General features: G+C 68.3%; 52 protein-coding genes and 1 pseudogene (2 of these 53 only partly in view). 23 read left to right on the forward strand and 30 right to left on the reverse strand.

Going from position 1 to position 56,629, the window contains the following annotated elements:
* From HDA44_RS12835 to HDA44_RS12855, 5 genes are all read left to right on the forward strand, one after another.
* A protein-coding gene (locus HDA44_RS12835) for an ABC transporter ATP-binding protein (RefSeq protein WP_184834097.1) crosses the window boundary here: on the forward strand, nt 1-1,282 show its 3' portion. The gene continues 329 nt to the left of window position 1, outside the view; the window shows 1,282 of its 1,611 coding nt (coding positions 330-1,611); the start codon falls outside the window, past its left edge; the stop codon is at nt 1,280-1,282.
* A complete protein-coding gene (locus HDA44_RS12840; RefSeq protein WP_184834099.1) occupies nt 1,279-2,088 on the forward strand; it encodes an ECF transporter S component in 810 nt (269 codons plus the stop codon). Before HDA44_RS12835 ends, HDA44_RS12840 begins: the two co-directional genes overlap by 4 nt.
* On the forward strand, nt 2,081-2,608 hold the full coding sequence (locus tag HDA44_RS12845; protein ID WP_184834101.1) for a bifunctional adenosylcobinamide kinase/adenosylcobinamide-phosphate guanylyltransferase: 528 nt from the start codon (nt 2,081-2,083) through the stop codon (nt 2,606-2,608). The genes HDA44_RS12840 and HDA44_RS12845 overlap by 8 nt, the downstream gene beginning before the upstream one ends.
* A complete protein-coding gene (gene cobS, locus HDA44_RS12850; protein ID WP_184834103.1) occupies nt 2,605-3,372 on the forward strand; it encodes an adenosylcobinamide-GDP ribazoletransferase in 768 nt (255 codons plus the stop codon). Before HDA44_RS12845 ends, cobS begins: the two co-directional genes overlap by 4 nt.
* A gap of 85 nt (nt 3,373-3,457) precedes the next feature.
* Nucleotides 3,458-4,033 (forward strand): hypothetical protein, encoded by a 576-nt coding sequence (locus HDA44_RS12855; RefSeq protein WP_184834105.1) that lies wholly within the window; start codon nt 3,458-3,460, stop codon nt 4,031-4,033.
* Between the two features lie 93 nt (nt 4,034-4,126).
* On the opposite strand, the gene HDA44_RS12860 is transcribed toward HDA44_RS12855, so the two are convergent.
* The 7 genes from HDA44_RS12860 to gcvT form a co-directional block, all read right to left on the reverse strand.
* Nucleotides 4,127-5,197 carry an ABC transporter ATP-binding protein gene (locus tag HDA44_RS12860; protein WP_184834107.1) on the reverse strand — a complete coding sequence of 357 codons (1,071 nt, stop codon included), beginning with the start codon at nt 5,195-5,197 and terminating at the stop codon, nt 4,127-4,129.
* Between the two features lie 20 nt (nt 5,198-5,217).
* Nucleotides 5,218-6,342 (reverse strand): ABC transporter ATP-binding protein, encoded by a 1,125-nt coding sequence (locus tag HDA44_RS12865; RefSeq protein ID WP_238352435.1) that lies wholly within the window; start codon nt 6,340-6,342, stop codon nt 5,218-5,220.
* 32 nt (nt 6,343-6,374) lie between these two features.
* The gene (locus HDA44_RS12870) at nt 6,375-7,367 is read right to left on the reverse strand and encodes an ABC transporter permease (RefSeq protein ID WP_184834111.1); all 993 of its coding nucleotides are present in this window, start codon (nt 7,365-7,367) and stop codon (nt 6,375-6,377) included.
* A gap of 96 nt (nt 7,368-7,463) precedes the next feature.
* On the reverse strand, nt 7,464-9,224 hold the full coding sequence (locus HDA44_RS12875; RefSeq protein ID WP_184834113.1) for an ABC transporter substrate-binding protein: 1,761 nt from the start codon (nt 9,222-9,224) through the stop codon (nt 7,464-7,466).
* A 41-nt stretch (nt 9,225-9,265) separates the two neighbouring features.
* Nucleotides 9,266-10,273: an ABC transporter permease gene (locus tag HDA44_RS12880; protein WP_184834115.1), complete on the reverse strand. Its 1,008-nt coding sequence runs from the start codon at nt 10,271-10,273 to the stop codon at nt 9,266-9,268.
* Between the two features lie 387 nt (nt 10,274-10,660).
* Nucleotides 10,661-13,537: an AfsR/SARP family transcriptional regulator gene (locus HDA44_RS12885; RefSeq protein ID WP_184834117.1), complete on the reverse strand. Its 2,877-nt coding sequence runs from the start codon at nt 13,535-13,537 to the stop codon at nt 10,661-10,663.
* 130 nt (nt 13,538-13,667) lie between these two features.
* On the reverse strand, nt 13,668-14,774 hold the full coding sequence (gene gcvT / locus HDA44_RS12890) for a glycine cleavage system aminomethyltransferase GcvT (RefSeq protein WP_184834119.1): 1,107 nt from the start codon (nt 14,772-14,774) through the stop codon (nt 13,668-13,670).
* Nucleotides 14,775-14,871: 97 nt separating this feature from the next.
* On the opposite strand from gcvT, the gene HDA44_RS12895 reads away from it, so the two are divergent.
* Nucleotides 14,872-16,374: a leucyl aminopeptidase gene (locus tag HDA44_RS12895; RefSeq protein ID WP_184834121.1), complete on the forward strand. Its 1,503-nt coding sequence runs from the start codon at nt 14,872-14,874 to the stop codon at nt 16,372-16,374.
* Here HDA44_RS12895 and HDA44_RS12900 read toward each other — a convergent pair.
* Nucleotides 16,363-16,695: a cupin domain-containing protein gene (locus tag HDA44_RS12900; protein ID WP_184834123.1), complete on the reverse strand. Its 333-nt coding sequence runs from the start codon at nt 16,693-16,695 to the stop codon at nt 16,363-16,365. The two genes, HDA44_RS12895 and HDA44_RS12900, sit on opposite strands and share 12 nt — an antisense overlap.
* Before the next feature lie 52 nt (nt 16,696-16,747).
* A complete protein-coding gene (locus HDA44_RS12905; RefSeq protein ID WP_184834125.1) occupies nt 16,748-17,419 on the reverse strand; it encodes a DUF2848 domain-containing protein in 672 nt (223 codons plus the stop codon).
* A gap of 80 nt (nt 17,420-17,499) precedes the next feature.
* Between HDA44_RS12905 and HDA44_RS12910 the strand changes: the two genes are divergently transcribed.
* Nucleotides 17,500-18,798: an MFS transporter gene (locus tag HDA44_RS12910; protein WP_184834127.1), complete on the forward strand. Its 1,299-nt coding sequence runs from the start codon at nt 17,500-17,502 to the stop codon at nt 18,796-18,798.
* On the opposite strand, the gene HDA44_RS12915 is transcribed toward HDA44_RS12910, so the two are convergent.
* Entirely contained in the window at nt 18,785-19,423 is a 639-nt protein-coding gene (locus tag HDA44_RS12915; protein ID WP_184834129.1) for a GntR family transcriptional regulator, read from the reverse strand. The genes HDA44_RS12910 and HDA44_RS12915 overlap by 14 nt on opposite strands.
* Nucleotides 19,424-19,452: 29 nt before the next feature.
* Between HDA44_RS12915 and HDA44_RS12920 the strand changes: the two genes are divergently transcribed.
* Entirely contained in the window at nt 19,453-20,223 is a 771-nt protein-coding gene (locus HDA44_RS12920; RefSeq protein ID WP_184834131.1) for a carbon-nitrogen hydrolase family protein, read from the forward strand.
* Here HDA44_RS12920 and HDA44_RS12925 read toward each other — a convergent pair.
* Nucleotides 20,220-20,537, reverse strand: a complete 318-nt coding sequence (locus HDA44_RS12925) for a hypothetical protein (protein ID WP_184834133.1) — start codon at nt 20,535-20,537, stop codon at nt 20,220-20,222. The two genes, HDA44_RS12920 and HDA44_RS12925, sit on opposite strands and share 4 nt — an antisense overlap.
* Before the next feature lie 184 nt (nt 20,538-20,721).
* On the opposite strand from HDA44_RS12925, the gene lpdA reads away from it, so the two are divergent.
* The 3 genes from lpdA (at nt 20,722) to HDA44_RS12940 (ending at nt 25,225) form a co-directional block, all read left to right on the forward strand.
* Nucleotides 20,722-22,113 carry a dihydrolipoyl dehydrogenase gene (gene lpdA, locus HDA44_RS12930; protein WP_184834135.1) on the forward strand — a complete coding sequence of 464 codons (1,392 nt, stop codon included), beginning with the start codon at nt 20,722-20,724 and terminating at the stop codon, nt 22,111-22,113.
* A gap of 142 nt (nt 22,114-22,255) precedes the next feature.
* Nucleotides 22,256-24,223 carry a 2-oxoglutarate dehydrogenase, E2 component, dihydrolipoamide succinyltransferase gene (gene sucB / locus HDA44_RS12935; RefSeq protein ID WP_184834137.1) on the forward strand — a complete coding sequence of 656 codons (1,968 nt, stop codon included), beginning with the start codon at nt 22,256-22,258 and terminating at the stop codon, nt 24,221-24,223.
* A gap of 114 nt (nt 24,224-24,337) precedes the next feature.
* Complete coding sequence (locus HDA44_RS12940; RefSeq protein ID WP_184834139.1) at nt 24,338-25,225, forward strand: TIGR01777 family oxidoreductase; 888 nt, start codon at nt 24,338-24,340, stop codon at nt 25,223-25,225.
* On the opposite strand, the gene HDA44_RS37175 is transcribed toward HDA44_RS12940, so the two are convergent.
* A complete protein-coding gene (locus HDA44_RS37175) occupies nt 25,218-25,631 on the reverse strand; it encodes a hypothetical protein (protein ID WP_238352436.1) in 414 nt (137 codons plus the stop codon). The genes HDA44_RS12940 and HDA44_RS37175 overlap by 8 nt on opposite strands.
* Nucleotides 25,632-26,744: 1,113 nt before the next feature.
* Nucleotides 26,745-27,536 (reverse strand): annotated as a pseudogene (locus tag HDA44_RS38875) (protein kinase domain-containing protein); the annotation flags it as partial.
* Here HDA44_RS38875 and lipB point away from each other — a divergent pair.
* Nucleotides 27,450-28,166 (forward strand): lipoyl(octanoyl) transferase LipB, encoded by a 717-nt coding sequence (gene lipB / locus HDA44_RS12950; RefSeq protein WP_337905920.1) that lies wholly within the window; start codon nt 27,450-27,452, stop codon nt 28,164-28,166. The pseudogene HDA44_RS38875 and the gene lipB overlap by 87 nt on opposite strands.
* Here lipB and HDA44_RS12955 read toward each other — a convergent pair.
* Nucleotides 28,148-29,536, reverse strand: a complete 1,389-nt coding sequence (locus tag HDA44_RS12955) for a sulfatase family protein (protein ID WP_184834145.1) — start codon at nt 29,534-29,536, stop codon at nt 28,148-28,150. The genes lipB and HDA44_RS12955 overlap by 19 nt on opposite strands.
* Nucleotides 29,537-29,633: 97 nt before the next feature.
* Between HDA44_RS12955 and HDA44_RS12960 the strand changes: the two genes are divergently transcribed.
* Complete coding sequence (locus tag HDA44_RS12960; protein ID WP_184834147.1) at nt 29,634-31,067, forward strand: hypothetical protein; 1,434 nt, start codon at nt 29,634-29,636, stop codon at nt 31,065-31,067.
* A 111-nt stretch (nt 31,068-31,178) separates the two neighbouring features.
* On the opposite strand, the gene HDA44_RS12965 is transcribed toward HDA44_RS12960, so the two are convergent.
* From HDA44_RS12965 to HDA44_RS12985, 5 genes are all read right to left on the reverse strand, one after another.
* A complete protein-coding gene (locus HDA44_RS12965) occupies nt 31,179-32,147 on the reverse strand; it encodes a LysR family transcriptional regulator (protein WP_184834149.1) in 969 nt (322 codons plus the stop codon).
* Between the two features lie 109 nt (nt 32,148-32,256).
* Nucleotides 32,257-33,429: an ABC transporter permease gene (locus HDA44_RS12970; protein ID WP_184834151.1), complete on the reverse strand. Its 1,173-nt coding sequence runs from the start codon at nt 33,427-33,429 to the stop codon at nt 32,257-32,259.
* Nucleotides 33,426-34,307, reverse strand: a complete 882-nt coding sequence (locus HDA44_RS12975; RefSeq protein ID WP_184834153.1) for an ABC transporter ATP-binding protein — start codon at nt 34,305-34,307, stop codon at nt 33,426-33,428. Before HDA44_RS12975 ends, HDA44_RS12970 begins: the two co-directional genes overlap by 4 nt.
* A 141-nt stretch (nt 34,308-34,448) precedes the next feature.
* Nucleotides 34,449-35,108, reverse strand: coding sequence for a response regulator (locus HDA44_RS12980; RefSeq protein ID WP_184843497.1), 660 nt, complete (start codon nt 35,106-35,108; stop codon nt 34,449-34,451).
* 11 nt (nt 35,109-35,119) lie between these two features.
* A complete protein-coding gene (locus HDA44_RS12985; RefSeq protein WP_184834155.1) occupies nt 35,120-36,418 on the reverse strand; it encodes a sensor histidine kinase in 1,299 nt (432 codons plus the stop codon).
* Nucleotides 36,419-36,474: 56 nt separating this feature from the next.
* On the opposite strand from HDA44_RS12985, the gene lipA reads away from it, so the two are divergent.
* From lipA to HDA44_RS13000, 3 genes are all read left to right on the forward strand, one after another.
* Nucleotides 36,475-37,413 (forward strand): lipoyl synthase, encoded by a 939-nt coding sequence (gene lipA / locus HDA44_RS12990; RefSeq protein ID WP_184834157.1) that lies wholly within the window; start codon nt 36,475-36,477, stop codon nt 37,411-37,413.
* Nucleotides 37,414-37,429: 16 nt separating this feature from the next.
* Nucleotides 37,430-38,125: a DUF4191 domain-containing protein gene (locus HDA44_RS12995; RefSeq protein ID WP_184834160.1), complete on the forward strand. Its 696-nt coding sequence runs from the start codon at nt 37,430-37,432 to the stop codon at nt 38,123-38,125.
* 112 nt (nt 38,126-38,237) lie between these two features.
* Nucleotides 38,238-39,533 carry an SAM-dependent methyltransferase gene (locus HDA44_RS13000; RefSeq protein ID WP_184834162.1) on the forward strand — a complete coding sequence of 432 codons (1,296 nt, stop codon included), beginning with the start codon at nt 38,238-38,240 and terminating at the stop codon, nt 39,531-39,533.
* Here the strand turns inward: HDA44_RS13000 and HDA44_RS13005 are convergent.
* Complete coding sequence (locus tag HDA44_RS13005; protein ID WP_184834164.1) at nt 39,530-39,991, reverse strand: RDD family protein; 462 nt, start codon at nt 39,989-39,991, stop codon at nt 39,530-39,532. The two genes, HDA44_RS13000 and HDA44_RS13005, sit on opposite strands and share 4 nt — an antisense overlap.
* Before the next feature lie 188 nt (nt 39,992-40,179).
* Here HDA44_RS13005 and glnA point away from each other — a divergent pair, with 188 nt between their 5' ends.
* Nucleotides 40,180-41,604 carry a type I glutamate--ammonia ligase gene (gene glnA, locus HDA44_RS13010; RefSeq protein WP_184834166.1) on the forward strand — a complete coding sequence of 475 codons (1,425 nt, stop codon included), beginning with the start codon at nt 40,180-40,182 and terminating at the stop codon, nt 41,602-41,604.
* Between the two features lie 53 nt (nt 41,605-41,657).
* Here the strand turns inward: glnA and HDA44_RS13015 are convergent, their stop codons facing one another.
* Nucleotides 41,658-42,491: a helix-turn-helix transcriptional regulator gene (locus HDA44_RS13015; protein ID WP_337905925.1), complete on the reverse strand. Its 834-nt coding sequence runs from the start codon at nt 42,489-42,491 to the stop codon at nt 41,658-41,660.
* A gap of 120 nt (nt 42,492-42,611) precedes the next feature.
* Here HDA44_RS13015 and HDA44_RS13020 point away from each other — a divergent pair, with 120 nt between their 5' ends.
* Entirely contained in the window at nt 42,612-43,658 is a 1,047-nt protein-coding gene (locus HDA44_RS13020) for an aldo/keto reductase (protein WP_184834168.1), read from the forward strand.
* Nucleotides 43,659-43,680: 22 nt separating this feature from the next.
* Here HDA44_RS13020 and HDA44_RS13025 read toward each other — a convergent pair whose 3' ends face one another.
* From HDA44_RS13025 to HDA44_RS13035, 3 genes are read right to left on the reverse strand one after another with little or no spacing between them, the layout of a single operon-like run.
* A complete protein-coding gene (locus tag HDA44_RS13025) occupies nt 43,681-44,262 on the reverse strand; it encodes a dihydrofolate reductase family protein (protein WP_184834170.1) in 582 nt (193 codons plus the stop codon).
* A complete protein-coding gene (locus tag HDA44_RS13030) occupies nt 44,250-45,032 on the reverse strand; it encodes a helix-turn-helix domain-containing protein (protein ID WP_337905926.1) in 783 nt (260 codons plus the stop codon). Before HDA44_RS13030 ends, HDA44_RS13025 begins: the two co-directional genes overlap by 13 nt.
* A 32-nt stretch (nt 45,033-45,064) precedes the next feature.
* The gene (locus HDA44_RS13035; protein ID WP_184834172.1) at nt 45,065-46,513 is read right to left on the reverse strand and encodes a DUF2252 domain-containing protein; all 1,449 of its coding nucleotides are present in this window, start codon (nt 46,511-46,513) and stop codon (nt 45,065-45,067) included.
* 787 nt (nt 46,514-47,300) lie between these two features.
* On the opposite strand from HDA44_RS13035, the gene HDA44_RS13040 reads away from it, so the two are divergent.
* The 4 genes from HDA44_RS13040 to HDA44_RS13055 all read left to right on the forward strand — a co-directional run bounded on the left by HDA44_RS13040 (nt 47,301) and on the right by HDA44_RS13055 (nt 50,630).
* Nucleotides 47,301-48,350, forward strand: a complete 1,050-nt coding sequence (locus HDA44_RS13040; protein WP_184834174.1) for an LLM class flavin-dependent oxidoreductase — start codon at nt 47,301-47,303, stop codon at nt 48,348-48,350.
* A 30-nt stretch (nt 48,351-48,380) separates the two neighbouring features.
* Entirely contained in the window at nt 48,381-48,755 is a 375-nt protein-coding gene (locus HDA44_RS13045) for a hypothetical protein (protein ID WP_184834176.1), read from the forward strand.
* 344 nt (nt 48,756-49,099) lie between these two features.
* Nucleotides 49,100-50,128: a peptidoglycan recognition protein family protein gene (locus HDA44_RS13050; protein WP_184834178.1), complete on the forward strand. Its 1,029-nt coding sequence runs from the start codon at nt 49,100-49,102 to the stop codon at nt 50,126-50,128.
* Nucleotides 50,129-50,324: 196 nt separating this feature from the next.
* The gene (locus HDA44_RS13055; protein ID WP_184834180.1) at nt 50,325-50,630 is read left to right on the forward strand and encodes a nucleoside triphosphate pyrophosphohydrolase family protein; all 306 of its coding nucleotides are present in this window, start codon (nt 50,325-50,327) and stop codon (nt 50,628-50,630) included.
* On the opposite strand, the gene HDA44_RS13060 is transcribed toward HDA44_RS13055, so the two are convergent.
* The 5 genes from HDA44_RS13060 to HDA44_RS13080 all read right to left on the reverse strand — a co-directional run bounded on the left by HDA44_RS13060 (nt 50,627) and on the right by HDA44_RS13080 (nt 54,596).
* A complete protein-coding gene (locus tag HDA44_RS13060; protein WP_184834182.1) occupies nt 50,627-51,193 on the reverse strand; it encodes an HAAS signaling domain-containing protein in 567 nt (188 codons plus the stop codon). The genes HDA44_RS13055 and HDA44_RS13060 overlap by 4 nt on opposite strands.
* Nucleotides 51,190-51,531, reverse strand: coding sequence for a PadR family transcriptional regulator (locus HDA44_RS13065; RefSeq protein WP_184834184.1), 342 nt, complete (start codon nt 51,529-51,531; stop codon nt 51,190-51,192). The genes HDA44_RS13060 and HDA44_RS13065 overlap by 4 nt, the downstream gene beginning before the upstream one ends.
* A 77-nt stretch (nt 51,532-51,608) precedes the next feature.
* A complete protein-coding gene (locus tag HDA44_RS13070) occupies nt 51,609-53,213 on the reverse strand; it encodes a DUF6297 family protein (protein WP_184834186.1) in 1,605 nt (534 codons plus the stop codon).
* The gene (locus tag HDA44_RS13075; RefSeq protein ID WP_337905929.1) at nt 53,210-53,854 is read right to left on the reverse strand and encodes an ABC transporter ATP-binding protein; all 645 of its coding nucleotides are present in this window, start codon (nt 53,852-53,854) and stop codon (nt 53,210-53,212) included. Before HDA44_RS13075 ends, HDA44_RS13070 begins: the two co-directional genes overlap by 4 nt.
* 124 nt (nt 53,855-53,978) lie before the next feature.
* Complete coding sequence (locus HDA44_RS13080; protein ID WP_319038245.1) at nt 53,979-54,596, reverse strand: O-methyltransferase; 618 nt, start codon at nt 54,594-54,596, stop codon at nt 53,979-53,981.
* Between the two features lie 123 nt (nt 54,597-54,719).
* Between HDA44_RS13080 and HDA44_RS13085 the strand changes: the two genes are divergently transcribed.
* Entirely contained in the window at nt 54,720-55,724 is a 1,005-nt protein-coding gene (locus HDA44_RS13085; protein ID WP_184834190.1) for a carbohydrate kinase family protein, read from the forward strand.
* A gap of 10 nt (nt 55,725-55,734) precedes the next feature.
* Here the strand turns inward: HDA44_RS13085 and HDA44_RS13090 are convergent, their stop codons facing one another.
* A protein-coding gene (locus HDA44_RS13090; protein ID WP_184834192.1) for an alpha/beta fold hydrolase crosses the window boundary here: on the reverse strand, nt 55,735-56,629 show its 3' portion. It continues 383 nt past the right edge of the window; 895 of the gene's 1,278 nt are visible here — the last part of the coding sequence; its start codon lies off the right edge, out of view — the gene reads right to left on this strand; its stop codon occupies nt 55,735-55,737.

Genomic DNA, 56,629 nt, shown 5'->3' on the forward strand with positions numbered 1-56,629 from the left:
GTTGGGGATCGCACCGGATGTCATGCGGCGCCGCGTCGAGGAAACCCTCGACCTGTTGGGCTTGGCCGACGTACGCGACCGGGCGCTGACCTCGTTGTCCGGTGGACAGCGCCAGCGCACCGCCATCGGCGCCGCCCTCACCTCACATCCCGCTGTGCTCGTACTGGACGAACCCACCTCAGCACTGGACCCACAGGCAGCCGAGGAAGTACTAGCGGCACTGCAGCGGCTCGTACACGACCTGGGCGTCACTGTGGTCATGGCAGAGCACCGGTTGGAGCGCGTGATCCAGTACGCCGACCGCGTGATCGAAGTACCAGGCGGAGCCGCTGCTGTGTCGACCGGCTTGCCAGCTGAGCGCATGGTGACTGCACCTGTCGCTCCCCCAGTGGTAGAGCTCGGCCGACTGGCCGGCTGGTCACCACTCCCCTTGTCTGTAAGGGATGCGCGGCGAGCCGCGGTTGCGCTACGCAACCAGCTGGACTCCACAGCGCCACTGCGAGCCACTACTGCGCTAGGCGCCGAGCTGGCACGCTGCAGTGACCTGGTAGTTGGCTACGGCAACGTCACCGCACTGCGCGGAGTGTCCCTCAGCATCAAGGCCGGGGAGGTTGTCGCACTGATGGGCCGCAACGGCGCCGGCAAGTCGACACTGCTCAACGCACTGGTGGGAATCGTGCCAACCCGCTCCGGGACCGCTGTCGCGGCCGGAGCTGACCCGCGTCATACCAAACCCTCCCAGCTGGTCAAAGCGGTAGGCCTGGTCCCACAAGAACCCGCAGACCTGTTGTACGCGGCCACTGTCGCCGATGAATGCGCTGCAGCCGACTCCGACTTCAAAGTGCCCGCAGGAAGCTGCCGTGCCCTACTCGAACGGCTGGCACCAGATGTCGTACTGGACCGGCATCCGCGGGACCTGTCGGAAGGACAACGGCTCTGCTTGGCGCTGGCAGTCGTACTGTGTGGTGCCCCGCCCTTGCTGTTGCTGGACGAGCCGACACGAGGACTGGACTACGGCGCCAAACGCCGACTGGTAGCGATCCTGCGTGAGCTAGCCGCAACGGGCCACGCTGTCGTGCTGTCGACCCACGACGTCGAGATGGTCGCGGAGGTGGCCAGCCGGGTGATGGTACTGGCAGACGGCGAGCTGGTGAGCGACGGCGCGACCGCTGAGGTGATCGCCGGGTCTCCGGCGTTCGCACCGCAGGTGGCGAAGATCCTTGCCCCGCTGCCCTTCCTGACCGTCGGCGAAGTCGCTGACGCACTGGACCGCGCCTCATGAGACTCATCAGGCTCAAGCCACGAAGCACCGCGGCACTGATAGTCGCATCGCTGGTCGGCGTACTCGCGTTCGCCTGGCCGCTGTTCTTTCAGACTTCGCAGGCGAGTGAGTCCGCGATCGGACACACCACTGACGCGCCGTGGCTGTTCGTCCTGTTGCTGCCGTTGCTGGTCGGCGTAGTACTCGCGGAGCTGTCCGAGTCGGGCATCGACGCGAAGGTCATCTCACTCGTCGGCATGCTCGCAGCAGTCGGTGCGGCGCTGCGTGCACTCGGACCAGGTACGGCCGGACTGGAACCAGGGTTCTTCCTCTTGGTCCTCGCTGGTCGAGCGTTCGGCGCCGGGTTCGGTTTCGTACTAGGTGCGGTCTCACTGCTCGGCGGTGCGTTGATCAGTGGCGGCGTCGGCCCCTGGATGCCGTTCCAGATGTTCGCCTGTGCCTGGGTGGGCTGTCTAGCCGGCCTACTGCCCCGCCTGGGCGGACGGCTCGAACTACTACTGCTGGCCGCGTACTCCATCGTCTCCGGCGTCCTGTACGGCGTGGTGATGAACATGTGGTTCTGGCCGTACGCGACGTTCGGCAGCGACTTCTCGTACATCCCCGGCGACGCGCTGGCCGACAACCTGCACCGGTACTTCCTGTTCGTGGTGGCGACCTCACTGGGTTGGGACATTCCACGCGGCATCCTGTCCGCCGTACTGGTGCTGCTGCTCGGTAGGCCGATCCTGAACGCGTTCCGCCGTACTGCCCGCAAGGCGGCCTTCGAAGCACCGGTGATCTTCGAGCCTGGGAGGGCTGATGGCTGATCGGACATTGCTCCTCGGAGGTGCTCGCTCCGGCAAGTCCATGGCCGCCGAGCGCCTGCTGGCCGACGTACCGGACGTCCTGTACGTCGCGACCGGTGGCGACGACTCCGGTGACGCCGAATGGGCAGAGCGGGTCGCCAAGCACCAGGCCCGCCGCCCGGCCACTTGGGGCCTGGCCGAGACGATCGAGCTGGTTCCGCTGCTCGAGTCAGCTGGTCCCCCACTACTGATCGACTGCCTGACCCTGTGGCTGTCGCGCACTATGGACGCCGTAGGCGTCTGGTCCGACCTGTCCCGCACCGACCTCGTCGAACAACGCATCACTGCACTAGCCGACGCGTGGTCGGCCACTCCGCGCAGAGTGGTCGCCGTGAGCAACGACGTCGGTTCCGGCATTGTGCCTGCAGACCCCGGTACGCGGATGTTCCGCGACCTGATGGGCCGTCTCAACACCACCATCTCCCTCGCGTCCGACCAGGTCCTGTGGACAGTCGCCGGCCGGACACTCCCCCTGACATGAAGCTCGACTCCGTTCGACTCGCCCTGGGCACCCTGACGGTCCTGCCGGCCGGTGTACCGACGCGGGTGGACCGGGAGGTCGGTAAGCGTGCCATGGTGCTCGCACCGGCCGTCGGACTGCTGGTAGGCGGCCTCGCAGCAGCTGTGGTTGCAGTAGTGCACCTGATCCGCCCTGACGCAGATCTGCTGGCCGCAGCGCTCGGCGTACTGGTAGTCGCCGGGCTGTCAGGTGGCCTGCATCTCGATGGCATGGCCGACTTCGCCGACGCGCTCGCCTCCCGGCGGGACCGCGAGACGATGCTGCGGATCATGAAGCAGAGCGACATCGGCCCGTTCGGCGTTGTCGCGATCGTCGGCGTGCTGATACTCGACGTCGCCGCGCTCACCGCTTGCCTGCAATCCGGCCGTGGCTGGCAGGCCATCCTGATCGCGACCACTGTGAGCCGTCTCACGCTGCCCTGGTCCTGCCGTACGTCGGTCCCCGCCGCGCGCCCCGGCGGCCTCGGCTCGTACGTCGCCGCGACCGTCCGCCCGATCACGGCAACGTTCGTCAGCGTCGTAGTACTGGCCGTCGTGCTCGTTCTCAGTTGGCTCTCATCCGCCCACGTCATCGGCGCCGCGGCGGCAGTACTGCTTGCGGTCGCGGTCGCCTTCGTGGTCTCGCGTCGCGCCCGGACCGCACTCGGCGGAACCACCGGCGACGTACTCGGTGCCACCGTCGAACTGGCGCTCCCGGTCGCCCTGCTGGCGCTCGCGCTCGGTTGACGCGACCCCTGTCAGTACTACCGTCCTGAATGGGCTAGTTGCCTTTAGCACCTATTTCAACCAGGATCGAAAGGCTTGACAAACGATGAATTGGAAGATTCCGGGAACTCGCCGGACCCGCGCCATCGGGGCCGGCGCGGTCGTCACCACCGCGGCACTGGTAGCCGGCGGCGTGGCGGTCGCCAACAGCGCCGGCGCGGCGGAAGCCAGTACCACCAAGGCCACGGCCTCGACCCGGGCCCAGCTGATCGAGATGCGCACGGCCGGCGCCAAGGGCTACTTCTACACGAGTAACCAGGCGGAGTTCCTGCGCGCGAAGAAGCTCGCGTTCAAGTTCAGCGGTCAGGTTCCGGGGTACGTCTCGACAGTCGCCGCTCGCGGCACGGTTCCGCTGTTCCGGCTGCGGATGAAGTCCGGGTCGTCGTACCTGCTGACGGTTTCGACCGCGGAGCGGAACAAGCTCGCCGCCTCCGGCTCGTGGGTGTACGAGGGTGTCATCGGGCGGATCCCCCTCGCCAACGCCGCCGGCCGGGTGAAGGTGTACCGGGTCTCGAAGAACGGTGTCGGCTGGCGGGTACTGCGGACCGCGGACGCGTCGGCGGCCGCGCGGGCCGGCTGGCGGGTGGACGGCATCCTCGGCTACCTGTGGACCTCCAAGTGAGCCGAAGCACCGGACCAGAGCTCAGCTGACCCACCGCATCACAGCCGGACACGAGAAAGCCCCCGTCGCCATTGACGGGGGCTTGCTCGGCTTTCAGGCGGTGGCGGCGGTCAGGTCGACCTTCGGCTCCGCGAAGTGGCAGGCGGCGGTGTGGCCGGGCGTGGACTGCGGCTTGATCTCCAGCAGCGGCTCCTGCGTGCTGCAGATGTCCTCCGCCTTCCAGCAGCGGGTCCGGAACCGGCAGCCGCTCGGCGGGTCGATCGGCGAGGGTACGTCGCCGACCAGCCGGATCCGCTCCTTCGGCGGCACCCCACGAATGGTGCCCAGGTCCGGAGCGGCGGACAGCAGCGCCTGCGTGTACGGGTGCTGCGGCTCGTTGTAGATCTGGTCCCGGCTGCCCTGCTCGACGATCTTGCCGAGGTACATCACCGCGACCTCGTCACAGAAGTGCCGGACCACGCCCAGGTCGTGCGCGATGAACACGAACGCGATACCGAGGTCGCGGCGCAGGTCCTCCAGCAGGTTCATCACCTGGGCCTGGATGGACACGTCCAGCGCGGACACCGGCTCGTCGGCGATGATCACCTCGGGCTCGACCGCGAGCGCTCGGGCGATCCCGATCCGCTGCCGCTGACCGCCGGAGAACTCGTTCGGGTACCGGTTGTGGTGCTCCGGGTTCAGACCGACCCGCTCCAGCAGCTCCTGGACCCGCTCGAGCTCCTTGCCCTTCTTGACCAGGTTGTGCACCCGCAGCGGCGTACTGATGATGTTGCTGACCGTCTGCCGCGGGTTCAGCGAGCTGTACGGGTCCTGGAAGACGATCTGCAACTGCCGGCGGAACGGGCGCAGGTCCCGCTCCTTCAGCTGCGCGATGTCGGTGCCCTTGAACATGATCTTGCCGCTGGTCGGCGTCAGCAGCCGGGTGATCATCCGGCCAGTGGTCGACTTGCCGCAGCCGGACTCGCCGACCAGGCCGAGGCTGGCGCCGGCCTTCAGGTCGAAGTCGACGCCGTCGACGGCCTGGACGACCTTCTTGGTCCGGCCCAGGCCGGCCGCCTCCTTGATCGGGAAGTGCATCTTCAGGTCCCGGACCTGAAGCAGCGTCTCGCCTTTGGGGGCCACCACGTCGACCGGTCGGGTCGCGTCGGTTGGGGTCTCGCTCATGTCTCTCCTCAGTCCCCTCGTCAGCCCAGTCTCGGCGCGACCTCGGCCTCGTACACCGAGGCCTTGTCGTGCAGGTGACAGCGGGACGTGTGCGTGCCGGCGCCGTCGACCGGCAGCAGGTCGGGCAGCTCGGTGGTGCAGCGCTCCCCCTTGACCCGGTCCACGTACGGGCAGCGCGGGTTGAACGAGCAGCCGCCGGGCAGGTTCAGCAGGCTCGGCGGCAGGCCCTTGATCGGGCGCAGCCGCTCGTTCGCCGCGGACACGGTCGGGATCGACTCGAGCAGGCCCCAGGTGTAGGGCATCCGCGGGTTCGCCAGTACGTCCTCGGCGGTGCCGTACTCGACGCAGCGGCCGGCGTACATCACCAGTACGTCGTCGGCCATCTCGGCGACCACGCCGAGGTCGTGCGTGATCAGGACGATCGCGGAGCCGAACTCCTTCTGCAGGTTGTTCAGCAGGTCCAGGATCTGGGCCTGGACGGTGACGTCGAGCGCGGTGGTCGGCTCGTCGGCGATCACCAGCTTCGGGTCGTTGATCAGGCTCATCGCGATCATCGCGCGCTGCCGCATACCGCCGGAGAACTCGTGCGGGTACTGGGCGAACCGGCGCGGCGGGTTCGGGATGCCGACCAGGTCGAGCATCTCCAGCGCGCGCTTCTTGGCGACGTCCTTGGAGACCTTGTGATGCACCCGGTACGCCTCGACCAGCTGGTTGCCGATCGTGTACAGCGGGTGCAGCGACGACTGCGGGTCCTGGAAGACCATCGAAACGGCCTCGCCGCGGATCTTCATCAGGTCGCTCTCGGACAGGCCGACGATCTCGTCGCCGCCGAGCCGGATCGAGCCGGTGATCTTGGTCCGCTTGCGGTCGTGCAGGCCCATCACGGCCATGCTCGACACCGACTTGCCGGAGCCGGACTCGCCGACGATCGCCAGCGTCCGCCCGAGCGGCACCGAATAGCTCAGCCCGTTCACCGCGCTGACCTCGCCGTCGGCGGTCGGGAACCGGACGGCCAGATCCTCGACCACCAGGTACGGCGTCTCGCCGCTGGGGTTGAGGGCGCCCTGGCGGCGTTCCCGGGTGGCGACCGACGGACCGTGCTTGCCGGTCGCGGCGGCCGCCGGCGCTCCTGCGCTCTCGGCCATGGAGTCCTTCCGGTCTTCTGGGGCGGGATTGGTCACGACAGCCTCACTCGCGGGTCGATCAGGCTGTAGCCGATGTCCACCAGGAAGTTCATCACCACGATGATCACCGAAGCGACCAGTACGGTGCCCATGATCACGGGCAGGTCGTAGTTGTTCAAGCTGTCCAGCACCAGCTGCCCGAGGCCGGGGAGGTCGAAGATCCGCTCGGTGAAGATCGCGCCGCCGAGACTGCCGGCGACGTCCAGACCGAAGATCGTCACGACCGGGATCAACCCGGACCGGAGCGCGTGCTTGTAGGTGACCACCCGGTCGGACAGGCCCTTGGCCCGCGCGGTCCGGATGAAGTCCTCGCTCAGGGTCTCGACCATCGACCCGCGCGAATACCGTGCGTACGACGTGCAGTTGTAGATGCCCAGCACCAGCCAGGGTGTTATCAGGCCGGCTATCCATTTCCCTGGACTGTCGAGGGGTGACGTCCAGGAACCGCGGGGCAGGATCGGGTACTGGATGGTGAGGTACAGCGCGACCATCAGCGCGACGATGTAGTACGGCACCGAGCTGATCACCAGCGTGCTGGTCATCAGGCCGCGGTCGCCGAGCGTGCCTCTTCGTTTGGCTGCCATCGACCCGACGAACACGCCTATCGTCAGGACCAGCACCGCGTACCCGAGCACCAGTGACACGGTGACCGGGAATCTGGTCGAGATCATGTCGGTGACCGGGCGGTTGTTCTTGAACGAGAAGCCCAGGCAGGGCGCGTCACAGTGCTGCGTCACACCGGACGTGGTGAAGTCCCGGCCGGTGAAGATGCCGCCCGCGTAGTCCGCGAACTGCTGAACCTTCGGCTTGTCGAGGTTCAGGTTCCGCTTGATCTCGTTGTACCGCTGCTGGGTGCAGTTGCGGTCACCGCAGATCGCGCCGGCCGGGTCCGTCGGCGCGATGAAGAACAGCGCGAAGGTCGCGATGAGTGTCGCCAGCACGACGCTGAGCGCGCTGACCAGGCGACGCGCCACGAAGTAGAGCACGGAACTGTCTCCTCACCGATCGGAGTGGTGCCCGGAGATGATCCGGGCACCACTCCACCGATTCACGGGGTGATTACTGCTTCAGGACGAGCCCGGTCAGGGCTGCTTCAGGTAGATCGAGGTGAACTCGGGCATACCCTGTGTCGGGTCGTTGATCGCGTGCCCGATGTTCTTACCGACCGGCGAGTTGGTGCCGGCGTAGTAGAGCGGCAGGACCGGAAGGTAGTTCTCCAGGATGTCCTTGTCGATCTTCGACCATTCCTTCAGCTGCTCTTCCGGCGACTTGGCGACGACCGCGTCGATCTTCGCGTCCAGCGCCTTGTCCTGCAGCTGACCGACGCTGTTGCCGAGCGCGATCGCGTCCGACTTGAACAGCACCGGGAACCAGCTGGTACCGGACGGCCAGTCGGAGCACCAGCCGGCCGGCGTCTTGCCGATGTTGACCGGAGCGTCCTGGTTGCCGACGAAGGTACGCAGCTTGGCCTTCGGGACACCGATCGCCTTGACCGTGAAGCCGGCCTTCTCGTACGCCTGCTGACGCAGCTGGCTGACCTGGGACGCGATCTTGTCGTCGATCGAGAAGTACCAGGAGAGCTGGAAGCCGGACTTGCCCAGCTTGGCGAGCTCGTCCTTGACCTGCTGCGCGACGGCCGGGTCCTCGGCGCCCTTACCGGTACCGTTCAGGCCCGGCAGCTCGTACTTCTCGAAGCCCGGGACGGCCGGCGGCAGGATGGTGGAAGCCGGCGGGCTGTCCTTCGGGTTCAGACCGGCGACCTTGCGCCACGAGTCGTACGGGTACGACTTGGCGATCAGCTTGCGGACCTCGAGGGGGATCTTCCGGCTGTCCATCGTGTACATCTGGTTGCACGGGCCGGGGCCGGTCACGAGCTGCGACTGGTCCTTGACCTCGGGCAGCAGCGAGACGTCCAGGTTGCTGTAGTTCAGCGCGTTGGCGTCCGGGCCGGCGCTGGCCAGCACCTGGCGCTGCACCTTGATGGTGTCCTGGGCGAACTTGAAGTCCCAGCCGTCGACGTACTGGTGCCGCACCGGGTCGGTGTTCGGGTCCCAGTTCGGGTTCTTCGTCAGCTTGAGCTCGTTGCCGGGGTTGTACGACGCGACCTGGTACGGGCCGGTCGCCATCGGCTTCTGCTCGTAGTTCTTCTGGGTGTCCTTCGCCTGCGGGATCGGCGTGAACATCGGGAACGCACCGTAGAACGGCAGGTCGTCGAACTTCTTCGCCAGCTTGATGACCAGGGTGTGGTCGTCCGGCGTCTCGACACCGCGGTAGTTGGCGCCACCCGGGCCGTACGGGCCCTTGTACTTGTCGCCGTCCAGGAAGAACTGCTGCTGGTACGTCGGTCCGGCGTCGTACAGGTCGTGCGCGAAGGAGCGCTTGATCGAGTACGCGAAGTCGGCCGCCTTCACCGGCGTGCCGTCCATGTACTTGATGCCCTGCTTGAGCTTGAACGTCCAGGTCAGACCGTCGGCGGACTTCGTACCCAGGTCCTCGGCGAGGTCCGGAACCAGCACCGGCTTGTGGTCCGGGCCGTCCAGGCGGTACTGCGTCAGCGCCCGGTAGAACAGCTTGCCGATCTGGTTACCGTCGACGTAGTAGATGTTCGTCGGGTCGAACGTGTCCGGCGTGACGTCGGACAGCACCGTGACGGTGCCACCCTTCTTCGCACCGTCCACCTCGGCGGCAGGGCCCTTGGCAGTGGGGTCAGTGGCCTTTACCTGAGCGCTGCCCAGTTCGCCGTTGCCACCACTGTTGTTGCCGTTCTTCGAGGACGGGCTGCCACAGGCCGCGGCGGCAACCATCACCGTCGCCGCGACCGCGGTTATCCGTTTCCACTGCATGGTCGGGTTTCTCCTTTTCTGCCGCTGGGGCAATCGCCGAACTACCGGCGAGTCTTGGGGTCGAAGGCGTCCCGGATCGCGTCTCCGAGCAGGGCCAGCGCGAGCACCAGTGCGGTGATCCCGATGACCGGCAGCCAGAGGTAGATCGGGTCGGCCTTGAAATAGTTGGTGGCGACCGAGATCGTCTGACCCCACGAGGGGATCGGCTCGACCAGTCCGACACCGAGGAAGGACAGCCCGGCCTCGGCGGTGACGTAGGCCGGCAGCGCCAGGGACGCGGAGATCACGATCGGGGCCACCAGGTTGGGCAGCAGTTCCTTGAACAGGACCTGTCCGGTCGGCACGCCGATCGCCTTGGCGGCGAGCACGAACTCGCGCTCCCGCAGCGACAGCACCTCACCGCGGATGATCCGGGCCAGGCCGGCCCAGCCGAAGAACGAGAGCACGAAGATCAGCACCTGGAACCGGATCGACGCCTGCGCGTCCGGGGTCAGGTTGAACGAACCGCCGCGCATCGACTCGACGATCGGCACCAGCGCGATCGCGAACAGCAGGTACGGCAGGCTCAGCACGAAGTCGATCAGCCAGGAGATCACCCGGTCGACCCAGCCGCCGAGGAAGCCGGCCAGCAGGCCCATCACGACGCCGATCGCGGTTCCGACGACGGTGGCCAGGAAGGCGATGATCAGCGACGGGCGGGCGCCGTAGACCCAGCGCGCGAAGTTGTCCCGGCCGGTCTTCGGCTCGACGCCGAACCAGTGCTGGGCGTTGATGCTGATGGTCGGGAACCCGTACTCGTCGACCAGGTCGGTGTTGAAGCTGCTGTAGTCCTGGCCCTCGAGCTTGGCCAGCACCGGCGCCAGGATCGCGATCAGGATGAAGAACAGCACGATCGACGCGCAGACCACCGCGACCTTGTCCTTGCGCAGGCGGTCGAAGGCGATCCGGCTCGGGGACTTGCCGTGCGGCGTCGCCGACGTCCGTACCGGCTCCGCCGACGCCGGGTGTTCTTCGACCCCTACGGTCGAGTCGGGCGACCCAATACTCATTCGCACTCCGTCAGCTCAGTCGGCCGGTTTTCGGTCCGTGGATCCGGCACCCCGTCGGTGGACAGCGTGCCGAGCCTTTGCTCTCTGGTGGGCTGGCGCCAAATCCCCTTGACAGGGCGCTTCCCCCACAACCGCGCGCTAGCCTGCCTGAGACTGTGACACCAAACCAGCGGTGTTCGGCAGCAGTGCACAAATCGTTACCGGAACGGGTACTGGAACGGAACATTTCCCCCATTTCGTCACTCTTGGCAGTCAATTCTTCGCAATGCGCGTCGGCACAGCACCGACAGTGGCCATTTTGTGCCAAGTTCTCACGCAATGTAACGAAAAGACACATTCCGCCGTCGGCGGTGCCAGTGCCGTGAACTGCCTCACTTCACCCGTTCTTCACCCGTTCGAGGGGTCTTTCGTCCGATGCGTGGACGCGGAGTCGAGGCCGAGGGCCTGACTGTGCATAGCCAGCTCGTACTTGGCGACACCGGTCGGCGGAAGCTTGCCGAGGGCCTCGGCCAGGACCCGCCGGGCGTCCGCCGGCCGGCCCGTGGCGACGTACAGCCGGGCCCAGCCGGCCGCGTTGGCGCTCTCGCCGTTGGTGTCCGGCCGGCGGGTCAGGATGCCGGCCGCGCGACGGAGCCTGGTCTCGGCTCCGGCCAGGTCCCCGGTCAGCACCAGGAGTTGCGCCTCGGTGTTGTCGACGTGCGCGCTCCCGAGCTCGTCGCCGATCCGCTCGACGATCTCGCGGGCCTCGGCAAGCACCGCGGTCAGTTCCGGGATGTGCGCGGCGCCCAGGCCGTCGCCGGCCAGCAGCGACTCCGCCAGCAGGACGAGGCGAATCGCGTGCAGGCGCGTCCCGGCCGGGCTCAGCGCAGCCGCCTCGCGGCGCGCCTGCCGGCCTTCGTCGATCCGCCCGGAGAGAAAGTACCCGCCGCCGACCTGATCCAGCGCCCGGGCTCGTTCCGGCTCGGCCTCGGGGTTCGCGTCGACCGCGGCGAGCATCGCCTCGCCCACTCGACTCATGCCGGCGAAGTCGCCGACCTGGGCGGTCAGCCAGCCCTGCTGGCTGAGGGTGGCCATCCGCAGCCGCACGTTTCCGGTCTGTTCGGCCAACGCGTCCGCTCGGTCGGTGAGCGGCCGCATCACCTCCACCGCTGCTCCGGCCTGCGCGAGAGCACCGAACAGGCACCGGCTGAGGTCGGCCTCGAGCTCGATCTCCCCGGCCGTCGCGGCGGCAGCGCGGGCCGCGTCGAGGACGGAGTGCCGTACTTCGCGGTCGTCGCGTACCGCGAGGTAGCCGGCGAACCTGAGCGCCAGCATGCCGCCGAGCCGCGGCCATTTCGGCAGCGCGCGTTCGACCGCGGCCCGGACCACCGGGCCTTCCACGTCCAGCCAGCCGGCCCCGGCGGCGGCCAGCGCTTCGGTCGCCGGTAGCGCGAAGCTGCCGCCGCGATCGAGCTCGATGATCACCGCCGCGTGATCGACGTGTTCGTCGGCGATCGTCACCAGCCGGAGGACGGTGTCCAGGTAGCGCAGCTCGTCGTCGTCCGCGGCCGCGTACTGCTCGACCGCCAGCGCGCGGACCATGCCGTGCAAACCGTACCGAGGCGGACTGATCCGGCGTTGCTGTACGAGTCCGAGCGCGACGAGGTTCTCGAAGACAACCGCTGCCGCGTCCTCGTCCAGGTCGAGCAGCGGCGCGGCCACCCACGCGGCGAACTCGTCCGCGCCGACCAGAGCCAGCCGAGCGAACAGGTCCCGAGTGAGTGAGTCGGCCACCCGGAGGGTCAGATCAAGGCTGGCTCGAACCGCCCGGTCACCTGCGACCAGGTAGTCGAGGCGCAACGACTCGTCCGCGAGTGTCTTCACCACGTGACCGACGTCTTCGCGTACGACGGCCAGCCGCGCCCCGACGATGCGCAGGGCCAGCGGTAGACCAGCGCAGTGTGGAACCAGGTCATTGACCCGCTCGGCGCCGAGACCGGACAGCAGGCCGAGCAGCTCGGCACTTGTGCCATCCGGCAGTGGCTCGAGCTCACGGTGTAGCGCGTCCTCCAGACCGAGCAGCGGGCGACGCGACGTGGTGATCACCGCGCAGCTGCCATTCGCCGGAAGCAACGGCCGGAGCTGTCCGGCATCGATGGCGTCGTCGAACACCATCAGTACGGCCCTGTCGGCCAGGCGGCTTCGTAGCAGGGCGGACCGGGCATCCACCTCATCCGGGATCTCGCCGCTGTCCAGACCGAGCGAGCGAAGCAGTCGGCCCAGTACTACCCCTGGCGGTACGGCATCACCGGCGACGTCTTGGAGGCGTACGAACAGTTGTCCATCTGGGTACTCGCTGGCGAGCTGATGACCTAGTCGAACCGCAGCGGCTGACTTACCCGTTCCAGCTGCGCCGTACAAGCAGACCGCAGCTGGTACGCCTGTCTGTCGCCCGGAATCGAGCAATACCTGAGCAGCTTCGGCTAATAGCTCGTCACGGCCGAGAAGTACGCCGACGTCCGCCGGGATCTCACGTGGTACGCCGCTTGCTGTGGCGAGGTCCAGGACCGGGTCCTGGCGGAGGATCGCCACTTGGAGCTCTCGGGCCTCGGTGCCTGGTCCTACACCTAGTTCTTCGTCGAGATGGCGGACCAGTTCGCCGTACGCGGCCAGGGCGTCCGCCTGCCGACCAGAACGGTACAGAGCGAGCATGTGGGCAACAGCAAAGGTCTCGCGCTCGGGCTGGAGGGCAGTGAGCTGCGCGAGGTCGGGTAGTAGTTCCTGGTGGTGGCCCAGGGCAAGCTCCGTTGCCAGGCGCAGCTCTTCCGCCGCCCAGCGTGACTCTTCGAGGCTTCCGCACAGCCGGCGCCGTACGTCCTCGGCTGTGACGCCAGACAGCGCTGGACCGCGCCACAGCTGCAGTGCCTCCGTCAGCAGCTTGCTGCGGCGGTCCAAGTCCTCCTGGCGTCGCGCCTGCTCCACCAGCGACTTGAACCGCTCAGCGTCGACCTGTCCGGGCTCCGCGTGGATCGCGTAGCCCTCGGTACCGCTTGTCACTTCGGGGTCCAGAACAGCGCGCAGCCGGGACATGTACACCTGCAGTGCGCGCCGCGGGTTGGCCGGCAAAGCGTCTGGCCAGAGCAGGTCGATCAGACGCTCGGCCGGCACCGGCTTGCTTGGTTCGAGCAGTAGTACAGCCAGCAGGAGCCGCTCCTGGCGACGGCGTAACGGGAGTTGCTCGCCTTTCGACCAGATCTGGACCGGACCGAGCAGGCGGAACTCCATGGCGCTGAGCATACGGCTGCCGCGGGTGCGGATGGTAAGCGCGCGGTAACAGCCCCGGGTCAGTCTTCGGGCATCAACCCGCCCCGACGGAAGGACTGGCCATGAAGCGAGCCTGGGACTGGGGCTGAGGTCAGGCCTCCCGGACGTTCACCGTGACGAAGGGAGGCTTCACCACGTCGAACAGCTCCTGCCGGCCGCGGATGTCGACGGTGACCTGGTCGCCTTCCTTGACCGTCGCGTCCAGCAGCGCCAGGGCGACACCCTTCTTCAGCGTCGGCGAGAAGGTGCCGGACGTGACCTCACCGAGCGCCGTACCGGCCTGGTCCAGCACCGACATGTGCGGCCTGGGGATGCCACGGCCGGCGGCGCGCAAACCACGCAGGATGCGGGCCGGGCCACGCTCCTTCTCGGCCCGGAGCGCCGCGTCGCCCCAGAAGTGCTCCTTCTTCCAGCCGACGGCCCAGCCGGACCGCGCCTGGACAGGCGTGATGTCAGGCGAGATGTCCTGGCCGTGCAGTGGGTAGCCCATCTCGGTACGCAGCGTGTCGCGGGCACCGAGTCCAGCCGGGACGATGCCGTACTGCGCACCCGCTTCGAGTAGCGCATCAAAGACGGGTAGTGCGGCCGCGTTCGGTACGACCAGCTCGTACCCACGCTCTCCGGTGTAACCGGTGCGGCAGACCACCACCGGCGTACCGTTGAAGTCTGCCGTGGCGAACGACATGTAGTCGTGTCCGATCGGTAGCCCGATCGCCGCCACCACCTCGTCGCTGTGGGTTCCCTGGACCGCGAGGATCGCGTAGTCGTCGTGCACGTTCGTCACCTCGACACCTGCCGGCGCATCCGCCTGCAGCAGCCGCACCACCTCGGCCGTGTTCGCCGCGTTCGGGATCAGGAACACGTCGTCGTCGGCGTGCAGGTACGCGATCAGGTCGTCGACCACTCCCCCGCGCTCGTTGCAGCACAGGGTGTACTGCGCCTGGCCGGCCGCGATCTTGCCCAGGTCGTTGGTCAGGCAAGCGTTCACGTACGCCGCCGCGCCCGGGCCCTTGACGGTCGCCTTGCCGAGGTGACTGACGTCGAAGACGCCGACCGACGTCCGGACCGCGGTGTGCTCGGCCACCACGCCGGCGTACTCCAGTGGCATCTCCCAGCCGCCGAACTCGGCGAACTTGGCGCCGAGCGCGACGTGGCGCTCGTGCAACGGGGACTTCTTCAACTCGTGCGACGTGGTCATGGAGGGGAAACTACCCGACGCGTAGCATGCGGAGGCAGCTTGCACGTACCGTGACGACCGGCCCGCTGCCCGCCGGTCAAGGAGGACTGAGGATTTCGTGACCACCATCACCCTGAGCAAGTCCGATGCCGCCGGCGTCAAGACCGACGCCGTGGTCATCGGCGTGGTCAAGCTCGGCGGCGGCGTCGCTCTGCCGGCCGGCACCGAGTCGCTGAACGCCGCATACGGCGGGAAGCTGGTGGAGGTGCTGTCCGGACTCGGCGCCACCGGCAAGACCGGCGAGGTGACCAAGGTGCCCGGGCCGCTGCTGACCAAGCCGGGCAAGTCGGCGACGCTGATCGCCGTCGGCCTCGGCGCCGCCCCGGACGGCGAGCTGAAGACCGAGGACCTGCGGACCGCCGCGGGGACCGGTGTCCGCGCCGCCAAGTTCACCCAGTCGGTCGCGTTCGCGCTGCCGGCGCCGGACGCCGAGTGCGTCCGGGCCGTGGCCGAAGGCGCCCTGATGGGGCGGTACGCGTTCACGGCGTACAAGTCGGCCGACAGCGCCGACGAGCCGGGCGCGCTGACCGTGCTCACCGACCTGGCCCGGAACAAGGACGCCAAGGCCGCGCTCGAGCGCGCCCAGGTGACCGCCGAGGCGGTCGCGCAGGTCCGGGACTGGGTGAACACGCCGCCGTCCGACCTGCACCCGGCCGAGTTCGCGGCCGACGCGGTCAAGCTCGGCAAGGAGTACGGCGTCAAGGTCGAGGTGCTCGACGAGAAGGCGCTCGGCAAGGGCGGGTACGGCGGCATCCTCGGCGTCGGCCAGGGCTCGGCCAACCCGCCGCGGCTGGTCCGGCTGACCTACACGCCGCGCAAGCCGGTGACGCATCTGGCGTTCGTCGGGAAGGGCATCACCTTCGACTCCGGCGGCCTGTCGCTGAAGACGTCGAACGGCATGGTCAGCATGAAGTCCGACATGGCCGGCGCGGCCGCGGTGATCGGCGCGACGATCGCCATCGCCCGGCTCGGGCTGCCGGTGCAGGTGACGACGTACGCCGCGATGGCCGAGAACATGCCGTCCGGTTCGGCGGCCCGGCCGTCCGACGTGCTGACCATGTACGGCGGCAAGACCGTCGAGGTGCTGAACACCGACGCCGAGGGCCGGCTGGTACTCGGCGACGCGCTGGTCCGCGCCTCCGAGGACGCGCCCGACCTGATCGTCGACGTGGCCACCCTGACCGGTGCCTGTGTCGTTGCCCTGGGCACCAAGGTGGCCGGCGCGTTCGCGAACACCGACACCGCCCGGGACCGGGTCGTGGAGGCCGCGATCACGGCCGGCGAGGCGATCTGGCCGCTGCCGATCCCGGCCGAGATGCTGGACAAGCTGAAGTCCCACTCGAAGGTCGCCGACCTGGCCAACATCACCGGCGAGCCGTGGGGCGGCGCGCTCGCGGCGGCCGCCTTCCTCGGCGATTTCGTTGCCGATGGCATCGACTGGGTGCACCTGGACGTGGCCGGGCCGGCCTTCAACGACGGCGGCGCGGCGGGGTACAACCCCACCGGCGGCACCGGGTACGCGGTCCGTACGCTGGTGGAGCTTGCCGCTTCAGCTAGCTGAGTAACGCGTTTCCAGCATGGTGCAGCCGACGGTCGTCCGGTAAGGACCGTGCGGCATCCCCGGCGGCCGGCAGGCATAGTCGCCGGGGCGGAACGTCCGCTCGAGGGTGAGATCGGTGAGCTCGCCCTCGAGCAGGTACACCTCTTCTACGTACTCGTGCGTGATCACCTCGGCGCCTGATGCCGTACCGGGTGCCCAGCGGGCCAGGCGGGTCAGCGTGCCGTCACCGGCGTCCGCGCTGAGGACCTTCTCGGCGATACCGCCACCCGCATCGACCCAGTCGAGGTCGCCGGTGGCGAAGAATTCGTGTTCGGCCTTCATCGTCAGTCCCGTCTCGTGGTCGGTCCCGGCTTGTGTCGGTCCCGTCTCGTGGTCAGTCCCAGGCCGGGGCGAGCTGCTCGACGTTGTAGACAATCCTACTGACGACATTCCGCGGATCGGCGAGCTCGACCCGCCAGCCGTCGGCGAACTGGTCGACGCCCGCGATCATCGGAATCGTCCCGCTCAGCAGCACGGTTCCCGGTACCAACCGGTCGCCCAGCTCCTTGATCCAGTACGACGGCGGCAACAGCTGTGCCAGCGTGCCGTCCTGGATCAGCGTTTCGGTGTCACCGTGCCGAACCCAGGCCTTCAGCGTGAACTGGTCCAGCTCATGCTCGATCTCACCGAGCGGCCAAGCGACATCGCCAAGCAGGTCCGGCGCGGACTGCTTGCTCCACGCGACTCCGTGCACCTCGAGCGCACGATCGGTGTGATCGCAGGCGACGGTGAGAAGTAGGTCGTCCTCGCCGACGACCAGCGCCCACTCCGCCTCGCCGGACGTCCTGGCGTGCGGGACCTGGACCATCTCCGGCCGGCCGACGAGTGACGCGGACAGCGGGTACAGAGTCGGGATTCGCGAGGGCGCCGGGACTCCGAGCTCGGCCAGCTCGTCCACGTGGTGCTGGACCTGCAGGGTGTCGCGCCCGGCGTACCCCGCGTTCAGGGCGTAGCGGACCGTGACCGTCCGCTCACTGCCATCGGGCAGGGTGAACTGCAGGCTCATGGAATTCCTCCGGCTGTCGGTCTTGCGTGAACACGTCGTATACAACGAGTATGGAGCAACCGCTCAAGGAGGTCCACCCGATGTCCAGCTCTCCCCCGGAACGCCGCGCGCTCTACAAGGCGTTCGCCGCCAGCCTGTCCGGCACCTCGCTTGAGTGGTACGACTTCGCCGTCTACAGCTCCGCCGCCGCACTGGTCTTCGGCGACCTGTTCTTCCCCGGCAGCGAGCCGCTCACCGGCACCCTCCAAGCGTTCGCGACGTACGCGGTCGGGTACGTCGCGCGGCCGCTCGGCGGCATCTTCTTCGGCCGGCTCGGCGACGTGATCGGCCGCAAACGCGTACTGGTCGCGACGCTGTTGCTGATCGGCGTGGCCACCTTCTGCATCGGACTGCTGCCGACGCACGCCCAGGCCGGCGCGTTCGCCCCGGCGATGCTGGTGCTGTTGCGCTTCGCTCAGGGCGTTGGTGTCGGTGGCGAGTGGGGCGGCGCGGTGTTGCTGAGCAGTGAGTTCAGTCAAGAAGGGCAGCGCGGGTTCTGGGCATCCGCCGCACAGGTCGGTCCGCCGCTCGGTACGTTGCTCGCGAACGGCGTGCTCGCCGTACTGGCCGGACTGACCTCGGAGGAGGCGTTCCTCAGCTGGGGATGGCGGATCGCGTTCCTGTTGTCGGCAGTACTGGTGGCGTTCGGGCTGTTGATCCGAAGCAAGCTGGAAGAGACACCGGTGTTCCTCGAACTGGAGGCGAAGGGCGATCGGCCTACGGCTCCGGTGTCCGAAGTACTGCGAACCGAGACGCGGCCGTTGGTCGCCGCGATCCTGGCCCGGGTCGGACCGGACGTGCTGTACGCGTTGTTCGCTGTGTTCGTACTGACGTACGCGACCAAAGAGCTGGGGATGAGTCGCGGTCAGGCTGTCACTTGCGTACTGGTCGGATCGGCGCTGCAGGTCGGCATGATTCCGTGGTCCGGGTGGCTCTCCGACCGGTACGGACGGCGACGGATCTACGCGATCGGCGCTGTCGGCGGCGCGATCTGGAGCATCACCTTCTTCGCCACAGCCTCGTCACTTGCCACCCTGTTGCCGGGAGTCGTGATCGGCTTGGTCTTCCACTCGTTGATGTACGGACCGCAGGCCGCCTTCGTGTCGGAGCAGTTCACGGCACGACTGCGCTACACCGGCAGCTCATTGGCGTACACGTTCGCGGGTGTGATCGGTGGTGCACTCGCGCCGTTGGCCTTCACCTACTTCTTGGCGAAGACCGGTACTGGGTATGTGATCGCGGCGTACATCGTGGTGGCGTGCGCGGTGACACTGGTCGGGCTGCGACTCGGCCGCGCGGTACGGGATGAGCCGAGCGATGCGCTGGTCAGCCCTGCATGAGGAGGGAGCCGGTGGAGTCGAGGTGGCGGAGGATCGCCTTCTCGGCGGTATCCGGCTTGCCCGCCGCCAGTCCGTCCACGATCGCCTGGTGTTCGTCCAGGACCTCCTGCCGGCGGGTCGAGCTGCGCTGCAGTGCGACCACTCCGAGCAGTACGTGCCGCGCGCGGAGGCTCTCGTACAACCGGCCGAGCACCGAGTTGCCGGCCGCCTCGACCAGCAGCGCGTGGAACTGGCTGTCCAGCTCGATGAAGTCCTTGGCGTCCGACTTGTCAACAATCGCCCGCTGCTGGCCGAGAACCTCGGCCATCGCGTCCACCGGCGCGCGACCGGCCGCCAGCGAGGTGGTCGCCGCCCAGGTCTCGATCACCCCGCGGGCCTGCATCATCTCCGCGATCTCCCGGCCGGGCACCGGCGCGACGAACGCGCCCCGATGCGGAACCAGCTGGACCAGGTCCTCGGCCGCGAGCATCAGCAGCGCCTCGCGGACCGGGGTCCGGGAAATCCCCACCTCGGTCGCGACCGCCTGCTCGTTGATGAACGTCCCCGACACGGCCGGATCACTGAGCACCGTGCCGCGAAGGTACTGATAGGCGCGGTCGCGGCCGGAGTCCCCACTCAATCGCATACCCAACGTATACAGCCTTGGAGAGCCAGATGACAGTCCTGTGCGTCGCCGCCGGACAGCTCCTGGCCGGACCCGATCCGGCCACCAACCTGATCACCGCGACCGAGACCATCGTCCGGGCCGCGGCCGCCGGCGCCGAACTGGTCGCCCTCCCCGAAGCCACCATGGCCTGCTTCGGCACCGAGCCGCGCGCGATCGCCGAACCACTCGACGGCCCGTTCGCCACCGGTCTGCGCAAGGTCGCCGCGGACCTCGGCGTCGTGGTCGTAGCGGGTCTGTTCGAACCGGCGGACGACGGGCGCGTACACAACACTCTGCTGGCGACCGGGCCGGGCGTCGAGGCAACATACCGGAAGATCCACCTGTACGACGCGTTCGGCTCGCGAGAATCGGATGTCGTTGCCCCCGGCAATCAGCTGACGACGTTCCGGTTCGGCGGCGTACGGATCGGGTTGGCCACCTGCTACGACCTCCGCTTCGCCGCGCAGTTCACCGACCTCGGCCGCCTCGGCGCGGAGCTGATCGTCGTACCGGCGTCGTGGGGTGCGGGCCCCGGCAAGGAGGACCAGTGGGACCTCCTGACCCGAGCCCGCGCCGCCGACGCCCAGGCCTGGCTGCTCGCCTGCGACCAGGCCTACACGGCCCCGCGCGGCACCGACCCACTCGGCATCGGCCGCAGCGCCCTGATCACCCCGACCGGGCATCCAAGAGCCCGCCTCGCCGCGACCCCTGACGTACTCATCGCGACCATCGACACCGAAACAGTCACCGACACCCGCGGCCGGATACCTATTCTTTAGGCCTGGCCGTTCTTCTTCATGCGGGCGTTGTACTCGCGCATGCGGGGTGGGTAACCGACCACGGCGGCGTCGTACGACGGGATGCCGAGGCGGTTGGCGAAGTCGTGGGCCCACTTCACCGACGGGACACGGCGGCGAGTCCATTCGCCGTCGATCGCCACCAGCAGCAGGGTGTAGTCGGTGACCGCCGTGCGTGGCTCGACGAAGCCCTCCACGCCTTGGCGAGACTGGGCGAAATCCCGCAGGTGCGCCTGGTCCGGGGTGTCCGCCCGGCGCATCGTTCCGGCCTTCTGCCGGCGACCGAACCACTTCATGGCGCAATTGTCCACTATGTGTGCAACTCGCCACCTGAATCCTGGATAACGGTTCCGGCCGGAAGCAGGCAGCGCGCCGGGACCGGCCCGGGCGTGGATCCGGGGGCGATCGGTGAAAGGATGACGGCGGGCCGGAACCGCGATCCGGGACCGCCTGCCTTGGACCAGACCCACGGAGGAACCTGTGACTGACAGCGGCACTGCAGCTGGTACGACGTACGACCTGGTGATTCTCGGTGGCGGCAGTGGTGGCTACGCCGCCGGACTGCGTGCCGCGACGCTCGGCCTGTCGGTGGCGCTGGTGGAGAAGGACAAGGTCGGCGGGACCTGTCTGCACCGTGGCTGCATCCCGACCAAGGCGCTGCTGCACGCCGCCGAGGTCGCCGACTCGGCCCGCGAGGGCGAGCAGTTCGGGGTCCGGACGACGCTCGAAGGCGTCGACATGGGCGGCGTGAACAAGTACAAGGACGGCGTCGTCGACCGGCTGTTCAAGGGTCTGCAGGGTCAGTTGAAGGCGCGCGGCATCACCGTGATCGAGGGCGAGGGACGACTCACCTCCCCGACCACCGTGCAGGTCGGCGACACCACGTACACCGGCCGCAACGTCGTCCTTGCCTCCGGCTCCTACTCGAAGTCGCTGCCCGGCCTGGAGCTCGACGGCCGGCGGGTGATCGCCAGCGAGCACGCGCTGACGCTGGACCGGGTGCCGGAGTCCGCCGTGATCCTCGGCGGCGGCGTGATCGGCGTCGAGTTCGCCTCCGCCTGGACCTCCTTCGGTACCAAGGTGACGATCGTCGAGGCGCTGCCCCGGCTCGTCCCGGCCGAGGACGCGGACTGCAGCAAGACCCTCGAGCGGGCGTTCCGGAAGCGGAAGATCGGCTTCAAGACCGGCACCCGCTTCGAGTCCGTCGAGGTGACCGGCAACGGCGTCCGCGTCACCGTCGCCGGTGGTGAGGTGATCGAGGCCGAGGTACTGCTCGTCGCCGTCGGCCGTGGTCCCAACACCGCGGGCCTCGGGTACGAGGAAGCCGGCGTCGCGCTGGATCGTGGCTTCGTCACCGTCGACGCGACCCTGCAGACCAGCGTGCCGGGCGTGTACGCCGTCGGTGACATCGTGCCGGGGCTGCAGCTCGCGCACCGCGGCTTCCAGCAGGGCATCTTCGTCGCCGAGCAGGTCGCCGGCCTCGCGCCGACCCCGATCGACGAAACCGGCATCCCGCGGGTGACGTACTCCGAGCCGGAGGTCGCGTCGGTCGGGCTGACCGAGGAGCAGGCCCGGGAGAAGTACGGCGAGGTCGAGGTGCTCAACTACAACCTCGGCGGCAACGGTAAGAGCCAGATCCTGAAGACCGCCGGTTTCGTCAAGCTCGTCCGCGCCAAGGACGGCGCCGTGGCCGGCCTGCACATGGTCGGCTCCCGGGTCGGCGAACTGATCGGTGAAGCACAGCTGATCTACAACTGGGAGGCGTACCCGGCCGACGTCGCGCCGCTCGTCCACGCCCACCCGACCCAGAACGAGGCGCTCGGCGAAGCCCACCTGGCGCTGGCCGGGAAGCCTCTGCACTTCCATGACTGAAACTGTTCGCCGGCCTGCTGGACCATCCGAGTAGGTTTGAGCTGCCGAGAGCGAGACGGGACGCCCGTGACCCGGATCTCGTCCGCTCCGGCGGCACCGTAGGCTGACACTCGACCGATCAGACGAAGGAGCAACGACCGTCATGCCGACCTCTGTATCCCTGCCGGCCCTCGGGGAGAGCGTCACCGAAGGAACCGTCACCCGCTGGCTCAAGCAGGTCGGTGACACGGTTGCCGTCGACGAGCCCCTGCTGGAGGTCTCGACCGACAAGGTCGACACCGAGATCCCCTCGCCGGTGGCCGGCACCCTGCTGGAGATCAAGGCCGCCGAGGACGAAACCGTCGAGGTCGGCGCCGAACTGGCCGTAATCGGCGACGCCGGCGAATCCACCGCCACCCCCGCCGCCGACGCTCCGTCCCAAGAGGCCCCAGCCGCACAGCCCCCGGCCCAAGAGGCCCCCGCTGCGGCCCCCGCCAACGCAGCCCCAGCCGCCGCACCCGCGCCGGCCGCCGCCCCGGCTCCTGCCTCAGCTCCGGCAGCCGCTCCGGCTCCCGCCGCCGCGCCCGCCCCGGCTGCTGCTGAAGCGCCCTCTGCTTCTACTCCGGCCGCCGCGGCCTCAGCCCCCGCCGCATCCGAGGCTGCCTCCGGTGGTTCAGGCACGTCGGTCACGCTCCCCGCGCTGGGTGAGAGTGTCACCGAGGGAACCGTCACCCGCTGGCTCAAGCAGGTCGGCGACGACGTGGCAGTAGACGAGCCCCTCCTCGAGGTCTCCACCGACAAGGTAGACACCGAGATCCCCAGCCCGGTCGCCGGCAAGCTCCTGGAGATCAAGGTCGCCGAGGACGAAACCGTAGAGGTAGGAGCCGAGCTCGCAGTCGTAGGCTCCGGCACCCCCGCCTCCGCACCCGCCGCCACCCCGGCCCCCGAGGCCGCCCCCGCTGCTCCGGCCCAGGCCGCCGCCCCGGCACAAGCACCTGCCCCGGCACCAGCTTCCGCACCCGCCGCAGCCCCGGCCGCAGCGCCAGCCCCGGCTGCAGCCCCCGCCCCGCAGGCCGCACCGCCGGCTCAGGCACCCGCCGCTCAAGCACCCGCCGCTGCTCCGGCCGCAGCCGCTCCGGCTCCGGCCGCCGCGCCGGTCCAGGCTGCCCCGGCTGCTGCTGCCGCGCAGAACGGTGCTGCCTCCGACGGGCCGAACTACGTCACCCCGCTGGTCCGCAAGCTCGCGGCTGAGCACCAGGTCGACCTCGGCGCCGTACAGGGCACCGGCGTCGGCGGCCGGATCCGCAAGCAGGACGTGATCGCCGCCGCCGAGGCCAAGAAGGCCGCCGCGGCCGCACCCGCCGCTGCTCCGGCGTCGGCGGGGGCACCGGCCGCCGCCAAGGCTCCGGTGATCAGCCCGCTGCGCGGCACCACCGAGAAGATGAGCCGGATCCGCAAGGCGATCGCCGCCCACATGGTCAACTCGCTGAAGGTCTCGGCGCAGCTGACCACCGTGGTCGAGGTCGACGTCACCGAGATCGCCAAGCTGCGGAACAAGAAGAAGGCCGAGTTCGAGGCCCGCGAGGGCGTCAAGCTGTCCTTCCTGCCGTTCTTCGCCCTCGCCGCGGTCGACGCGCTGAAGCAGTACCCGAAGCTGAACGCGTCGATCGACGAGGAGAAGGGCGAGATCACGTACCACGCCGCCGAGCACCTCGGCATCGCGGTGGACGTGGAGCGCGGCCTGATGGTCCCGGTCGTGCACAACGCCGGCGACCTGAACATCGCCGGCCTGGCGAAGAAGATCGCCGACCTCGCCGACCGGACCCGGAACAACAAGGTGCTGCCGGACGAGATGGCGGGCGGTACGTTCACCATCACCAACACCGGTAGCCGGGGCGCGCTGTTCGACACCCCGATCCTGAACCAGCCGCAGGTCGGCATGCTCGGGACCGGTGCCGTGGTGAAGCGCCCGGTCGTCATCACCCACCCGGAACTCGGCGAGACGATCGCGATCCGGCAGATGGTGTACCTCGCGCTGACCTACGACCACCGCCTGGTCGACGGCGCCGACGCGGCCCGCTACCTGACGGCCGTCAAGCAGCGGCTCGAAGAGGCCCAGTTCGACGTCTGAGCCGACGGACACCGGCGCCGGTGCTTGTCTCCCCGCGGAGATGGGCACCGGCGCTTTCGTCTTCACCGCTAGGACAGCAAGCGGCGCAAGCAACCCGAGAAGGAGCTGAGCGGGATGAAGTACGTGCTGGCCGGGGCTTCCGGTTTCCTGGGCAAGGCGCTCGCCCGCGACCTGGTTGCCGATGGCCATCAGATCGTGCGGCTGGTCCGGCGTACGCCGGCGGCTCCGGACGAGGTGCGCTGGAATCCGGCCGAGGGTGAGCTCGACGCGGCGGCACTCGGCGACCCCGACGTACTGGTCAATCTGGCCGGGGCGAACATCGGCCGGCCGTGGACCCCGACGTACCGGAACACGATCCGGGAGAGCCGGGTCAGCACGACCGCGACCCTCGCCGCGGTCGCGTCGCGGCTGGAGCGGCCGCCGGTGCTCATCACCCAAAGCGGCATCGGCGGGTACGGGATGGACCTGGGCGATCAGATCCTGACCGAGGACTCCCAGTTGGGCGAAGGATTCCTCTCCGATGTGGTCCGGCTCTGGGAAGGCGCGCTGGAACCCGCCAAGGAGGCCGGCAGCAGAGTCGCGGCGCTGCGTACCGGGGTCGTGCTTGATCGCTATGCTCCGGCGTTTCAACTTCTCTCACTTCCTTTCCGGGTCGGTCTTGGTGGACGGCTCGGGTCCGGCAAGCAGTACTTCCCGGTGGTCTCGTTGACCGATTGGCTGCGCGCCGTACGTTTCGTGGCCGAGCACGATGCGGTGAGCGGTCCGGTGAACATCTCGCTGCCCGCGCCGGCGACCAACGAGGAGTTCACGGCGGCGTTGGCGACGGCGCTGCATCGGCCGGCGTTCGTACCCGTGCCTGGGGTGCTGATGAAGGTTGCGTTGGGCGAATTCGTGTGGGAGCTGATCGGGAGCAAGCGCGCGCTGCCCAGCCGGCTGCAGTCGAACGGGTTCACGTTCCACTACCCCACTGTCGCCACTGCCCTCTCTGCTGCTCTCAACTAGCAGCGTTGGTGATTGCGATGATGCGCCACGGGTGATCGGGCTGGGTGGTGGTCAGGGTGATCAGTCGGGTCGTGGGGATGCCAGGGGGAAGGCGAGTGGTCGTGCCGGCGCGGTCGACTGCTTCGCCGGCGGTGAGGTGGTCGGTCGTCTTGAGGGTGATCGTGGTCGGGGTACGGCGGATGATGGTCGTTTTGTCGAGCTGAATCCGGAGGCCTTTGACTCGGAGTTGCTGATCGCGGTAGCTGGAGAGCAGCGCCCGGTCAGCCCGCCAGGGTGAGCTGCCGGGGACGTACACCTGGTCAAGGATGTTGAGATCGAGCGTCCAGAAAGCGCGTGCGCGGACCGCGTCGAGCGATTGCAGGGTCTGCGTCCAGGTGATCTCGTCCGCCGTCGCCGTACGCGGCATGGCCGACGTGGCTGGATGGCTGGGCGTCGGTTGGTGGGCCTGGGGCTGTTGGGTCTGAGGCTGTCGGTTCTGCGGTCGTCGGGTCTGCGGCTGTTGGGTCTGCGGCTGTTGGGTCTCAGCTGCTTGGGTGTGCGGCGCTTGGGTCTGTGGCGATTGGGTGTCGGGTGGTTCGGGTTGGGGTGGTTGAGTCTGGGCTCGGTGGGGTTGGGCGGTGGCGGAGGTGTTGAGGGTTTTGATGGTTGCCGCGCCGATCGCGAGGACGATGACGGCGCCGAGGGCGGTTGCGGTCAGGACGCCGTGCGGCGCTGGTAGGAGGCGGCGAGGGGTGCGTCGGCGGCGGAAGCTCCTGGCTCGGCGAGAACGGGATCGGCGGGGTTTGCCGCGGCGTTGCGGGCGGGGGCGTTTCGTGCGGGCGGTTGCGGTGGGTGGGGATTGCGGTGATTGACGGAACGCGGCGGTCGGCGGACGTACCGGTGGGCTCGGTGGAAGCGCCGCGAGTCGATCGCGAGGACTCGAACCGACTGCGGGCGAGTCGGTGCTGGTCGCAGGTGAGGGCGCGCCGACGGACGTCGCCGGGCGCTCGTCGGTAGACGCTGATGCGCGCACGTCGCTGGATGCTGGTGCGCGCACGTCGGCAGACGCTGGTACGCGCACGTCGGTAGACGCTGGTGCGCGGACGTCGCCGGACGCTGGTACCTGCACGTCGGCAGACGCTGGTACGCGGACGTCAGTAGACGCTGGTGGGCGCCCGTCGCTGGACGCTGGTCTGGGCACGTCGGCGGACGCTGGTGGACGCATCTCGATGGACGTTTGTGGATGCACCTCGATGGACGGCGGCGTATGGGTGTCGGTGGATGCCGGTGGATGCGCGTCGATGGATGTCGGGTCGGCGGTGTTGGCGGTGGGTGTGGTGGGAGGTTGTGGGGGCGAGGTGGGGTTTGTTGTGGGTGGGGTGGGGATTGGGAGGGCGAGGTCTATGAGGATGGCGGGGGGTGGTGGGTGGATGGGTTGGGGTGTGGTTGGTGGGGAGGTGGGTTGGGAGTGGGGAAGGGTGCCTAGGTGGTGGGTGAGGGTGGTCAGGGCTTCCAGGTCGGATTGCGGGGTGCTGGGGTGGAGAGTCGCGTCGGTGAGGACTGGGCGGCCGGAGGCGTCGAAGAGGATGTTTTGTTGGGTGATGGAGCCGTGGGTCAGGCCAATGGAATGGAGGTGATTCACGGCGCTGGTTATGGGGGCCAGGAGGGTGACTAGTTCGCCTGGGCTCAGTGGCGGGCGGCGGCGGAGAAGGGACTTCAGGCTGCCGGCCACCAGGTATTGGGTGATCAGCAGGAACTCGGTGTCGGATTCATGGAAGGTGGTCAGGCGGGCCAGGTGTGGGTGATGGATGCGGGTGAGGCGGGTCAGGGTTCGGCGGAACTGGGCTGGGCTCGGGACGGCGTTGATCGGGATGCGTTTGAGGGCGGCGTTGCGGCCGGAGGCGCGGTCGCGGACCTGCCAGACGGTGCCGAGCGGTCCGGATCCGAGCAACCGGCGCGGGCTGTAGCCGGCGAGGTCTTCGGGGTCCATGCCCAAGAGGATGCACCGATCGCAACCAAGGCCGCCGAAGTTATCCACAGCCCGCGGCCCCGCACCCGGCGCTCCCGCCGCGAGCCCCGGCCCGGCGACGGCTCGCCACACCCCACAAACCTCACTTTGAGAAGCCACCGCGCGCTTCGACGGCAGAAAAACGCGCGGTGGCTTCTCAAAGTTGGGTCGGCCGCCGGGCGGAGGGCGGGCGGAGGGCGTGGAGGGCGTGGGATGGGGGCGCCTACACTCGAAGGTGTGAGTGCTATCGAGTATGTGGAAGCTGGGTTCGGGGCCGGGGCGGTTGACTACGAGGCGGCTTGGGCTGAGCAGCGGCGGTTGCATGCGGGGGTTGTCGCGGGCACCGCGACGGACACGGTGATCTTGCTCGAGCACCCACCCGTGTACACGGCGGGCAAACGCACCGAGCCGCACGAGCGGCCGCTGGACGGTACGCCGGTGGTGGATGTCGATCGTGGCGGGAAGATCACCTGGCACGGACCTGGGCAACTGGTCGGGTACCCGATCGTGAAGCTGGCCTCACATGTGTACGTCGTGGACTACGTACGGCGGCTGGAGGAGGCGCTGATCGGTGTCTGCACCGAGCTCGGGGTGAAGACCGGGCGGGTGAAGGGCCGCAGCGGGGTTTGGGTGGCGGCGGACGATCGCGGGCGGGAGCGGAAGATCGCCGCGATCGGGATCCGCGTAGCGCAGGGCGTGACGATGCACGGGTTCTCGCTGAACTGCAACAACGACCTGACCTGGTACGACCGGATCGTGCCGTGCGGGATCTCCGACGCGGACGTGACCACGCTGTCCCAGGAGCTGGGGCGCGAGGTCACTGTCACGGAGGTGCTGGAATCGGTGCGGCGGCACCTGGACGTGCTGCTCGCCTGGGACGAGTACGAGCGCAGCGCGGACATCAGCCAGCACGAGGAGCCGCCGACCGCGATCACCTACGGGCTGACGGTCTGATCCTGCGCGGGCAGACCAACGGCTGAACGCCACGACCGGTGCTGGCCGTGCAGGTCGTTCACTACGTCTGGGTGCGCGTCGATGAGGTTGGTCTGCTCGCCGATGTCGTCCGCGAGGTTGGACAGGAACCAGCCCGCACCCATCGGCGCATGCTCGTAGGACCTCAGATGCTGCGTGTTGGCGTCGTCGCCTACCCAACTGAGCTTCCAGTCGCCGGCACGGACCGCCCACTGGAATCCACAGTCCCAGTGCAGCGCTTCGTGCGCCGATTCGGACGTACCCGACAGAGTCGGCAGGATGTTTAAGCCGTCGGTGTCCTCGACGGTCGCACCCGCGGCCGCGGCCAGCGTGGGAACCAGGTCCAGTGTGCTGACCAGGGCATCCGTGCTGCGGCCCGCAGGTAGTTGCCCAGGCCAACGCCAGAGCATCGGGATGCGGACACCACCCTCCCAGAGCGTGTACTTGGTGCCGCGCAACGGAGCGTTGTCGCCGAAGTTGCAGGTGGAACCACCGTTGTCGGTGATGTACACGACCAGAGTGTCCTCGCCCGCCACGTCCAGCAGCCGGCCGATCTCGGCGTCCATCAGCTCCAGCTGGGCCAGGTAGTACTCGCGGCCGTGTGGCAGGTTCGGCACGATCACGTCGTCGTACCACTCCATGAACGGCTTGTCGGTGTCCGGCGCCCAGTCCCGGTAGGCGGGTAGGCCGCGGGCCTTCAGCTCGGCGTCGGGCAGTTGCCAACAGAAGTTGTGTACGGCGTTGAACGCGACCATGCAGAAGTACGGCCGCTCATCCGGCGTACGCATGAACTCCGTCGCGCGCTGACCGAACTCGGTGGTCAGGAAGCCCTCATGATCAACCGGTTCGTCTCCGGAGAGCAACGGCTGTACGGCCATGTGGTGCGCGGCCGGCTGCCCGTACGAAGCGACGGCGTCCTCCGAATGGTGGAGGTAGTTCAGCCGTCCGAACGACTGCCCAGCCAGGCCGTACAGCGTCTCTTCGAAGCCGTGGTGCGGCGGACATGCCCTGTCTCCCACGTCCTCCTTGCCGTAGTGCACCTTGCCGAAGTAGCCAGTCCGGTAGCCCTGGTTGCCCAGCACCTCAGCCAGCGACGGCACGTCGTCCGGTGGGAACGCGGAGGTGTCGAACCATTGACCGCCCCACCGCTGCTGGTACTGGCCGGAGATGATCGCGGACCGGGACGGACTGCAGATCGGCGCGGTCACGTACGCGTCGGTGCAGGTCACTCCCTCAGTCGCCAGCCGGTCCAGGTTCGGAGTGCGTACGTCAGGGTGAATTCCGAGCCCACCACGGTCGGCGTACCCGTGGTCGTCGGAAACGATCAGCAGAATGTTCGGCGGACGGTCCATCAGGACAGCCTAGGCAAACGGTTGCTATCCGTCTCCCTGTCCGGTTGTGCCGAAGTGTCTGCAGGGCGTGACGGCAGATCGTCGCTACCTTGGTGGTGTGTCCAAATTTCTTGGGTTCTTGCTCGGCGTAGCCGTTGCCCTGGCCGGTCCGGCCGTGTTCGGAGTCCTCGCGGCGCCGGGTGGTATCGAGCTGAACGCGAAGGAGATGGCGCTTGCCTTCGGCATCGGCGCGCTGATCTTCTGGGCCGTCGTGTCGTACTTCTCCGGCGCCGGCGCGCTCGGGGCGTTCGTCGCGTTCGGGACGCTGGTCTACTGCTGGCTCTGGATCCCGAACCGGACCACGAACTTCCTGAACGACGTGCCCGGGGTGACGTCGGGGATGATCGACGGGTCCAAGCAGTACACGCTGAACGGTGTGGTGCCGCTGCTCGGGGTGATCTCGCTGGTGTACGCCGTCCAGCTGATCGTCCGTGGAGTCCAGCGCAGGCGCCGTGAGCGGGTCGACGCCGAGCGGCTGCAGCGCGAGCAGGAGGCGGCGCAGGCGCAGCAGGAGGCGGATGCCGCGGCGGTGTACCCGGTTGCCGGAAGCACCTATCCGGCACCGCCGCCGTACGAGAGCCACACGTCGTACGACGACCTGTTCGACGAGCCCGAGCCGGAGCCGGTCAAGCCGCGGAACCAGGCGGATGAGCAGACCGCGTTGTTCCCGGTTGGTGGTGCGGGCGAGGGAGAGCAGACCGCGCAGTTCCCGGGGGCTGGTGCTGGGGGCAACGAGTCGGGCGACGAGACGGTGGTGGCGCAGGCGCCGACCACAGACGAGCAGGAACAGAAGCCAGAGCCGGCACAAGACCCGGAGGCACCGCGGGAGCCCACCACACCAAACGCAACTGGCGACGCTGATCGTGATGCGGCCGGAGCTGGTGCGGCTGCGGCGGCCGGTGGTGCTGCGGTTGGTGGTGCTGCGGTTGGTGGTAGTGCGCCGGCAGAGGCAGCGGTGCAGGCGGACGCCGGCGCAGGGCAGGCGGCCGCTGGCGCTGAGCGGCCGGAGGCTGGTGCTGGGCAGGCGGAGGCTGGTGCGGAGCGGGCGGATGAGCCTGTGGCTGCGGCGTCGGGTGAGCCGGTGCAGGAGGAGCAGTCTGCTGATGGGAGCTCGGATGAGACTCGGGCGGTGCCGGCTCAGGGTGGGGCTGACGAGACACAGGTGATGCCGGCCGGGTCGCCGGTTGATGCTGCGGGCAAGGGTCAACAGCAAGCGACTGAGGCAAATGGCAATCAGGTGGCCGACGCGAAGGATCAGCAGGTGGCCGACGCGAAGGATCAGCAGGTGGCCGACGTGAACGGCCAGCAAGCGGCTGACGGGAAAGCGCAGCAGGTGGATGGCGTCAGTGGTCAGCGGCAAGAGGACAAGGGTGAGCGGCGGGTGGGGCCGCAGGAGAAGGTGGGGGCTCAGTATCGGGAGCGGATGGAGGACCCCGAGGACACCGGGGAGTTTCATCTGGCGTTCGAGAAGCCGATAGTTCGGCCCGCCTGACCAAGTACGAAAGAACCCCGGCTGCTACCACCAAGCACCGAAAGAAACCCCGGCTGCAAACCAATCAAGCACGAAAGAACCCCGGCTGTTACCAGCCGGGGTTCTTATCTGTCAGGCGACGTGCATCCGCTGCTGGTGCTGGTCTCGACGAGCTTGTTCGGTGATCGCCTCGTTGTACGCCACCGTAGCCATCTGTAAGACGTCAGCCGCCATCTGCGCCCGCGGTGAATCGCTGCTCCACGCCAGCACCAGCTTCCGATGAATCGGATCACCAACGAGCGTACGAGTGGTCACGTCGCTGGACAGCATCCGGTAAGACGTAGGCGAGATCAGCGCCACCCCCTGACCACTGGTGACAAACCCCATCAGCACCGACGTATCCACCGAATGGTGCTCCACCTTCGGCTGGAACCCCGCCGACTCGCACGCTGCCCGGAACAGCACGTGGAACCCGCTGTCGTCCGGCGGCTCCCCGATCCACTCCTCGTCGCACAGCGACCCCAGGTCGACCTCACCGCGGGTACGGGACGCGATCGCCACCGGATGATCCGCCGACAGCGCGACGTACGCCGGCTCGGACTCGACAACCGTGGTCGACTCCACGCCGGCGGGCAGCCGCAGCTCGAAGCCGGGGAACTCGCGTAGCAGCGCGAAGTCCAGCCGCCCGCTCTCCAGCTGCTGCAGCAGCACGCTGGACGACCACTCGACCTCGATGCTGACCTGCTCGATCTCACCGTGGTTGCGGAGCCGGGAGGCAATTCCGGACATCGGCGCGGTCGGGAACCCACCGAGCCGGACAGCGGACGATTCCACCGCGGTCATCGCGGACACGGTCGCCGCGAGGTGGTCGACGTCGACCAGGATGGCTCGCGCGCGGTCCACCGCGTACCGGCCGAGTGGGGTCGGCGTGACGCCGGTGCGGGAGCGTTCGAACAGCTCACCGCCGAACGCTGCCTCGATCCGTTTCAGCTGCGCGGTCAGGCTCGGTTGGCTGACCTTGAGCCAGCGGGCGGCCCGGCCGACGGACCCCGCTTCTGCTACCAGGACAACCACCCTCAGGTGGCGCAGCTCGACGTTCATGCGTTGAGACCGTACGCGACGGGTACGCACAGCACACAGGCGCCCTACATTGCGGTTTCGTCACAGCCGGGCCTGCCCCTGTAACGCCAGGCCCGGATGTGACGATGTGCTATGACGCCTTGAGCGCGATCGCCTCACGGTAGCCGAGCCGCCGGCCGGTCTGCAGCAGGGTCCGCTCGTACAGCCGCGCGCCGAGCCGGATGATCAGTACGGTCGCCAGGAGCAGGATCAGGATCGCCAGCAGCGGCTCCCAGACCGGTACGTCCTCGGTCAGCATCCGGCCCGGCATCGACATCGACGACGCGATCGGTACGAAGGACGCGATCTTGGTCGCCGACCCGCCGGCGAAGACCGAGAAGAAGAACGGGATCATCAGGATCATCTGCCCCGGCAAGGTGGTGGAACCGAGGTCCTCCTGCCGGGTGGCCAGCGATCCGGCGACCGCCCACAACCCGGCCAGCGCCACGAACCCGAGCACGAAGAAGACCACGAACCAGCCGGCCACCGGCGCGACCACTTCGAGTACGGCGGCCTGGTCCGTGACCAGCAACCCGATCAGCGCGGCACCCGCGATCACCACGATCTGGGTCAGCGCCAGCACGGTGTTGCCGAGCACCTTGCCCCACAGCAGCGACCGGATCGGTACCGAAGCGGCCAGGATCTCGACGACCCGGCTCTCCTTCTCCTGGACGACGCTTTGCGCGATCATCATGCCGAAGCCGAGCGCGGTCATGTAGAACACCAGCGCCAGCCCGATCTTGACGAAGTGCGACACCAGATCCGGCAACGGCCCGGGCTTCAGCAACTGCAGCTCGACCTTCGTACCGGCGTGCAGCTCGGCCGGGGTGAGCCCTGCCTTGGCGGCGTTCGCCTGGGTACCGACGGTCGCGGCCGCCTCGCGCAGCCCGCTCTCGATCCCGGAGTCGACCTGGTCCTTGCCGAGCACCACATAGCCGTCGGTCCCGGGCAGCAGCGCCGCCTTCACGTCGCCGTCGGTGACGAGCTTCTCCGCGGCCGGGCGGTCAGCGGCGCGGACGGTCTCGTACCCCTTGCCGCCCTTCGTCGTGGACGCCTGCTGGACCACCTTCGTCGCGGCCTCGTCGACCACCGCGATCTTGTCCGCGCCACCCTTGCCGATGATCAGCGCCGGCAGAATCGTCGCGACCATCACGATCAGCAGCATCACCAGCGTCGAGCCGACGAAGGTCTTGTCCCGCAGCTTGGTGGTGATCTCCCGCTCGGCGATCAGCAGCCAGGGGCGGTCGAGGGTCTTGCCGTTCATCGGGTCGCCTCCCGGAAGACGTCGCTGAGCGCCACCCGCTCCGGCCCGAACTCGCGGACCGGACCACGGCTGATCGCCTGTCGAAGGATCTCCTGCTCGCCGACGCCGTCCTCGACGTCGAACAGTGCGGTGCCGCCGGCCACGTCGCGTACGCGGATGCCGCGGACGTCCCGCAGCCAGCCGGCGTCACCGTCGACCACCAGCCGGTACGTCGTGGTCGGCCCGGACGCGAGATCGGACACCGCCCCGGCGGCGACGACCTTGCCGCGGGACAGTACGACCAGGTCGTCGCACAACCGCTCGACCAGGTCGAGCTGATGACTGGAGAACAGCACCGGCACCTCCGGCGTGACCTCCTCGCGGAGCAGATCCACCATCGCGTCCACCGCGAGCGGGTCGAGCCCGCTGAACGGCTCGTCGAGTACGAGCGCGATCGGCTCGTGGACCAGCGCGGCCGCGATCTGTACGCGTTGCTGATTGCCCAGCGACAACGTCTCGAGTACGTCGGTGGCGCGCTCGCCGAGACCGAGGCGTTCGAGGATCTTGTCGGTCCGTTCGGCGGCCCGGTTCTGGTCCAGCCCGTGCAGGCGGCCGAAGAAGACCAGCTGGTCGCGGATCTTCATCTTCGGATACAGCCCGCGCTCCTCCGGCATGTACCCGAAGTCCTGGCGTACGTCCGGCGTCAGCGGCGCGCCTTTCCAGTGCACCGTACCCGCGGACGCACCCAGTACGCCGAGGATGATCCGCATCGTCGTCGTCTTCCCGGCACCGTTCGCCCCGACGAATCCGGTCATCCGTCCCGGTACGACGTCGAAGGTCACGTCGTCCAGCGCCAGATGATCACCGAACCGCCGGGTGAGGCCATCCACCCTCAGCATGTGTCACCGTTCCCATCAGCATCAGCCCCCGGCCGGACGCTCGCCCGACACTGCCAAAGCTAGTGAGAACCGGTCTGCGCGCACGTCGCCCGCGCGGCTGATCGGCCACGTCATCCGCGCGGTGGAGCCGGCGTGGGGGTTCTACGCCCCGGCGTCGTCCCCGGGGGTGACCAGGCCGCACTCGTACGCGAACACGACCGCCTGGACGCGGTCCCGCAGGCCGAGTTTCAGCAGCACCCGGGAGACGTGCGTCTTCACCGTCGCCTCGCCGACGAACAGCTGGGTGGCGATCTCGGTATTCGTCAGGCCGCGCGCGATCAGGCTCAGCACCTCGCGTTCCCGCTCGGTCAGCTCGGCGAGCAGATCCGGCCGGTAGACCCGCTCGCCGCCGCCCGCGAACCGCTTGATCACCCGCCGGGTCACCTCCGGCGCGAGCAGCGCGTGCCCGGAGTGCACGATCTGGATCGCCTCGACCAGGTCCTCGGGCGCGGTGTTCTTGAGCAGGAAGCCACTCGCGCCGGCGCCGAGCGACTCGAACAGGTAGTCGTCCCGGTCGAACGTGGTCAGGATGACGACCTTCCCGGCGTCCTCCGCGACGATCCGCTGGGTAGCGGTGATGCCGTCCATCCCAGGCATTTGTACGTCCATCAGCACCACGTCCGGCCGGAGCGCGAGCGCCAGCTGGATCGCCTTCTCGCCGTCGGCCGCCTCGCCGACGACCTGGATGTCCGGCTCGACCGACAGGATCATCCGGAACCCGGCCCGGACCAGGTCCTGGTCGTCGACCAGCAGCACCCGCATCGGTTCGTCGGTCACGCTTCTCCCCCGGTCAGTGGACGGTTCTGTGGGTTCAGCGGAATCCGGACCCGGACCCGGAATCCTGTCACGGGCCGCGGCCCGATCTCGCTTTCGCCGCCGAGCAGGCCGACCCGTTCCCGGATGCCGACGTGGCCGAGCCGGCTGCCGACCGGCGCGTGCTTCGGGCGGCCGTCGTCGAGCACCTCCAGCTCCACCGAGTCACCGAGGTAACGCAGGGTGAGGTGCGCGCTCCGCGCCGTCGAGTGCTTGCGGACGTTCGACAGTGCCTCCTGGGCGATCCGGTACACCGAGACCGACACCGTCTTGGGCAGTTCCTCGACCGCCCCGATCTGGTGGAAACCGACCTCCAGACCGAGCCCGTTCGCCTCCGCGATCAGCGCCGGCAGCCGGTCCGCGTCCGCCTGCGGCGCCTTCTCGTCCGGCGTACTGACGTCCAGGTCGGGGTCGGCCGCCCGGAGCATCCCGAGCAGCTGGCGCATCTCGTTCACCGCGCTCCGGCTGGACTCCTCGATCACGTTCAGCGCGTTCTTCGCCGCGTCCGGATCGGTGTCCATCACCCGCCGCGCGCCGCCGGCCTGGACACCGATGCTGCTGATGTGGTGGGCGACCACGTCGTGCAGTTCGCGGGAGATCCGCAGCCGCTCGTCGATCACCGCGCGCCGGGCATTCGCCTCCTGCTGCGCGGCCAGTTCGACCGCCTGGGCCTCCAGTTCGTACTGCTGCCGCGCGATCCCCCAGGCGGTACGCCCCCAGAAGTACGCGCCGAAGAAATAGAGAACGTTCAGCGCGACCGTCATCAGCACATTGGACACGTACGGCGAGAACAGCCCGTGGTTCGGGCCTTCGATCGAGTTGTTCTGGAGCGCCTTGACGAAGTTCAGGCTGAGCCAGCCGAACATCGCGATGAACACCAGACCCACCGCTGCCTTCATCAGCCGCCGGTCCCGCGACCACGCCACCGCCGAGTAGATCGACATGAACATCGCCGCCTGGGTGACCAGGTTGCCGGCGAACGCCCACACCGTCCGCTCGCCGATCACCACGAACAGGACGGCGACCCCGATCAGTACCGGGATCGGCCACCGCCGCCGTAAGCACAGCAGCAGCGCGATCAGCACCCCCAGCACGTACGGCTCGACGCCGCCGATGCCGAGATCCGCGCGGGTCGGAAAGGCGCCACGGGCCAGCTCCGTGCCGAGCACGCTGGCGAGCGCCATCCCGACGCCGAGCAGGAGGTCGTAGCGCTGCTCGCGTGCGGTCGGCGCGGGCCGGGACCATGGTGCCTGGGACATGACTCATCAGCCTACGGGTGAAACGCTGCTGAACGGCTACGCGTACCCTGGAGGGCGTGACCATCGCCCCAGAAGGACGGAAACTGCTCAGGCTCGAGGTGCGTAACGCGGAGACCCCGATCGAGCGCAAACCCGAGTGGATCAAGACCCGCGCCAAGATGGGCCCGGAGTACCAGGCGCTGCAGAAGCTGGTGAAGTCCGAAGGACTGCACACGGTGTGCCAGGAAGCCGGCTGCCCGAACATCTTCGAATGCTGGGAAGACCGCGAAGCGACGTTCCTGATCGGCGGCGATCAGTGCACCCGGCGCTGCGACTTCTGCAACATCGACACCGGCAAGCCCGAGGCGCTGGACCGCGACGAACCGCGCCGGGTGGCCGAATCGGTCCGGACCATGGGCCTGCGGTACGCGACCGTGACCGGCGTCGCCCGGGACGACCTGGACGACGGCGGCGCCTGGCTGTACGCGGAGACGATCCGCCAGATCCACGAGCTGAACCCGGGCACCGGCGTGGAGATGCTGGCGCCGGACTTCAACGCGATCCCCGAGCAACTGGCCGAGGTGTTCTCCTCCCGGCCGGAGGTGTTCGCGCACAACGTCGAGACGGTGCCGCGGATCTTCCGCCGGATCCGTCCCGGTTTCCGGTACGAGCGCTCACTCGACGTGATCACCCAGGCGCGCGACTACGGCCTGGTGACCAAGTCGAACCTGATTCTCGGCATGGGCGAGACCCGTGACGAGGTCAGTCAGGCACTGACGGAACTGCACGCGGCCGGCTGCGAGATCATCACCATCACCCAGTACCTGCGCCCGTCCGTACGGCACCACCCGGTCGAGCGCTGGGTGCAGCCGGAGGAGTTCGTCGAGCTGGACGCGGAAGCGCAGGCAATCGGTTTCGCCGGAGTGATGTCCGGTCCGCTGGTACGGTCCTCGTACCGCGCCGGACGGCTGTACCGTCAGGCGATCGAGTCACGTATGAACGCCACCCAGGCATGAACCAGGACGGGTAGAGATGGCCAAGAACGACGCGCCCGAGGAGAAGACCAGCCGGCTGAAGCAGATCCGGCAGGCGTACCAGATGACCAAGAAGTCCGACCCCAAGGTCGGGCTGGTGCTCGCCGGGATCTTCCTCGGCATCACCGCGGTGTTCGTCGCCGTGGCGCTGCTGGTCGGACCACTGCTGGTCTGGCTGCCGCTCGGGGTCGCGGTGGCGTTCCTGGTCACCACGATCATCTTCGGCCGCAAGGTCGAGAAGGCGGCCTACAGCCAGATCGAGGGTCAGGCCGGCGCCGCCGCGTCCGCGCTGCAGACCCTGCGCCGCGGCTGGAACGTGACGCCCGCGGTCGCGGTGACGAAGAACTCCGACATCGTGCACCGGGTGGTCGGCAAGCCGGGCATCGTGCTGGTCGGCGAAGGCCAGGCCAGCCGGGTGAAGAACCTGCTGCAGGCCGAGGCCAAAAAGCACGGCCGGGTGGCCGGTGGCGCGCCGGTGACGCAGATCATCGCCGGTCAGGGCGAGGGCGAGATCGACATCCGCAAGCTGACGAAGCACGTGATGAAACTCCCGGCCGTACTGCAACCGTCCGAGATCACCGATCTGCTGCAGCGGCTGAAGGCACTGGACGCGGTCCGCCCGCAGGTGCCGATGCCGAAGGGCCCGGTGCCGAGCAGCCTGAAGGGCGCCCGGCAGGCGATGCGCGGCCGGTGACCAAACGGTAACCAAGCGGCATGCTCGACAGTTGATCTGTTCAGACATGCGCCGTGGGGAGGCTGGTTGCCCTTAGGGTGCGACCAGGACGGATTACAGGGGACGAGCAGAGATGACGGATCTGATGCCGCCGATGCAGCATCCCGTACACGAACCGGCGACCGAGACGTGGCCGACACTGGCTCGCCCACGCTCGAACCCGGTCCGCCGGTACGGTGCGGCGACGGCGATCCGTCTGGTCGCCAAGGACCTGCCGGCCACCATCCACCTGGACAGCAACCGCTCGTACGGGCTCGGTGGGCCGGCCATGCGGGTGCACCGGACGGCGGCGTTCCTGGATCGGCTCGGCCAGGACGCCGGATCCGGTTTCGGCGAGGCGTACCTGGCCGGTGACTGGGATCCGGAGCCGGGCACCGACTTGGCCGACCTGCTGGTGCCGTTCGCGGAGCGGTTCTCGAACGAGGAGACCCGGCACCTGTTGCCGAAGTGGGCGCAGTCGCTGCGCTGGCTGGTGACCCGGTCGCAGCCGGGCGAGCAGGAGAACGACCGGGCCGGCGCCCGCGAGAACATCAGCCGGCACTACGACCTGAGCAACGCGATGTTCTCGGAGTTCCTCGATCCGACCCTGACGTACTCGGCGGCGTACTTCGGTACGCCCGACCCGGTCGCCGACCTGGCCACCGCGTCGTACGACGAACTCACCGACGCCCAGCTGCGGAAGCTCGACTCGATCCTGGACGCGGCCGGCGTACGCTCCGGATCGCGGGTACTGGACATCGGCTGTGGCTGGGCGAGCCTCGCCGTCCGGGCCGCGCAACGCGGCGCGTGGGTGACCGCGATCACGATCGCGTCGCAGCAGGCACTGCTGGCCCAGCGGCGGATCGCCGAGGCCGGGGTCGGTGACCGCGTACAGGTCGCGCTGCGCGATTACCGGGATCAGATCGGCGAGTTCGACGCGGTGCTGAGCGTGGAGATGATCGAGGCGGTCGGCGAGAAGTACTGGCCGGTGTACTTCGACGCGATCGAGCGGCGGCTCGCGCCCGGCGGCGTCGGTGTCGTGCAGGCGATCGTGATGCCGCACGAGCGGATGCTGGCGACCCGGAACACGTTCACCTGGGTACAGAAGTACATCTTCCCCGGCGGCCTGATCCCGTCGACCAAGGTGATCGAGGACGTGACCACGGCGCACACGGGTCTGCGTACGGAGGTGGTCCGGCATCTCGGCGCGGACTACGCGCGGACGCTGCGGATCTGGCGGAACCGGTTCGTCGAACGCTGGCCGGAGATTTCGGGGCTCGGGTTCGACGACACGTTCAAGCGGATGTGGGAGTTCTACCTGGCGTACTCGGAGGCGGGGTTCCGCACCGGGTACCTGGACGACGTGCAGCTGCTGCTGACCAAGCGTTAACGGCGTACCACGACTGTCTTCGCGGCGAGGTCGTGCAGGCCACGGCGGTCGCGGTCGAAGACGACGGCGGGCAGTACGACGCAGATCAGGAACGACCGGATCACGCCGGCGATCAGGCCGGCCGGCGCGATGATGACCTTCTGGTCGCGGACCGGCACCACCCGGAGCCCGCAGATCCGGTGACCGATGGTGCCGCCGGCCAGGCCGGTCAGGATCGCGCTCATCACGAAGAAGAGCCCCAGGTGCGACGTGTTGTAGTCGTTGCCGCCCGCCCACATCGGTTTCCCGGTCACCGCGGAGGCGATCAGGCCCGCGATCAGCCAGTCCAGCAGCAGGGCGAGCACCCGCCGGCCCCAGCCGGCCACCGAGCCCGGGCCGTCCTCGGCCAGGCCCAGCCGGTTACCCGGAAAACGGAATTCTTCGGAGGGTCCTGTGCCCGGCTGTGCCGACGATGCCATGATGACAGCCTACGGAAGTGCCCTGACGCGACCGGCAACGGACCGGGATCTCTCAGGGCGTCACCGCCGTACACCAGTGGGTCAGCGCGGACACGCTGGGCGTAACATCCGCGAAACATCAGGGTCACGACCGAGAAACCGGCAGGCCCTACGTTCAGATGAATCTCTGAGCCACCCTAGGAGTACGTATGTTTTCCAGCGCTGAGGAGCTGCTCGCCTACGTCAAGGACGAGGGCGTCGAGATCGTCGACATCCGGTTCTGTGACCTGCCGGGCATCATGCAGCACTTCACCGTCCCGGTCTCGTCGTTCGGTCCCGAGGTCTTCGAGGAGGGCCTGGCCTTCGACGGTTCGTCGGTCCGCGGGTTCCAGCAGATCCACGAGTCGGACATGAAGCTGCTGCCGGACCCGACCAGCGCGTTCATCGACGAGTTCCGGTCCGCGAAGACGCTGGTGGTCAACTTCTTCGTCCACGACCCGCTGACCGGTGAGGCGTACTCGCGGGACCCGCGCAACATCGCCCGCAAGGCGCAGGAGTACCTGAAGTCGACCGGGATCGCGGACACCGCGTTCTTCGCGCCGGAGGCCGAGTTCTACGTCTTCGACGACGTCCGGTTCGAGACCAAGGCGAACTCGGCGCACTACTCGATCGACTCCGTGGCCGGCGCCTGGAACACCGGGCGGGTCGAGGACGGCGGCAACCGCGGCTACAAGGTCCGCTACAAGGGTGGGTACTTCCCGGTCGCGCCGACCGACCACTTCGGCGAGCTGCGCGACGACATCACGCTGGCGCTGGAGCGGTCCGGCCTGATCGTCGAGCGCGCCCACCACGAGGTCGGCACCGCCGGCCAGGCGGAGATCAACTTCCGCTTCGACGAGCTGCTCAAGGCCGCCGACGACGTGATGAAGTTCAAGTACATCGTCAAGAACACCGCCTGGCAGGCCGGCAAGACCGCGACCTTCATGCCGAAGCCGATCTTCGGTGACAACGGTTCGGGGATGCACTGCCACCAGTCGCTGTGGAGCAACGGCGACCCGCTGTTCTACGACGAGTCCGGGTACGGCGGCCTGTCCGACATGGCCCGCTGGTACATCGGCGGCCTGCTCAAGCACGCCCCGTCGCTGCTGGCCTTCACCAACCCGACGGTGAACTCGTACCACCGCCTGGTCCCCGGCTTCGAGGCGCCGGTCAACCTGGTGTACTCGTCCCGGAACCGCTCCGCCTGCATCCGGATCCCGATCACCGGTTCGAACCCGAAGGCGAAGCGGATCGAGTTCCGCTGCCCCGACCCGTCGGCGAACCCGTACCTGGCCTTCGCGGCCCAGCTGCTGGCCGGCCTGGACGGTATCCGCAACAAGATCGAGCCCGCCGACCCGGTCGACAAGGACCTCTACGAGCTGCCGCCGGAGGAGCACGCCGGCATTGCGCAGGTCCCGACGTCCCTCCCGGCCGTCATCGACGCCCTGGAAGCCGACCACGACTTCCTGCTCGAAGGCGACGTCTTCACCGCCGACCTGATCGAAACCTGGATCGATCTCAAGCGCGAGCAGGAAATCGCCCCGATCCAGCTCCGCCCGCACCCGCACGAGTTCGAGCTCTACTACGACGTCTGAGCCGTCTAGTCAGCTAACAGCCCACCCGGTCCGTCCGGGTGGGCTGTTTGCGTTCAGGCGAAGGTTTGGGTGCCGATCACTTGGAGGAGGGCCAGTTTGTCTCGGGTTTCGGTGCCTTCCAAGGGGAGGAAGGCTCGGACCCGGAGGTCGGCTTCGGGGGTGAGGAGGACCTCGCAGGACAGGTCGAGGGTGCCTACCTCTGGGTTCAGTACGCGTTTGCGAGGTAGGCGGTGGACGGCGACCTCATGGGACTCCCACAAGGTGCGGAACTCCTTGCTGCTGTCCAGGAGTGCGGTGACCAGCTCGGCCACGTCCGAGTCGCCGTTGCGGCGGGTGTGGGTGGCGCGGAGTTCGGCGACATGGGATGCCGAGTGGGCGGGCCAGTCCTCCTCGGGGAAGATCTGGCGGGTCCGGGGGTCGGTGAACCATCGCCAGGTCAGATTGCGTTCCAGACCGTGGCCGGAGGGTACGCCGAGGATCACGTCGCTGAGGTGGTTCTGCCACAGGACCTCTTCGATATCCGTACAGATGCAGACCGGGATGTCTGTGAGGCGTTCGACCAGGCCGAGCAGTCCTGGGCTGATGTGGCGACCGGCGCGGCGCAGCGGTGGCGCGAAGCCGGCTAGGTGGTACAGGTGGTCCCGCTCGTCCAGATCGCAGCGCAGCGCGCGGGACAGGCTCGCGATGATCGGCTCCGACGGGTTCGCGCCGCGGGACTGCTCCAGCCGCGAGTAGTAGTCGGTCGACATCTGCGCGAGTTGCGCGACCTCCTCGCGGCGCAGACCCGGCGTACGCCGCCGCGCGCCGTCCGGCAGACCTACATCGGCAGGACTCAACAGCTCCCGGCGCCGGCGGAGGAAGTCGGCCAGGCCGTCACGATCGATCACACGTTCCATCATGCGTGCCGCGGTGGCGCCGATCCAGGGACAACCTGTCCGTGGATGACGTGGGCCTTCTCCCGGCGGTTCGAGCCGGTCAGGGTGGAGGCACACCCCAAGGAGGAATCCATGCAGTACCGCACGCTCGGACGGACCGGTATCAAGGTCAGCCCGTACGCCCTCGGCGCGATGATGTTCGGTGCCGTCGGCAACAGTGATCACGGCGACTCGATCCGGATCATCCACAAGGCACTCGATGCCGGGATCAACTTCGTCGACACCGCTGACATGTACTCGGCCGGTGAGTCCGAGGAGATTGTCGGCAAAGCACTCGCTGGTCGCCGCGACCGGGTCGTACTCGCCACCAAGTCGCACCTGCCGATGGGCGACGACCCGAACCAGCGCGGCAACTCCCGGCGCTGGATCATCACCGCGGTCGAGAACTCGCTGCGCCGGCTGGGGACCGACTACATCGACCTGTTCCAGATGCATCGCCCGGACCCGGACACGGACATCGACGAAACCTTGTCGGCACTGACCGATCTGATCCGGAGCGGAAAAGTGCGAACAATAGGATCGTCGACAATGCCGGCGAGCGAGATCGTCGAGGCGCAGTGGGTCGCCGATCGGCGCGGCTTCGAACGCTTCCGCACCGAGCAGCCGCCGTACTCGATCCTGAACCGTGGCATCGAACGCGAGGTGCTGCCGATGGTCCAGAAGTACGGAATGGGCGCCCTCGTCTGGAGCCCCCTCGCCGGCGGCCAACTCACCGGCCGAATCCGCCAACCCCAGTCATCGGACCCACGGCAAACCCAGTCGGATTTGCGGCGGGCGGAGATGTTCGGGTTCATGAGGGACGAGCGACGGCTCGAGGTGGTCGAGCAGTTGATCCCAATCGCCGAAGCAGCCGGGATCAAGCTGACGCACCTGGCGCTGGCGTTCGCGATCGCGCATCCGGCAGTCACGTCGGCGATCATCGGACCACGCACCATGGAACACCTGGACGACGCCCTGGCCGGCCTGGATGTCGTCCTCGACGACGACCTCCTCGACACGATCGACAAACTCGTCCCACCAGGCACCGACTTCGGCCGCCTGGACATGGACTACAACACCCCACCCATCCTCACCCCCACCCTCCGCCGCCGCCCCCTCGACAACCGCTCAGCCGCCTAAACCCCCAGGGTGAGGTGGTGGGTTAGTGGCGTACCTGGTAGCGGAGGTGGAGGACCCGATCGGACTGGAGTACGACGTCGGGGTCCTCCAAGAGATGTTGTGCGTGGACTGAGCCGAAGTAGCGTTTGCCGGCGCCGAAGATGACGGGGACAACGTCCATGCGGACCTCGTCGACCAGTCCGGCCGCGAGTACCTGGCCGCCGACGTCGCCGGCCGCGACCTCGACCAGACGGTCGCCGGCGAGCTCCTGCGCCTTGGCTACGGCTGCCTCGATCCCGTCGACGAAGTGAAACGGTGCGTCGGGGTCCCAGCCGTCGGGCGCCGGGCGGTGGGTCACGACGACCAGGTGATCCATCCCGCCCGGCGGCTTCCCGTCCCAGCCGTCGGTCAGGTCGAAGACGTGACGCCCGACGACCGTCACCCCGATCTGATCCCAGTACGGCCGGATGTAGTCGTACGACGCCCGCGACACCTTCAGTACACCGCTCTCGTCCAACGCGACGTCACCGCTGGTCAGCCAGTCGAACAGCGGTCCGGGCTGATCGTTCTCGTCCGCGACGAAGCCGTCCACCGACACCGAGCTGTACATGATCACCTTGCCCACAGGGCCCTCCTCCACGTTGGGGTGGCCTCAAATTGGCGTCTCGCGAGCTGTCCTTCTTGTAAGAAATCAATCGGCACCGGCCAGTTGTCCAGCACGTGCCCGGGATGCTCCCGCAGAAACCGCCGCCGGACCTCGACGTACTGGGTCGGCGTCAGCCCGGTGAACGCCCGGAACTCGTGGCTGAAGTGTGCTTGGTCGAAGTAGCCGGCGCCTCCGGCGACGTCGCCCCAGTCGATCGGTTCGGCGGGATCGATCGAGAGCACCGTCGCCGCGATGACGCTGCTCGTGTGGCGTACGAGAGCCAGGCCGGCGGTCTCGGTCAGCCGCCGCATCAACTCGTCCTCGAGCACGGTCAGCATCTCGTCCGGACCACCCGCCGCGGCCAATCGGTCTTGCAGCTCAGCGACAGCAGCGCGGCCCCAAACCTGCTCGATGGTCACCGGCCGGTCGCACAGCTCGGCCGCCGGCATCGGCAGGAACGGCGCCAGGCCCCACGCCTTGACGTGCACACCGACCGACCGGGTCTGGAGCGGATAGCCGAACTCCAGCGCGCGGCTGGGTGTGGTGATCACGCAACCATCGGCGTACTCGGCTGACGAAAGGTCAGCGCCACCGCGGATGCGAAACGGGTCCCCGAGGATGACTATCAGCAACGCCCCCGGCATCGGCGGCAGCATCAGCCGGGCGTACGGCGGCGTGCCCTCCAGGTAATAGAGGTCGTCGATCAGCCCGTCCAGCGGCGGCCGCGGCACTCTGGACACGTACTCCACGTCCACAGCATCCCCGATACCCGGGGCGGTTGTCAGATGCCGGATCGTGCCTGGATTCGGCCGGCGCCGACGGCTGCGATCAGGGCCTTGTGGTCCTGGATGGTCTGGTCCGCGTATTTTTCGGAGAAATCGGTGATTGCCTGGTCGAAGCGGGTGGATTTGCCCAGGTATCCGGCGAGGGCGAAGCGGTCGCCGGAGCGGGCGTGGGCTCGGGCCAAGGTCCAGCCGCAGAGTTGTGCGTACAACGTCATCGCCGCGGGGTTGAGCGCGTCGATGTCGGCGGACATTTTCCAGTCGCGCAATTGGCGTACGTAATAGTCCTGCTCGCCGTCGGTGGTATCAGCGCGCAACCAGCCGAGGAAAATGTCACTTGCGGCCTGCATCATTCGTTGCCCGACCACCACCCGCTCCCCCTGGTTCGCGTGTCTCGCGTGGTTCGGGACAGCCGGAACGTACGCGGACAACGCGGACTGACCCGCCTGCTTCGCCTGTAGCAGGAGTGCCTCGTCCGCGACGGTTGACTCCAGCAACATGATCCATGCGCGCGTCCCGACGCTGCCGACGCCGACGACCTTGTGGCCGACGTCGGCCAGGCGGAAGTTGTCGAGCAGCCGCCGCCGGTCCTCCTGCAACGTCCCGCGGTACTCGGCGATCAGCCGCCGCAATTGCGCAAGCAGCTGATCGGAATCGACATCGGTCAGCTCGTCGATCGGTACGACCAGCGGCGGCTGCGACACGATCCGGCGGTGCCCGTCGACCATCGTGGTGAGTTTCCCGATCGCCTGCATGCTGTTGCGCGTGTACGCCTTGGCGAGCTTTCCCTCGGCCACCTTCACTTCTTTGCGTTTCCGCTGCCCCGACGAAAGGGTCGCCTTGTACCGCGCGGCAAGATCCTCCATGTCCATTCGCGCGTACCACACCGCGAGAATCGGCTGCCGGGCGAATTCACGCAATGCTTCGCGATAGTGGCGTACGACCGTCGCCGTCACTTCCCGGCACTGCTTCACCGTGAATCCGTTGTCCCGCCCGGCCACGACGAAACTCGCCGCCAGCCGTTTGACATCCCATTCGAACGGGCCCAGAAAGGTCTCGTCGAAGTCGTTGATGTCGAAAACCAGACGGCGCTCGGGAGACGCGTACGCGCCGAAGTTCGACAGGTGCGCGTCGCCACAGACTTGCACCGTGAGGCCGGTCGGCGCGCTTTGCGCGAGGTCGGCTGCCATCACCAGGGCAGCGCCACGGTAGAAGGTGAACGGTGAGACAAGCATCCGTCCGTACCGGATCGGCACCAGGTCAGGTACCCGATCGGCATCCTGACTGATCAGCAGCCCGACCGGATCACGATCGGAGCTCAGTCGCACTTCGGCGTGCGACTCGAGCGGAACCTGCTTCCGAACGGCCTTGCCACGCGCCGCCCGCTCCTTCGCGCTCAGCTCGTCCGGCACCGAACCCCCGGACCCGACCCCCCGCTCGTCTGCCATACAGCCAGCGTCACCCACCCACCAACCTTTTACCAGCACCACCGCGACATACCATACGGCAAGAAGTTTTGTGCACGGTGCCGGAAAGTTCCGTGAGCGGTGGCCTGATGCGGAGCCGCCGGCCGCTGTCTTGCCTGCTCGGATGCAGGGTTGCCTCCTGAAGATTCGAGGGGCCAACCCTGCACTTCAGGCGATACCCCGTCAGATGGAGGGTTCGCCCCGCTCACCACACCGGGCCCACACACTGGCCCCACGTCGGCCCCACGAAGTACACCCAGCGGGCGCTCCCCGAAACGACGGCCACTGTCCGGGGTGATGGTGCTCCTGTCCACCCCGCGGCTTTGAGAACCCACCGTGCATTGCCGCGGCCGATGGGTACGCGGTGGCTTCCCAAAGCGCGCCGGACGGCGGGTACACGGGACGGAGCCGACGGAAGCGGGTACCGGCGGGGCAGCCGGGGGGGGGTGAGTAGCAGCTGGCCGTCATGGATATCGGCGGGGGACAGTACGTAGATGCCCACTGCGGGAGATCGAATGGGTTGCCGGCGCGCGACTGCGGGGTGCTATCCGTATACGGCAGAAGAGCCGGATATCCACCCGTCTTGTGGGTTCTCTACCCGCACACCAGTAGAGAACCCACCACGCCAGTGGAGAACCCCAGCCGGGAAGTAGCACCGCCCGCTCGCGAAACGCCCGCCAAACGGCCGGTGATGCAACCTGTTGCGGCGAGGTGACCAGTTGGCGAGACTTGGAATGTTGACTAATTGGGTTAACTTAAGCTGCTTTGTATGAGCTTTCTCTGGTACCTTCCGAACCAGGTTGAGCCTGGGCATCGTGGCGATGACACCGTCCAGGGGCACAACGGGATCGACCGGCTGACCGAGCTGGCGCGGCTTGCCGAGGATCATGGGTGGGAGGGTGCGCTGATCGGCACCGGGTGGGGCCGGCCGGACACGTTCACCGTCGCGACCGCGCTCGCCGCGCGTACCACCACCTTCCAGCCGCTCACCGCGATCCGCCCCGGCTACTGGCATCCGGCTCATTTCGCATCCGCCGCGAGTACGCTCGACCAGCTCACCGGCGGCCGCCTGCTGATCAACATCGTGTCCGGGCAGGACAATCTGGCCGCGTACGGCGACAGCGAAGGCGATCAGCCGCAGCGGTACGCCCGGACGAAGGAGTTTCTCCAACTGGTACGGCGACTGTGGACCGAAGAGGACGTCACGTACGCCGGGGAGTACTTCGCGGTGACCGGATCGACCGTCGCGACACGTCCGGTCGTACGGCCGGGACGCCCGCATCCCAAGCTGTACTTCGGCGGCGCATCCGACGCGGCGCAACGGGTCGCCGCCACGGATGCCGACGTGCAACTCTTCTGGGGCGAACCGCTGGACGGAATCGCCGCCCGGATCGCGCGGCTCCGCGAACTGGAGAACGAACTCGGCCGCGAACATCCGCCGCTCGAGTTCGGCCTGCGGATCACCACACTGGTTCGCGACACCGGCGAACAGGCCTGGGCCGACGCCGAGGCGAAGGTCGCGAGGATGGCCGAGGCGCAAGGCAAACGCGACGGCCTCTGGTTCCGCGCCGAGGGCCAGCAACGCCTGCTCGCGCTGGCCGAACGCGGCGAGGTGCTCGACGACAATCTCTACACGGCGCCCGGCAAGTACGGCGGCGGTGGCGCCGGCACGACCTGGCTGGTCGGCTCCCCCGACGAGGTCGCCAAGTCTTTGCGTAAGTACCGCGAGCTCGGGGTCACGCACTTCATCCTCTCTGATACTCCGTACCGCGAGGAGACCGTCCGGATCGGCGATCAGCTTCTCCCCTTGCTCAACTAATATGCATGCGCATCGCATAGACTTGCGGGCATGGATCTCGAAGGAGCAATCAATCGGTGGCACGAGCGGGTCAACGAAGGTGATCTGCAGGCGGTTCAAGAGGTAGTGAGTGACCCGGTGGTGGTGCTCGGGCCGAAGGGGGCCGGGCCGATCACGCCGGCCGGTTTCGCGGAGTGGGTGGAGCGGTCGGGCATCCGGCTCGTACCGCGATCGTGGCATCCGATCAGCGCGCGGCTGATGGTGGTCGAGCAGGACGCGAGCTGGCCGGAGAGCGCGGCACCGACGCGGGTGGCGACGTTGTTCCGGGCGAGTGGGGACAAGGTGTCGGCCGCGCTGCGGTTGCCGGACCTGCGATCGGCGCTCGAACTCGCGTACATCTGCCGCGAACTCGCCGCGACCGAGTAGCCGCAGCGCACCGCGCCGCACGCGGGTGGGATGCGGGCGGCGCACTCGCGCCGCGCGAGCGGCGTGCGGGTGGCGCGGCGGACGGCGCATCGGACGGCGTGCGAGCGGCGCATCGGACGGCGTGCGGGTGGCGCGGCGGACGGCGCATCGGACGGCGTGCGAGCGGCGCATCGGACGGCGTGCGGGTGGCGCGGCGGACGGCGTGCGGACCAGGTCCACGGCCGACGCACCCCTGGCCTGAAAGGATGCGACGGCCGCTTGACGATTGCATGCCGAGTGTGATCGGTTGATTACCCTGCGCCAGCAATGGGTATGTGGCGTGGTGAGGCATGTGAGGAGCAGCGATGGTCGAATATCTGCCCCGGTCGGCGTGGAACGCGCGACCACCGAACGGCGGGCCGGGGAACCTGACCGTGTCCCGGGTCCAAGGCGCGGTCATCCATTGGCCGGGCACCGGGTCGACGAAAGTCATCCATACCAAGGCGGCGGTCGCGTCCGCGTTGCGTGGCTGGCAGGACTACCACATGGACAGCCGCGGCTGGTCCGACATCGCCTACCAGGTGGCGGTCGACCAAGCCGGGCGCGCCTGGACGTTGCGCGGTCTGCGGACCCAGTCCGGCGCCAACGGCGACAACGACGTGAACGAACGGTACGGCGCGGTGCTGCTGGTCCTGGTCACCGGCGAGCAGCCGACCGCGGCTATGAAGGCGACCACCCGCGCGGTGATCGCCGACTTCCGCAAGATCTATCCCCGCGGTACGGCGATCCGGCCGCACTCCGCGGTTCGCCCGGAGCCCACCGACTGCCCCGGCGATCCCGCCCGCGCCGCGATCGCCCGCGGCGACTTCACCCCAGGCCACACCCCAGGTCACCCGGAGGACGACATGACCCCCGCCCAGATGCAGGAGCTGAAGAACTTCATCGAGGCCCGTACGCAGGCGTACGCGCTCTGGGTGCACAAGCAACTGCGCCGCGACCTGACCGCGGTCGCGAAGGCGTACACGCTGGACATCAAGAACTACGAGCGGCAGACCGACGCCGCGGACGCCGCGCGGGCCGCCGCCGCGGTCTGGGCCACCGCCCCGAAGAGCCTCCAGACCGACGGCACGCCGGCCACCCCGGAGCCCACTCCCGCACCCGACCCGAACACCGACCCCCCACTCCCCGCCGCCGACCTGGACCCGTTCCCACCGGTCGACACAACCCCAGACGACACCGCCCCAGCCAGCACCACCCCAGCCAGCACCACCCCAGCCAGCACCGCCGCAGACGACACCGCCCCGGCCAGCGCTGCCCCGGACGGCACCGCCACAGCTGCGGCGACGCCAGATGCAGCCGCCCCGGGCGGGGCCGTTTCAGGGGTGAACCCCTGACGTTGCGCGTTCACCAGCCGCATCCGAGGGGCTGACGGGCAACCTCAGACGTCAACCCCGCAAAGAGTTCCCGTGATGTACCGTCCGCCGCCGGGCGCCCGGCGGCGGACGGACGCGGCCGGCAGCTGGGGTGGTTGGCAGACGGGGATGCCGGCCGCCGTGCCGGATTGTCGGTGCGTGCTGATTGAGTACCCGCGTGGACTTGGTGAGCTTGACGGAGCGGCTGGAGAAGATCTCGATCGGGTACGGGGAGCGGCTCGGCTTCGAGCGCGATCCGGACTGGTTCCTGCTGAAACTGCAGGAGGAGGTCGGTGAGCTGACCCAGGCGTACCTGCAGCACACCGGCCGCGCCCGGACCAAAGGACTGAGCGAAGAGCAGATCCGCGACACGTTCCATCAGGAGTTCGCCGATGTGCTGTGTCAGCTGCTGCTCTTCGCTCGCCGGCATCAGGTCGACCTCCCGGCGGAGGTCGACCGGAAGTGGCTCTGTTACGAGGCCTAACGGACCGGGCGGGTGGTCGCGGGCGCCTTCGCTGCCACGATCATGGCGACGAGAATGGCGACAGTGACCACGGCGTCGACCGCGAGGGTGACCTGGATCGGCGCCTGCAGGAGCACGTCGACGCCGATGGCGATGGCGTAGGTGATCGGCCAGATCAGCGTGCCGAGGATCTTCCACGGGACTGTCCAGCGGTTGGAAATCGACCACAGCATCCCGATGCCGATCATGTAGGCGATCGCCGGCAACATGATGCCGGGCAGGTACGGCCCCAGGACCAGCACCGCGAGGGTGACCATGTCGACCGGGCGCAGCTTCGGCTCGGTCTCCACCAGCACCAGGCCCTCAGTGGCCGCGGCGACGATGTCCCGCGGGTCGCCGAGGCGCTGCAGGATCTGCCGGATCTCGCTTTCCGAGCTGGCGCCGGCCGCGCGCTCCTCGGCGATGTGCGCCTTCATGTCCTCGATCAGCTCGGTCCGCCGGGCCTGCGGCAACGGCTCGGCCGCCTTCGCCAGCTCCTTCAGGTAGGCGTCGACCAGCCGGTCGTTGTCCTGCTCCACGTTCATCCCTGTCTCCCACTCTGCAAGATCTTGTCGACCGACGCGCAGAACCGTTGCCAGTCCGCCGTGAACTCGGCCAGTGCCTGACTGCCGTCTGCCGTCGATGTGTAATACCGCCGCGGCGGGCCGGACTCGGACTCTCTCCAGCTCGTCTCCACCAGCCCTTCCCGTCGCAGCCGGGCCAGCAGTGGGTAGATGGTGCCTTCGGTCGTCACCAGTCCGTCGACATCGCCCAGCGCCTTGACCAATTCGAAACCGTAACGGGGCTCCCCCTGTAACAACGCCAGTACGCAGTACTCGAGCGTGCCGCGCCGTAGTTGGGTGAACACTTTCTCCGCTACCATGCGATACAAGGTACCTGTCCGTGCCAGCATCCTGCAAATGAGAATGCCGCGTCAGTCAGCCGGTCAGTCAGTCGGCGTCAATCCGTCTTCGGACGGACCGCGAACATGATGGTCAGGACGAACGCCGGGATGGCCAGCACCCAGGTCGCGCTGAGGTTGAACAGCACCGGAGCCAGACACAAAAGCAACAGGTCGAACCCGCGGGCCGGCTGCGAGAACAGCCCGGGCGGGATCGCGCCCATCGGCGAGGTGACCAGCGGTCCCCCGTACGACGGCGGGCGGCCAGAAGCTTGGCGTACGGAGCCCGCGATGATGCCGGCCGCCACCGCGAACGTCGCCGCCCCGTCGCCGATCGCGGGCGCCGCGAGCACCGACCAGATGATCGCGATCAGCCCGGGCACGACCGCCATCACCACGCGCAGCTCCCGCAGATCCATCCCGAGCGCACGGACGAGTCCCATCGAGCGGCACGCCGTACGCAGCCCGTCGAGCAAGGGGCGGACGGCAACGAACCCGGCAAAACCAGCAGCGATCGGTACCAGTACGTGAAAGCCCGCGCCCGCCACCGCGTACGGGACAACGAGCAGCGCGGCGCCGATCACCAGCCGGCGCGGCCAGCGAAGAATGCGGAGGAACTCGCGCTGCACGATCGCGGCGCCGCGCGCGCCCCGGCCGCGACGGGACCGGACCCGGCCCTTCAACCGCCAGTGCCGGCCGGAGATCACGTCACCGAGCATGCTGATGTCGAGGCTGCTGGCGGCGCCCGCGAGCCCGGCGAGCAGCTCACCGCCGGCGATGACGCTGGTACGGCTGAGGTTCGCGAGTGATCGCGCGGCGATGAACGTCAGCACGACGGCAACGATGACTGCGGCAACGCCCAGCAGCAGAAGGTGCGGCTGACCTGAGCCGGTGTTACTTGCGTCCGTGATGGCACTGAGGCCGAGCGTCGTTCCGCCGTAGCCGTAGGCGTCGACGAGCTCCGTTTGGTAGGTCGGCACCGCGCCGAACCAGGCGCCACCGGTGGTCGACGGACGCTTGTGGAGCGCCAGCACCACCGCCGGAATCACCGCGGCGATCAGCAGCAGGTCGGCGACCCGAAGGGTCCAGCGGGAGCGGTGCGGGGTCTGCTGCGCCCACACCGTCACGATCGCGGTACACACCAGCAGCGCGCTGATCAGCACCGCGGCCCCGAATACCTCCAGCAGCGGCGCGCCGAGCAACGCCCAGATGACCGCCGCGACCACGAACCCGACCACGCTGACCGTGGCGATCACCAACCGGTACGCGGGCCGCAGCAACGCGGACCGGCTGACCGGTGTCGCGAGCAACCAGAACCCGGTCGCCCGCGTCGCCGAGACCGGGCCGACCGCGAGCAGCATCCGCAATGTGGTTGCCAGCAGCAACGGAATGATGATCCACGGCATCCACTGGATCAGCTCGCCGCAGCTCCAGGACGTACAGCTGGCCGCGTTGTTGTTCAGGTGGTGGACGACGTTGCCACCGGTCGCACCGGCCATCGCCAGCGTGAACAGGACCAGGTACACGTCCTCGAAGATCTGCCAGAAGGACCGATCCGCGTGCCGTCGCCGGGTCGTACGCATCCATTGCCGCAACGCCCGTGACGACGGGATCGCCCCGAAATCCGCCGGGTCGAACTGCACCGGCCCGTCCGCCGAACTCATGGCAGCGGGGTGAGGGTGACGACGGAGTCGGCGACCGTTTCGACCAAGGCCGGGTCGTGGCTCGCGAACAGGATCGACGTACCGGACTTCTTCTCCTCGACCAGCTTGTCCGACAGCCACTGCACGCCGCCGGTGTCGAGCCGGGCCTCAGGTTCGTCCAGGACCATCAGCTTGCGCGGGCGGACGAGGGCGGTCGCCAGCGCGAGGCGGCGGCGCTGGCCGGAGGAGAGCGAACCGGGCAGCTGGTCGGCGGCCGGGAGCAGGCCGATGTCGTGGAGGATGGTGTCGACCAGGTCCTCCGGCGACGAATTGCCGTGGGCGCGAGCGAGCAGGTCGAGGTGCTCGGCGGCGGTCAGGTCCGGGAAGAAGTCCAGGTCGTCGAGCAGGGTCGCGACGTCCCGCCGGACCGCCTCGGCGCGCTCGTCGATCGGCGCGCCGTCGAGCAGGATCTTGCCGGCGGCCGGTGCGGCGGCGCCGACGATGCACTTCAGCACCGTCGTCTTGCCGGCGCCGTTCGGCCCGACCAGCGCGATCGCCTGGCCGGCGGCCAGATCGAAGGTCAGCCCCTCGATCACCGGCCGGTCGCCGTACTTGTGCTGCAACTCCTGCACCGCCAGCCGCGGCGCCACCTTCTTGCTCACTGCGAACCTTTCGATCTGCGGACGTGCCCAACTCACCAACGTTGCCTCCCCGGCGGCACCACCGCCCGGCTGAGCGTGCTCTAGCGCGGCGGGCCGTGGTTGGTGAGTGGTGGCGGTCCGGGTGTCACTTCTTGCGTACGAGCGTGAGGCCGTCGCCGATGCCGAGCATCACGACGTCGACCCGGTCATCGGCGGCGACGTGCGCGTTGAACTCCTTGCGGTCGAGCGGACCGTCCGCGTCCACCACCCGGCCGCCGGCCAGCGTGTTGTCGAACAGCATCAGCCCGTTCGGCCGGACCAGCTGGACGAGTCGCTCGAAGTAGTCGATGTACCCGGGCTTGTCGGCGTCCACGAAGGCCAGGTCGAAGGTCCCGTCCAGCGCGGCCGCGAGCTCGTGACCGTCACCGATCCGGAGCTCGATCTTGCCCGCGACCCCCGCCCGCTCCCAGTACTTGCGGCCGACCGCGGTCCACTCCGCGCTCGCGTCCAGGCAGATCAGCTGCCCGTCGTCCGGGAGGCCGCGGGAGATCGCCAGCGCGGAGAAGCCGGTGAAGGTACCGATCTCGACGGCCCGGCGGGCGGAGATCAGCCGGGTCAGCGTGGTCAGCAGCGCCGCCTGGTCGGCGGTGGTCAGCATCACGGCGGCGGAGCCGAGCGTCTGGGTCTCGGCCACCAGCTCGGTCGCGATCGGGTCCAGCGGCATGCCGTGCGCGACCATGTAGTCGTGCAGTTCCTCGGTCACAGGTACCTGATGGCCCATGATTTCCCGCCTCCGTGTATTAGATCGGTCGCCTGTAGTCTCTATGGGTTGCCCAACCGGACCTACACCGCCCCACACCGTGGCCGAACCAAGGGAGCACCCAGCATGCGTATCGCCGTGGCCGGATCGATCGCGACCGACATCCTGATGACGTTCCCGGGCCGGTTCAAGGACCAGTTCCTCGAAGAACAAATTCACAAGGTGTCGTTGTCGTTCCTGGTCGACGAGCTGGTGGTGCACCGGGGTGGTGTCGGCGCGAACATCTGTTACGGGATGGCGCAGCTCGGGTTCCCGTCGGTGCTGGTCGGGTCGGTCGGCGCGGACTTCGCCGAGTACGGCGCGGCGCTGACCGAGGCCGGCGTCGACATCTCGCACGTCCGCGTCTGTGACGGCGTACACACGGCCCGGTTCACCTGCACGACCGACCTGGACGCGAACCAGATCGCGTCGTTCTACACCGGCGCGATGGCCGAGGCGCGGGAGCTCGATCTCGGCGCGATCCACCAGGCCGCGGGCGGCATCGACCTGGTACTCATCGGCGCCGACGACCCGGACGCGATGATCAAGCACACCGATCTGGCCAAGCAGCACGGGATCGCGATCGCGGCCGACCCGTCGCAGCAGATGGCGCGGATGGAGGGTACGGACATCCGGCACCTGATCGACGGCGCGGCGTACCTGTTCAGCAACGAGTACGAGGCCGGGCTGATGTCCCAGAAGACGGGATGGAGCCATCAGGAGATCCTGGAGCGGGTCGGCGTACGCATCACCACGCACGGCGGCGACGGTGTGGTGATCGAGGACGCCAGCGGGATTCTCGCGAAGGTGCCGGCGGTGCCCGTCCCGAACCTGGTTGACCCGACCGGTGGCGGCGACGCGTTCCGTGCCGGGTACCTGACCGGGCGCGCGGCCGGGCTCGACCACGAGTCGTCGGCGCACCTCGGCTGCACGCTGGCGACCACCGTACTGGAGACGGTCGGCACCCAGGAGTACACCCTCGATCACCCGGCGTTCGTTGCTCGGCTCACCAGCGCGTACGGCGCCGACGCGGCCGCGACGGCCAAGCAGGCAATGGGCGCTCAGCCGGTGGTGGCCGCTCAGCTGTCCTGAGCGGTAGGCATCACCGGTCCTGGATGCCACCTCCGATGGCGGCGACGAGCTCGGTCAGGCGTTCGAACACGCGGTCCGTGCCGAGGCCGTCGTGCTCGTACTCGTTCGTCACCCAGGCCTGTACGTTGCCGACCCGGCTCGCGGTGTCGAGTTGCAGGCCTGAGTCGACGTACATGTCGTCGAAGTAGACCGCCGCGGCGACCGGTACGTCGTTGGCCGCGAGGCGCTCCAGGTCGTACAGCTCCGGCCAGCTCTGCCGTTGCGCCATCAGCTCGACCGCACCCTGGAAGGGCCGGAGTCCGCGGATCTCCTCGAACATCCAGGGGTACATCATCTCGCCGGTGAACAGCAGCGGCCGCGCTTCCTCGGCGAACTCCGGGTGCCGCGACCGCTCCGCCTGCGCGGCCCACCCGGTCGCGCCGTCGCCGGAGCCGTAGGCACTCTCCTGCAGCGCGGCGAACAGCGGGTTCGCGAGGAAGGACGTCCCGGTCAGCAGCTGGCTGAGGAACGTGTCTGACAGCTCGTCCCCGTCGAAGGCCTCGTCGATCAGCCAGTGCACTCGCTCGTACCCGGGCTTCATGCCGAAATCGAGTCCGATTGTCTGCAATCTGCGTACCGTCAACCGGTCGCCGTCGGGGAGGCGTACGTCGGACTCGGCCAGCCGGTCGGCGATCCGTCCGACCTGACCGATGTCGTGCGGGTAGCGGCGGAAGTACTCCCGGTTCTTCGCCGCGACCCGCGGGTACGTCCGCCGGTACACCTCGGCGGCCGACGGCTCGATCGACGGCAGGCCGCCGGTCACGTAGCACGCGCTCAGGCCCTCGGGCGCTTTCGACAGGTACGTCATGGTGAGGAACCCGCCGTAGCTCTGGCCGAGGGTCGACCAACGACGCCCGCCGAAGACC

Origin of the sequence: Kribbella solani (assembly GCF_014205295.1) — a bacterium.
Taxonomy (GTDB): Bacteria; Actinomycetota; Actinomycetes; order Propionibacteriales; family Kribbellaceae; genus Kribbella; species Kribbella solani.

Excerpts from the sequence above, each read along its gene's own strand:
- HDA44_RS12885 (WP_184834117.1), bottom strand. The coding sequence starts at position 13,537 with ATGGAGTTCCGCCTGCTCGGTCCGGTCCAGATCTGGTCGAAAGGCGAG.
- glnA (WP_184834166.1), top strand. The coding sequence starts at position 40,180 with ATGTTTTCCAGCGCTGAGGAGCTGCTCGCCTACGTCAAGGACGAGGGC.
- HDA44_RS12965 (WP_184834149.1), bottom strand. The coding sequence starts at position 32,147 with ATGAACGTCGAGCTGCGCCACCTGAGGGTGGTTGTCCTGGTAGCAGAA.
- HDA44_RS13065 (WP_184834184.1), bottom strand. The coding sequence starts at position 51,531 with ATGGTAGCGGAGAAAGTGTTCACCCAACTACGGCGCGGCACGCTCGAG.
- HDA44_RS12925 (WP_184834133.1), bottom strand. The coding sequence starts at position 20,537 with ATGAAGTGGTTCGGTCGCCGGCAGAAGGCCGGAACGATGCGCCGGGCG.
- HDA44_RS13000 (WP_184834162.1), top strand. The coding sequence starts at position 38,238 with ATGACGGATCTGATGCCGCCGATGCAGCATCCCGTACACGAACCGGCG.
- HDA44_RS12860 (WP_184834107.1), bottom strand. The coding sequence starts at position 5,197 with ATGAGCGAGACCCCAACCGACGCGACCCGACCGGTCGACGTGGTGGCC.
- HDA44_RS12980 (WP_184843497.1), bottom strand. The coding sequence starts at position 35,108 with ATGCGGGTGCTGCTGGTCGACGACCAGGACCTGGTCCGGGCCGGGTTC.
- HDA44_RS12865 (WP_238352435.1), bottom strand. The coding sequence starts at position 6,342 with ATGGCCGAGAGCGCAGGAGCGCCGGCGGCCGCCGCGACCGGCAAGCAC.
- HDA44_RS12905 (WP_184834125.1), bottom strand. The coding sequence starts at position 17,419 with ATGAGCCTGCAGTTCACCCTGCCCGATGGCAGTGAGCGGACGGTCACG.
- HDA44_RS12995 (WP_184834160.1), top strand. The coding sequence starts at position 37,430 with ATGGCCAAGAACGACGCGCCCGAGGAGAAGACCAGCCGGCTGAAGCAG.
- HDA44_RS13020 (WP_184834168.1), top strand. The coding sequence starts at position 42,612 with ATGCAGTACCGCACGCTCGGACGGACCGGTATCAAGGTCAGCCCGTAC.
- HDA44_RS12920 (WP_184834131.1), top strand. The coding sequence starts at position 19,453 with ATGACAGTCCTGTGCGTCGCCGCCGGACAGCTCCTGGCCGGACCCGAT.
- HDA44_RS12875 (WP_184834113.1), bottom strand. The coding sequence starts at position 9,224 with ATGCAGTGGAAACGGATAACCGCGGTCGCGGCGACGGTGATGGTTGCC.
- HDA44_RS12900 (WP_184834123.1), bottom strand. The coding sequence starts at position 16,695 with ATGAAGGCCGAACACGAATTCTTCGCCACCGGCGACCTCGACTGGGTC.
- cobS (WP_184834103.1), top strand. The coding sequence starts at position 2,605 with ATGAAGCTCGACTCCGTTCGACTCGCCCTGGGCACCCTGACGGTCCTG.
- HDA44_RS12840 (WP_184834099.1), top strand. The coding sequence starts at position 1,279 with ATGAGACTCATCAGGCTCAAGCCACGAAGCACCGCGGCACTGATAGTC.
- HDA44_RS12940 (WP_184834139.1), top strand. The coding sequence starts at position 24,338 with ATGAAGTACGTGCTGGCCGGGGCTTCCGGTTTCCTGGGCAAGGCGCTC.
- gcvT (WP_184834119.1), bottom strand. The coding sequence starts at position 14,774 with ATGACCACGTCGCACGAGTTGAAGAAGTCCCCGTTGCACGAGCGCCAC.
- HDA44_RS12955 (WP_184834145.1), bottom strand. The coding sequence starts at position 29,536 with ATGGACCGTCCGCCGAACATTCTGCTGATCGTTTCCGACGACCACGGG.
- HDA44_RS13045 (WP_184834176.1), top strand. The coding sequence starts at position 48,381 with ATGGATCTCGAAGGAGCAATCAATCGGTGGCACGAGCGGGTCAACGAA.
- HDA44_RS13040 (WP_184834174.1), top strand. The coding sequence starts at position 47,301 with ATGAGCTTTCTCTGGTACCTTCCGAACCAGGTTGAGCCTGGGCATCGT.
- HDA44_RS13060 (WP_184834182.1), bottom strand. The coding sequence starts at position 51,193 with ATGAACGTGGAGCAGGACAACGACCGGCTGGTCGACGCCTACCTGAAG.
- HDA44_RS12910 (WP_184834127.1), top strand. The coding sequence starts at position 17,500 with ATGTCCAGCTCTCCCCCGGAACGCCGCGCGCTCTACAAGGCGTTCGCC.
- sucB (WP_184834137.1), top strand. The coding sequence starts at position 22,256 with ATGCCGACCTCTGTATCCCTGCCGGCCCTCGGGGAGAGCGTCACCGAA.
- HDA44_RS12880 (WP_184834115.1), bottom strand. The coding sequence starts at position 10,273 with ATGAGTATTGGGTCGCCCGACTCGACCGTAGGGGTCGAAGAACACCCG.
- HDA44_RS12970 (WP_184834151.1), bottom strand. The coding sequence starts at position 33,429 with ATGAACGGCAAGACCCTCGACCGCCCCTGGCTGCTGATCGCCGAGCGG.
- HDA44_RS13005 (WP_184834164.1), bottom strand. The coding sequence starts at position 39,991 with ATGGCATCGTCGGCACAGCCGGGCACAGGACCCTCCGAAGAATTCCGT.
- HDA44_RS13085 (WP_184834190.1), top strand. The coding sequence starts at position 54,720 with ATGCGTATCGCCGTGGCCGGATCGATCGCGACCGACATCCTGATGACG.
- HDA44_RS13070 (WP_184834186.1), bottom strand. The coding sequence starts at position 53,213 with ATGAGTTCGGCGGACGGGCCGGTGCAGTTCGACCCGGCGGATTTCGGG.
- HDA44_RS12985 (WP_184834155.1), bottom strand. The coding sequence starts at position 36,418 with ATGTCCCAGGCACCATGGTCCCGGCCCGCGCCGACCGCACGCGAGCAG.
- HDA44_RS13050 (WP_184834178.1), top strand. The coding sequence starts at position 49,100 with ATGGTCGAATATCTGCCCCGGTCGGCGTGGAACGCGCGACCACCGAAC.
- HDA44_RS12915 (WP_184834129.1), bottom strand. The coding sequence starts at position 19,423 with ATGCGATTGAGTGGGGACTCCGGCCGCGACCGCGCCTATCAGTACCTT.
- HDA44_RS12855 (WP_184834105.1), top strand. The coding sequence starts at position 3,458 with ATGAATTGGAAGATTCCGGGAACTCGCCGGACCCGCGCCATCGGGGCC.
- HDA44_RS12975 (WP_184834153.1), bottom strand. The coding sequence starts at position 34,307 with ATGCTGAGGGTGGATGGCCTCACCCGGCGGTTCGGTGATCATCTGGCG.
- HDA44_RS12845 (WP_184834101.1), top strand. The coding sequence starts at position 2,081 with ATGGCTGATCGGACATTGCTCCTCGGAGGTGCTCGCTCCGGCAAGTCC.
- HDA44_RS13035 (WP_184834172.1), bottom strand. The coding sequence starts at position 46,513 with ATGGCAGACGAGCGGGGGGTCGGGTCCGGGGGTTCGGTGCCGGACGAG.
- HDA44_RS37175 (WP_238352436.1), bottom strand. The coding sequence starts at position 25,631 with ATGCCGCGTACGGCGACGGCGGACGAGATCACCTGGACGCAGACCCTG.